General features: G+C 68.0%; 58 protein-coding genes (1 of these 58 cut by a window edge). 24 read left to right on the top strand and 34 right to left on the bottom strand.

The genetic code is table 11. The annotated features are described in order from the left end of the window. From PMI12_RS20540 to PMI12_RS20555, 4 genes are all read left to right on the top strand, one after another. Positions 1 to 244 (top strand): ABC transporter ATP-binding protein (locus tag PMI12_RS20540; protein WP_007836282.1); only part of this gene is annotated, 244 nt, incomplete at its 5' end. 111 nt (positions 245 to 355) lie between these two features. Further along, entirely contained in the window at positions 356 to 1,849 is a 1,494-nt protein-coding gene (locus PMI12_RS20545; protein ID WP_007836285.1) for an ABC transporter substrate-binding protein, read from the top strand. 214 nt (positions 1,850 to 2,063) lie between these two features. Further along, positions 2,064 to 3,551, top strand: a complete 1,488-nt coding sequence (locus PMI12_RS20550; RefSeq protein WP_007836287.1) for an ABC transporter substrate-binding protein — start codon at positions 2,064 to 2,066, stop codon at positions 3,549 to 3,551. Then, positions 3,542 to 4,942 (top strand): amidase, encoded by a 1,401-nt coding sequence (locus PMI12_RS20555; RefSeq protein WP_007836289.1) that lies wholly within the window; start codon positions 3,542 to 3,544, stop codon positions 4,940 to 4,942. Before PMI12_RS20550 ends, PMI12_RS20555 begins: the two co-directional genes overlap by 10 nt. A 9-nt stretch (positions 4,943 to 4,951) precedes the next feature. On the opposite strand, the gene PMI12_RS20560 is transcribed toward PMI12_RS20555, so the two are convergent. Together PMI12_RS20560 and PMI12_RS20565 are read right to left on the bottom strand one after the other, a co-directional pair. Next, positions 4,952 to 5,578, bottom strand: coding sequence for a YitT family protein (locus PMI12_RS20560; protein WP_007836291.1), 627 nt, complete (start codon positions 5,576 to 5,578; stop codon positions 4,952 to 4,954). Between the two features lie 44 nt (positions 5,579 to 5,622). Next, positions 5,623 to 6,483, bottom strand: a complete 861-nt coding sequence (locus PMI12_RS20565) for a LysR family transcriptional regulator (RefSeq protein WP_007836293.1) — start codon at positions 6,481 to 6,483, stop codon at positions 5,623 to 5,625. Positions 6,484 to 6,595: 112 nt separating this feature from the next. Between PMI12_RS20565 and PMI12_RS20570 the strand changes: the two genes are divergently transcribed. From PMI12_RS20570 to PMI12_RS20580, 3 genes are all read left to right on the top strand, one after another. Beyond that, entirely contained in the window at positions 6,596 to 6,994 is a 399-nt protein-coding gene (locus tag PMI12_RS20570; RefSeq protein WP_007836295.1) for a tautomerase family protein, read from the top strand. Between the two features lie 45 nt (positions 6,995 to 7,039). Continuing rightward, positions 7,040 to 8,398 carry a tetratricopeptide repeat protein gene (locus tag PMI12_RS20575; RefSeq protein ID WP_007836298.1) on the top strand — a complete coding sequence of 453 codons (1,359 nt, stop codon included), beginning with the start codon at positions 7,040 to 7,042 and terminating at the stop codon, positions 8,396 to 8,398. A gap of 138 nt (positions 8,399 to 8,536) precedes the next feature. Continuing rightward, the gene (locus PMI12_RS20580) at positions 8,537 to 10,132 is read left to right on the top strand and encodes an N-acyl-D-amino-acid deacylase family protein (RefSeq protein ID WP_007836300.1); all 1,596 of its coding nucleotides are present in this window, start codon (positions 8,537 to 8,539) and stop codon (positions 10,130 to 10,132) included. A gap of 10 nt (positions 10,133 to 10,142) precedes the next feature. Here the strand turns inward: PMI12_RS20580 and PMI12_RS20585 are convergent, their stop codons facing one another. Further along, the gene (locus PMI12_RS20585) at positions 10,143 to 10,841 is read right to left on the bottom strand and encodes a histidine phosphatase family protein (RefSeq protein WP_007836301.1); all 699 of its coding nucleotides are present in this window, start codon (positions 10,839 to 10,841) and stop codon (positions 10,143 to 10,145) included. Between the two features lie 41 nt (positions 10,842 to 10,882). Here PMI12_RS20585 and PMI12_RS20590 point away from each other — a divergent pair, with 41 nt between their 5' ends. After that, positions 10,883 to 11,593: an alpha/beta fold hydrolase gene (locus PMI12_RS20590; RefSeq protein ID WP_007836302.1), complete on the top strand. Its 711-nt coding sequence runs from the start codon at positions 10,883 to 10,885 to the stop codon at positions 11,591 to 11,593. 14 nt (positions 11,594 to 11,607) lie between these two features. Here PMI12_RS20590 and pcp read toward each other — a convergent pair whose 3' ends face one another. The 7 genes from pcp to PMI12_RS20625 form a co-directional block, all read right to left on the bottom strand. After that, positions 11,608 to 12,270, bottom strand: coding sequence for a pyroglutamyl-peptidase I (gene pcp, locus PMI12_RS20595; protein WP_007836304.1), 663 nt, complete (start codon positions 12,268 to 12,270; stop codon positions 11,608 to 11,610). A 25-nt stretch (positions 12,271 to 12,295) separates the two neighbouring features. Then, entirely contained in the window at positions 12,296 to 13,036 is a 741-nt protein-coding gene (gene pxpA, locus PMI12_RS20600) for a 5-oxoprolinase subunit PxpA (RefSeq protein WP_007836309.1), read from the bottom strand. Between the two features lie 35 nt (positions 13,037 to 13,071). Continuing rightward, positions 13,072 to 14,070 (bottom strand): biotin-dependent carboxyltransferase family protein, encoded by a 999-nt coding sequence (locus PMI12_RS20605; RefSeq protein WP_007836311.1) that lies wholly within the window; start codon positions 14,068 to 14,070, stop codon positions 13,072 to 13,074. Further along, positions 14,067 to 14,714 carry a 5-oxoprolinase subunit PxpB gene (gene pxpB / locus PMI12_RS20610; protein ID WP_007836313.1) on the bottom strand — a complete coding sequence of 216 codons (648 nt, stop codon included), beginning with the start codon at positions 14,712 to 14,714 and terminating at the stop codon, positions 14,067 to 14,069. Before pxpB ends, PMI12_RS20605 begins: the two co-directional genes overlap by 4 nt. A 113-nt stretch (positions 14,715 to 14,827) precedes the next feature. Then, positions 14,828 to 15,331 (bottom strand): pantetheine-phosphate adenylyltransferase, encoded by a 504-nt coding sequence (coaD, locus tag PMI12_RS20615; RefSeq protein WP_007836315.1) that lies wholly within the window; start codon positions 15,329 to 15,331, stop codon positions 14,828 to 14,830. A gap of 43 nt (positions 15,332 to 15,374) precedes the next feature. Continuing rightward, positions 15,375 to 16,028, bottom strand: a complete 654-nt coding sequence (locus PMI12_RS20620) for an RsmD family RNA methyltransferase (protein ID WP_007836316.1) — start codon at positions 16,026 to 16,028, stop codon at positions 15,375 to 15,377. 34 nt (positions 16,029 to 16,062) lie between these two features. Next, positions 16,063 to 16,698, bottom strand: a complete 636-nt coding sequence (locus PMI12_RS20625; protein WP_007836318.1) for a LysE/ArgO family amino acid transporter — start codon at positions 16,696 to 16,698, stop codon at positions 16,063 to 16,065. A 75-nt stretch (positions 16,699 to 16,773) separates the two neighbouring features. Here PMI12_RS20625 and PMI12_RS20630 point away from each other — a divergent pair, with 75 nt between their 5' ends. Further along, positions 16,774 to 17,688, top strand: coding sequence for a LysR family transcriptional regulator ArgP (locus tag PMI12_RS20630; protein ID WP_007836319.1), 915 nt, complete (start codon positions 16,774 to 16,776; stop codon positions 17,686 to 17,688). 10 nt (positions 17,689 to 17,698) lie between these two features. Here PMI12_RS20630 and PMI12_RS20635 read toward each other — a convergent pair whose 3' ends face one another. Continuing rightward, positions 17,699 to 19,069: a M16 family metallopeptidase gene (locus PMI12_RS20635; RefSeq protein ID WP_007836320.1), complete on the bottom strand. Its 1,371-nt coding sequence runs from the start codon at positions 19,067 to 19,069 to the stop codon at positions 17,699 to 17,701. 18 nt (positions 19,070 to 19,087) lie between these two features. Continuing rightward, entirely contained in the window at positions 19,088 to 20,530 is a 1,443-nt protein-coding gene (locus PMI12_RS20640) for a M16 family metallopeptidase (protein ID WP_157632253.1), read from the bottom strand. A gap of 29 nt (positions 20,531 to 20,559) precedes the next feature. Here PMI12_RS20640 and ftsY point away from each other — a divergent pair, with 29 nt between their 5' ends. Next, on the top strand, positions 20,560 to 21,756 hold the full coding sequence (gene ftsY, locus PMI12_RS20645) for a signal recognition particle-docking protein FtsY (protein ID WP_007836323.1): 1,197 nt from the start codon (positions 20,560 to 20,562) through the stop codon (positions 21,754 to 21,756). A gap of 87 nt (positions 21,757 to 21,843) precedes the next feature. On the opposite strand, the gene PMI12_RS20650 is transcribed toward ftsY, so the two are convergent. The 3 genes from PMI12_RS20650 to PMI12_RS20660 form a co-directional block, all read right to left on the bottom strand. Beyond that, complete coding sequence (locus tag PMI12_RS20650) at positions 21,844 to 22,890, bottom strand: hypothetical protein (protein ID WP_007836325.1); 1,047 nt, start codon at positions 22,888 to 22,890, stop codon at positions 21,844 to 21,846. A gap of 169 nt (positions 22,891 to 23,059) precedes the next feature. After that, positions 23,060 to 24,889: an ATP-binding response regulator gene (locus tag PMI12_RS20655; RefSeq protein WP_007836327.1), complete on the bottom strand. Its 1,830-nt coding sequence runs from the start codon at positions 24,887 to 24,889 to the stop codon at positions 23,060 to 23,062. Positions 24,890 to 24,891: 2 nt separating this feature from the next. Continuing rightward, positions 24,892 to 25,611 (bottom strand): response regulator transcription factor, encoded by a 720-nt coding sequence (locus PMI12_RS20660; protein ID WP_007836328.1) that lies wholly within the window; start codon positions 25,609 to 25,611, stop codon positions 24,892 to 24,894. Between the two features lie 181 nt (positions 25,612 to 25,792). Between PMI12_RS20660 and PMI12_RS20665 the strand changes: the two genes are divergently transcribed. Together PMI12_RS20665 and rpoH are read left to right on the top strand one after the other, a co-directional pair. Continuing rightward, positions 25,793 to 26,257, top strand: a complete 465-nt coding sequence (locus PMI12_RS20665) for an Mpo1 family 2-hydroxy fatty acid dioxygenase (RefSeq protein ID WP_007836331.1) — start codon at positions 25,793 to 25,795, stop codon at positions 26,255 to 26,257. A 97-nt stretch (positions 26,258 to 26,354) separates the two neighbouring features. After that, the gene (gene rpoH, locus PMI12_RS20670; RefSeq protein WP_007836332.1) at positions 26,355 to 27,296 is read left to right on the top strand and encodes an RNA polymerase sigma factor RpoH; all 942 of its coding nucleotides are present in this window, start codon (positions 26,355 to 26,357) and stop codon (positions 27,294 to 27,296) included. Between the two features lie 43 nt (positions 27,297 to 27,339). Here rpoH and PMI12_RS20675 read toward each other — a convergent pair whose 3' ends face one another. The 6 genes from PMI12_RS20675 to PMI12_RS20700 are packed head-to-tail and all read right to left on the bottom strand — an operon-like array spanning position 27,340 to position 32,464. Further along, complete coding sequence (locus PMI12_RS20675; protein WP_237726142.1) at positions 27,340 to 28,167, bottom strand: DNA alkylation repair protein; 828 nt, start codon at positions 28,165 to 28,167, stop codon at positions 27,340 to 27,342. Positions 28,168 to 28,177: 10 nt separating this feature from the next. Continuing rightward, entirely contained in the window at positions 28,178 to 28,795 is a 618-nt protein-coding gene (locus PMI12_RS20680) for an SCO family protein (protein WP_007836335.1), read from the bottom strand. 10 nt (positions 28,796 to 28,805) lie between these two features. Continuing rightward, positions 28,806 to 29,711: a heme o synthase gene (cyoE, locus tag PMI12_RS20685; protein WP_007836343.1), complete on the bottom strand. Its 906-nt coding sequence runs from the start codon at positions 29,709 to 29,711 to the stop codon at positions 28,806 to 28,808. After that, a complete protein-coding gene (locus PMI12_RS20690) occupies positions 29,708 to 30,928 on the bottom strand; it encodes a COX15/CtaA family protein (RefSeq protein ID WP_007836346.1) in 1,221 nt (406 codons plus the stop codon). The genes cyoE and PMI12_RS20690 overlap by 4 nt, the downstream gene beginning before the upstream one ends. A gap of 17 nt (positions 30,929 to 30,945) precedes the next feature. Continuing rightward, positions 30,946 to 31,626 carry a hypothetical protein gene (locus tag PMI12_RS20695; RefSeq protein WP_007836347.1) on the bottom strand — a complete coding sequence of 227 codons (681 nt, stop codon included), beginning with the start codon at positions 31,624 to 31,626 and terminating at the stop codon, positions 30,946 to 30,948. Further along, positions 31,613 to 32,464, bottom strand: a complete 852-nt coding sequence (locus tag PMI12_RS20700; RefSeq protein ID WP_007836350.1) for an SURF1 family protein — start codon at positions 32,462 to 32,464, stop codon at positions 31,613 to 31,615. The genes PMI12_RS20695 and PMI12_RS20700 overlap by 14 nt, the downstream gene beginning before the upstream one ends. A gap of 27 nt (positions 32,465 to 32,491) precedes the next feature. Here PMI12_RS20700 and PMI12_RS20705 point away from each other — a divergent pair, with 27 nt between their 5' ends. Beyond that, positions 32,492 to 32,722 (top strand): twin transmembrane helix small protein, encoded by a 231-nt coding sequence (locus PMI12_RS20705; protein ID WP_007836352.1) that lies wholly within the window; start codon positions 32,492 to 32,494, stop codon positions 32,720 to 32,722. Between the two features lie 80 nt (positions 32,723 to 32,802). Here PMI12_RS20705 and PMI12_RS20710 read toward each other — a convergent pair whose 3' ends face one another. From PMI12_RS20710 to PMI12_RS20740, 8 genes are all read right to left on the bottom strand, one after another. Next, positions 32,803 to 33,684 (bottom strand): cytochrome c oxidase subunit 3, encoded by an 882-nt coding sequence (locus tag PMI12_RS20710; protein ID WP_007836354.1) that lies wholly within the window; start codon positions 33,682 to 33,684, stop codon positions 32,803 to 32,805. Between the two features lie 63 nt (positions 33,685 to 33,747). Next, positions 33,748 to 33,963, bottom strand: coding sequence for a DUF2970 domain-containing protein (locus PMI12_RS20715; RefSeq protein WP_007836356.1), 216 nt, complete (start codon positions 33,961 to 33,963; stop codon positions 33,748 to 33,750). Continuing rightward, a complete protein-coding gene (locus tag PMI12_RS20720) occupies positions 33,960 to 34,586 on the bottom strand; it encodes a cytochrome c oxidase assembly protein (protein ID WP_007836358.1) in 627 nt (208 codons plus the stop codon). The genes PMI12_RS20715 and PMI12_RS20720 overlap by 4 nt, the downstream gene beginning before the upstream one ends. A 29-nt stretch (positions 34,587 to 34,615) precedes the next feature. Beyond that, positions 34,616 to 34,732, bottom strand: a complete 117-nt coding sequence (locus PMI12_RS29505; RefSeq protein ID WP_007836360.1) for a cytochrome oxidase small assembly protein — start codon at positions 34,730 to 34,732, stop codon at positions 34,616 to 34,618. A 14-nt stretch (positions 34,733 to 34,746) separates the two neighbouring features. Beyond that, positions 34,747 to 36,387 carry a cytochrome c oxidase subunit I gene (ctaD, locus tag PMI12_RS20725; RefSeq protein WP_007836362.1) on the bottom strand — a complete coding sequence of 547 codons (1,641 nt, stop codon included), beginning with the start codon at positions 36,385 to 36,387 and terminating at the stop codon, positions 34,747 to 34,749. A gap of 43 nt (positions 36,388 to 36,430) precedes the next feature. Continuing rightward, positions 36,431 to 37,609 carry a cytochrome c oxidase subunit II gene (coxB, locus tag PMI12_RS20730; protein ID WP_007836364.1) on the bottom strand — a complete coding sequence of 393 codons (1,179 nt, stop codon included), beginning with the start codon at positions 37,607 to 37,609 and terminating at the stop codon, positions 36,431 to 36,433. Between the two features lie 59 nt (positions 37,610 to 37,668). Beyond that, on the bottom strand, positions 37,669 to 38,145 hold the full coding sequence (locus PMI12_RS20735; RefSeq protein ID WP_042673895.1) for a DUF2244 domain-containing protein: 477 nt from the start codon (positions 38,143 to 38,145) through the stop codon (positions 37,669 to 37,671). A 199-nt stretch (positions 38,146 to 38,344) separates the two neighbouring features. Continuing rightward, complete coding sequence (locus tag PMI12_RS20740) at positions 38,345 to 39,259, bottom strand: biotin synthase (protein WP_007836368.1); 915 nt, start codon at positions 39,257 to 39,259, stop codon at positions 38,345 to 38,347. Between the two features lie 53 nt (positions 39,260 to 39,312). Here PMI12_RS20740 and PMI12_RS20745 point away from each other — a divergent pair, with 53 nt between their 5' ends. After that, positions 39,313 to 40,008 carry a ComF family protein gene (locus PMI12_RS20745; protein ID WP_007836373.1) on the top strand — a complete coding sequence of 232 codons (696 nt, stop codon included), beginning with the start codon at positions 39,313 to 39,315 and terminating at the stop codon, positions 40,006 to 40,008. A 31-nt stretch (positions 40,009 to 40,039) separates the two neighbouring features. Beyond that, complete coding sequence (trmL, locus tag PMI12_RS20750) at positions 40,040 to 40,501, top strand: tRNA (uridine(34)/cytosine(34)/5-carboxymethylaminomethyluridine(34)-2'-O)-methyltransferase TrmL (protein ID WP_007836375.1); 462 nt, start codon at positions 40,040 to 40,042, stop codon at positions 40,499 to 40,501. Positions 40,502 to 40,521: 20 nt separating this feature from the next. Here the strand turns inward: trmL and PMI12_RS20755 are convergent, their stop codons facing one another. Further along, on the bottom strand, positions 40,522 to 40,983 hold the full coding sequence (locus tag PMI12_RS20755) for a MaoC family dehydratase (protein ID WP_007836376.1): 462 nt from the start codon (positions 40,981 to 40,983) through the stop codon (positions 40,522 to 40,524). A gap of 80 nt (positions 40,984 to 41,063) precedes the next feature. Further along, positions 41,064 to 41,684, bottom strand: a complete 621-nt coding sequence (locus PMI12_RS20760) for a ParA family protein (RefSeq protein ID WP_007836377.1) — start codon at positions 41,682 to 41,684, stop codon at positions 41,064 to 41,066. Between the two features lie 93 nt (positions 41,685 to 41,777). Between PMI12_RS20760 and kefF the strand changes: the two genes are divergently transcribed. The 7 genes from kefF to PMI12_RS20795 all read left to right on the top strand — a co-directional run bounded on the left by kefF (position 41,778) and on the right by PMI12_RS20795 (position 49,158). Then, on the top strand, positions 41,778 to 42,497 hold the full coding sequence (kefF, locus tag PMI12_RS20765; protein WP_007836378.1) for a glutathione-regulated potassium-efflux system oxidoreductase KefF: 720 nt from the start codon (positions 41,778 to 41,780) through the stop codon (positions 42,495 to 42,497). Beyond that, positions 42,498 to 44,360: a glutathione-regulated potassium-efflux system protein KefC gene (gene kefC, locus PMI12_RS20770; RefSeq protein WP_007836379.1), complete on the top strand. Its 1,863-nt coding sequence runs from the start codon at positions 42,498 to 42,500 to the stop codon at positions 44,358 to 44,360. It begins immediately after the preceding gene. Between the two features lie 230 nt (positions 44,361 to 44,590). Next, a complete protein-coding gene (locus PMI12_RS20775) occupies positions 44,591 to 45,928 on the top strand; it encodes an MFS transporter (RefSeq protein ID WP_007836380.1) in 1,338 nt (445 codons plus the stop codon). 42 nt (positions 45,929 to 45,970) lie between these two features. Beyond that, positions 45,971 to 47,026 (top strand): aromatic ring-hydroxylating dioxygenase subunit alpha, encoded by a 1,056-nt coding sequence (locus PMI12_RS20780; protein ID WP_007836381.1) that lies wholly within the window; start codon positions 45,971 to 45,973, stop codon positions 47,024 to 47,026. After that, entirely contained in the window at positions 47,023 to 47,988 is a 966-nt protein-coding gene (locus tag PMI12_RS20785) for a PDR/VanB family oxidoreductase (RefSeq protein WP_007836382.1), read from the top strand. The genes PMI12_RS20780 and PMI12_RS20785 overlap by 4 nt, the downstream gene beginning before the upstream one ends. Positions 47,989 to 48,060: 72 nt before the next feature. Further along, positions 48,061 to 48,528 (top strand): MarR family winged helix-turn-helix transcriptional regulator, encoded by a 468-nt coding sequence (locus PMI12_RS20790; RefSeq protein ID WP_007836384.1) that lies wholly within the window; start codon positions 48,061 to 48,063, stop codon positions 48,526 to 48,528. Positions 48,529 to 48,654: 126 nt separating this feature from the next. Beyond that, positions 48,655 to 49,158 carry a MarR family winged helix-turn-helix transcriptional regulator gene (locus tag PMI12_RS20795; RefSeq protein ID WP_007836387.1) on the top strand — a complete coding sequence of 168 codons (504 nt, stop codon included), beginning with the start codon at positions 48,655 to 48,657 and terminating at the stop codon, positions 49,156 to 49,158. A gap of 64 nt (positions 49,159 to 49,222) precedes the next feature. Here the strand turns inward: PMI12_RS20795 and PMI12_RS20800 are convergent, their stop codons facing one another. The 3 genes from PMI12_RS20800 to PMI12_RS20810 all read right to left on the bottom strand — a co-directional run bounded on the left by PMI12_RS20800 (position 49,223) and on the right by PMI12_RS20810 (position 53,319). After that, on the bottom strand, positions 49,223 to 50,794 hold the full coding sequence (locus PMI12_RS20800) for an acyl CoA:acetate/3-ketoacid CoA transferase (protein ID WP_007836391.1): 1,572 nt from the start codon (positions 50,792 to 50,794) through the stop codon (positions 49,223 to 49,225). A gap of 62 nt (positions 50,795 to 50,856) precedes the next feature. Next, on the bottom strand, positions 50,857 to 52,104 hold the full coding sequence (locus PMI12_RS20805) for a thiolase family protein (RefSeq protein ID WP_007836392.1): 1,248 nt from the start codon (positions 52,102 to 52,104) through the stop codon (positions 50,857 to 50,859). Positions 52,105 to 52,107: 3 nt separating this feature from the next. Next, positions 52,108 to 53,319, bottom strand: coding sequence for a thiolase family protein (locus PMI12_RS20810; RefSeq protein WP_007836393.1), 1,212 nt, complete (start codon positions 53,317 to 53,319; stop codon positions 52,108 to 52,110). A gap of 156 nt (positions 53,320 to 53,475) precedes the next feature. Between PMI12_RS20810 and PMI12_RS20815 the strand changes: the two genes are divergently transcribed. Then, positions 53,476 to 54,261, top strand: a complete 786-nt coding sequence (locus PMI12_RS20815) for a crotonase/enoyl-CoA hydratase family protein (protein ID WP_007836394.1) — start codon at positions 53,476 to 53,478, stop codon at positions 54,259 to 54,261. 28 nt (positions 54,262 to 54,289) lie between these two features. After that, positions 54,290 to 54,700, top strand: the beginning of a protein-coding gene (locus tag PMI12_RS20820; RefSeq protein ID WP_007836395.1) for a feruloyl-CoA synthase. 1,458 nt of this gene lie beyond the right edge of the window; the window shows 411 of its 1,869 coding nt (coding positions 1-411); its start codon is at positions 54,290 to 54,292; its stop codon lies beyond the right edge, outside the window.

Here is a 54,700-nt window from a genome sequence, read left to right on the forward strand (position 1 = left end):
GGCCCAGGTGCTCAACCTCATGCAGGACCTGCAGCAGCAGTTCGGCATCAGCTACCTGCTCATCAGCCACGACCTCGCGGTGGTCAACCACCTGTGCGATGAAGTGTGCGTGGTGTGGAAGGGCAAGATCGTCGAGCAGGGTCCGCCCGCCGAACTCTTCCATCACGCGCAGCATCCCTACACGCGCACGCTGCTCGACGCGGTGCCGCGCACGCCCGCGGGCGGCACGCTGCTGGCCGCCTGACACCGAAGCGTCGTCCGCCGCCTCTAGGATGAGTGGGTCATAAGCATCTGGTTGCGCGGACGCACCGGTCTCGCGGATGATGCCTGCCCCCTGTTCCGAGGACACCGCTTCATGCTCAAACGACGCACCCTGCTCGCCACCGGCGCCGCAGCCCTGGCCCCGCTCGCAGTGCCGATCGACGCCTTCGCGCAAAAGAAGAAGGACGCGCTGGTGCTCGGTCTCACGCTGGAGCCCACGGGGCTCGACCCCACGGCCAAGGCCGGCGCCGAGATCGCCGAGGTGGTGCTCTACACCGTCTTCGAAACGCTCACCAAGATCAACGCCGACGGCAGCGTCACCCCGCTGCTGGCCGAAAGCTGGGACATTTCGCCTGACCTGAAAACCTACACCTTCAGGCTCAAGCGCGGCGTGAAGTTCCAGAACGGCGAGCCGTTCGACGCGCAGACCGTCAAGTTCTCGTTCGACCGCGCCGCCGCCGCCAACAGCACCAACAAGGACAAGCGCACCTTCGCCAACATCGCGACGCAGGTAGTCGACGAACACACCGTGGTGCTGATCACGAAGGAGGTCGAGCCCGACCTGCTGTTCCTGCTCGGGCAGGCCTCCGCGATCCAGGTCGAGCCGAAAACGATCGAGACCAACGCCACCAAGCCTGTCGGCACCGGCCCCTACAGGCTCGACAGCTGGGCCAAGGGATCGGGCATCGTGCTCGCCAGGTGGGACGGCTGGCGCAATGCCGACACGGTGCAGATCCGCAAGGCCGGCTTCCGCTTCATCTCCGAGCCGGCTGCGCAGACCGCCGCGCTGCTCTCGGGCGACGTCGACCTGTTTCCGCACGCCTCGGTGTCGCGCAGCCTGCCGCAGTTCCAGAACGACAAGCGCTTCCAGGTGGTCTTCAACGCCTCGCGCGGAAAGACCATCCTCGCCATCAACAACAGGCGCAAGCCGCTGGACGACGTGCGCGTGCGCCGCGCCATCGCCGCGGCCATCGACCGCAAGGCTGTGATCGAGGCTGCAGCGGACGGCCGCGGCGTGGCCATCGGCAGCCACTACGTGCCGGGCGCGCCGGGCTATGTCGACACCACCGGCGTCAACCCCTACAACGTCGAGCGCGCAAGGCAGCTGCTGGCCGAAGCCGGCGTGAAGACGCCGCTCGAACTCGAGCTCGTACTGCCGCCTCCACCCTATGCGCGCCAGGGCGGCGAGCTGATCGCCGCGCAGCTGGCCAAGGTGGGCATCGTCGCGAAGATCCAGAACGTCGAGTGGGCGCAATGGATCAGCGGCACCTACGGCAACAGGAACTACGACCTCTCGCTGATCCTGCACGTCGAGCCCTTCGACCTCGTGAACTACACCAAGCCCGAGTACTACTGGGGCTACCAGTCGGCGAAGTTCAACGAGATCTTCGACAAGGCGCGCAACGCGGCGCGCCCCGCCGACCGCCTGCGCTACCTCGGCGATGCGCAGCGGCTGCTGGCGGAAGATGCGGCCAATGTCTTCCTGTACCAGCCGCAGTTCATCACCGTCGCCGCGCGCAACCTGCGCGGGCTTTGGAAAGACACGCCGATCTTCGTGAACGACATCGCGGCGCTGTCCTGGGCTTGATCCGGACGGCCTCGCCTACGGGAACGTCCCGAGGAAAAACCGCCTCGCGGACCGCGCGGCGGCGCACCCGCTGCGAGAGAATGACCGGCTGCGCACGTGGCATCTTTCGTGCTGCGTGTCGTGTCTTTCGCGGCGTCGCGCCTCCCTTCGGGGCATGGCACACGCCGGAGCAGTCGTCATTCGAACCTGGCTTGTCTATCCGGAGATCACACGTATGTTGAACCGCCGCACCCTTCTCACCACCGCCGGTGCCACCGTTGCGCTGGCCACCCCGCTCGCCGGCATGGCGCAGGGCCGGAAGGACGCCATCGTGATCGGCATGGCGCTCGAGCCGCCGGGGCTCGACCCGACCACCGGCGCGGCCGCCGCCATCGCCGAGGTCGTGCACTACAACATCCTCGAGACGCTCACCAAGATCAACGCCGACGGCAGCGTCACGCCGCTGCTGGCCGAGAGCTGGGAGGTCTCGCCCGACCTGAAGACCTACACCTTCAAGCTGCGGCGCGGCGTGAAGTACCAGAACGGCGAGCCCTTCAACGCCGCCGCCGTCAAGTTCTCCTTCGACCGCGCCGGCGGCGAGAAGAGCACCAACAAGGACAAGCGCACCTTCGCCAACCTCGCGACGCAGGTGGTGGACGACTACACCGTCGTCGTCATCAACAAGGAGATCGACCCCGACCTGCCCTTCGTGCTGGGCCAGGCCACGGCCGTGATCGTCGAACCCAAGAGCGCCGAGACCAACGCCAGCAAACCGGTCGGCACCGGCCCCTACAAGCTGGACAACTGGGCCAAGGGCTCGTCGCTCACGCTGAGCAAGTGGGAGGGCTTCCGCAGCCCCGCCACCGCGAAGATCAACAAGGTGACGTTCCGCTTCATCTCCGACACGGCCGCGCAGGCCGCCGCCATGCTGTCGGGCGACGTCGACGTGTTCGCGCGCATCGGCACGCGCGTGGTGCCGCAGTTCAAGGCGAACCCGCAGTTCCAGGTCATCCTGGCGGGTTCGCGCGCCAAGACCATCCTGTCGATCAACAACAGGAAGAAGCCGCTCGACGACGTGCGCGTGCGCCGCGCCATTCTTGCGGCCATCGACCGCAAGGCCGTGATCGAAGGCGCGGCCGACGGCTTCGGCGTGCCCATCGGCAGCCACTACGTGCCGGGCGCGGCGGGCTATGTCGACACCACGGGCATCAACCCCTTCGACGTCGAGAAGGCCAAGAAGCTGCTGGCCGAGGCCGGCGTGAAGACGCCGCTCGAACTGACAATGACGCTGCCGCCGCCGCCCTATGCGCGCCAGGGCGGCGAGGTGATCGTGGCCCAGCTCGCCAAGATCGGCATCGTGGTGAAGATTCAGAACGTCGAATGGGCGCAATGGCTCAGCGGCACCTACGGCAACAAGGACTACGACCTGTCGATCATTTCGCACGTCGAGCCCTTCGACCTCAGCAACTATGCCAAGCCGGACTACTACTGGGGCTACCAGTCGAAGGCCTTCAACGCGCTGTTCGACAAGATCAAGTCCACCGGCAATGCGGCCGAGCGCAACAAGCTGCTTGGCGACGCACAGAAGATGCTGGCCACCGACGCGGCCAACGGCTTCCTGTACCAGCCGCAGTTCCCCACTGTCGCGAAGAAGAACGTCAAGGGCATCTGGAAAGAGAACCCGATCTTCGTGAACGACCTGTCGGCACTGTCGTGGGGCTGAGCGACCTGTCTGCGCAGGAGCTTGCCGCTGCCTACCGCAGCCGCGAACTCTCGCCGGTGGAAGTCACGCAGGCCGTGATCGCGCAAGTGGAACGCTGGGAGCCGCACTTGCAGGCCACCTGGCTGTTCCGGCCCGAGGCCGCGCTCGAACAGGCGCGCGCCTCGGAAGCGCGCTGGCAGCGCGGCGATGCGCTCGGACCGCTCGATGGCGTGCCCGCGACCATCAAGGAAAACATCGCCACGCGCGGCGACCCGATGCCAGCCGGCACCGCCGCGGTCGACCTGAAGCCCGCTGCGGCCGACGCGCCGCCAGCCGCGCGCCTCAAGGAAGCCGGTGCGGTGATCGTGAGCAAGACCACCATGCCGGACTACGGCATGCTGTCCTCGGGGCTGTCGAGCTTTCACACACTGGCGCGCAACCCGTGGGACTTGCGCCTGACGCCGGGCGGCTCCAGCGCAGGAGCTGGCGCCGCGGCGGCTGCCGGCTACGGCCCGCTGCACCTGGGCACGGACATCGGCGGGTCGCTGCGCCTGCCCGCGAGCTGGTGCGGCATCTTCACGCTGAAACCGAGCCTGGGGCGCATTCCGATCGACCCACCCTACATGGGCCGCGCCGCTGGGCCGATGACCCGCACGGTGGGCGACGCGGCGCTGATGATGCAGGCGCTGTCCCGGCCCGACGCGCGCGACAGCATGAGCCTGCCGCCGCAGGACATCGCCTGGGCAGGCTTCGACGTGGCACCGGACCATCTGCGCGGCCTGCGCATCGGGCTGCTGCTCGACGCAGGCTGCGGACTGGCGGTCGAGCCCGAGATCCAGGCAGCGGTGGAAAACGCCGCGCGGCTGCTCGAGAAGGCCGGCGCGGTGATCGAGCCGATGCAGCCGTTCATGTCGCAGGCCATGCTCGACGGCATGGACCACTTCTGGCGCATGCGCTCGTTGGTGGACATGAAGGGCCTGCGCGCCGACCAGCGCGCGAAGGTGCTGCCGTACATCCGCGAATGGGCGGAGAGTGCGGCCGAGTTCAGCGGCGAGCATGTGTTCCGCGGCTTCAGCCAGTTCCACGCCACGCGCGTCGCCGCCGTGGCTGCATGCGCGCGCTTCGACTACGTGATTTCGCCCGTGTCGCCGAACATGCCCGCGGCAGCCGAAGCGCCCTCACCCACGAACGATCCCCTGCGTCCGCTGGAGCACATCGGGTTCACGGTGCCGTTCAACATGTCGGAGCAACCGGCGGCTTCGGTGAACTGCGGGTACTCGGCGAGTGGATTGCCGATCGGGCTGCAGATTGCCGGCCAGCGCTTCGACGACCTCGGGGTGCTGCGCGTGTCGCGCGCCTTCGAGCAGATCCGCGAACCGCAGCGGCCCTGGCCGTTGCCGCCCGGCCGCTGACGGGAAGCGTCAGGTCGCCGCATACCGCCCCGGCTTGTGGTTGATCCAGAGAAAAAGCCCCATCACCACGGCAGCCAGCACCGACCACCCGACCCGCTGCGGCGGAATCACGAACAGGGCGAGCAGCACCACCGTGCAGTCGATGCCGATCTGCACTTTGCCCGCGGGCCAGCCACGCTTTTCCTGCAGGTACAGCGTGAGCACCGTCGCGCCGCCCAGGCTGGCGCGGTGGCGGGCGAGGAACAGGCAGCCGGTGCCCAGCAGCAGGCCGCCGAGCACGGCCGCGAAGGCCGGGTGCAGGGAGTCGATGGACAGGTAGCGCGGCGCCAGGTCGGTCATCACCGAGAGCAATGCGATGGCCGAGAAGGTCTTGACCGTGAACGCGCGGCCCATGTGGCGCCAGGCGAACCAGTAGAACGGCAGGTTGACCAGGAAGAACAGCTTTCCGAAGCTCAGGCCGGTGGCGTAGTGCAGGAGAAACGCGACGCCGGCCGTGCCGCCTGTAAGCAGCCCCGCCTGGCCGAACAGCATCATCGCGATGGCGACGAACAGCGTGCCCGAGAAAATGGCCTGTGCGTCGTCGAAGCGGGTGTGGCGCAGCAGATTTGGCGCAGTTGTGGGAGGTGGCGCATCCATGACAGGGGCTGACGCAAATCCCGCGCCACCCCTGGAGAGATTCTTCACATCAGGTGGGTTGCCAGCATCTCCCTCGCCCGGGTCACGAATGCGGTTTCGCCCTTGCGCCCCGACAGGAGCTGGAAAGCGACACGCGGCAGGGCCGGCAGACCGTGCGGTGCCGCCAGCCGCGTCACGCCGTCGCTGATCGAGGACTCGTTGAGGCAGGCAACGCCCAGCCCCGCGGCCAGCGCGGACTGCAGGCCCGCGACACCCGACGCGACGTGCGCGAGCGCATAGGGCACGCGCCGGCGCCGCAGCAGCGCCACGGTGAACTGATGCAGCGAGCAGGTGTCGGGCAAGGCCAGCAGCCGCACCGGCTCCCCGCGCGCGAGCCGCATGCCCTCCGCGCCGAGCCACACCAGCGATTCGCGCCGCAGCACCGCGCCCCGGGCCTGCGGCGTGGAAGCCCCCGCGATGTTCATCGCAAGGCCCACGTCGAAATCGCCGTGCGCATAGGCCGCCCGCAGCGCATCGCTCTTCAGGATGCTGACGTGCAGCCGCACCTGCGGATAGCTCTCGCCGAGCCGCCCCAGCAGCCGCGTCAGGTCGCCGGGGCGGAAGTAGTCGGTGACCGCGAGGCGTAGCTCGCCCTGCAACGTCTCGCCGTGCAGGTCGCGAAATGCTTCGTCGCTCAGCGCGAGGATGCGCCGCGCATAGCCCAGCAGCCGCACACCCGCCTCGGTGGGGGCCACGCCTGCCTTGCTGCGCGTGAGCAGCGACTGCCCTGCCCGCTCTTCCAACTTGCGGATCTGCTCGCTCACCGACGACTGCGAGAGGAAGACGCGCGGCGCGGCCGCCGTGAGGCTGCCAGCGTCGACGACGGCGGCCAGCGTGCGCAGTTGCTCCAGGTCGAATCCCTGCATGGTCAATCCATCCGTTTATCCGATGTAATTCATCATATCTTCCCGCTTTTCCGATGACCAGAAGGCTCCCACAATCACCCCATCGACAACCCATCCATCCAAGGAGCCAGTCATGCCCCACATCGTCGTCCACCTCTCCGGCCAACCCGACGCCGACCTCACCCGCAAGACCGTCGACGCCGTCGCCGAGCTCACCCAGAGCGTGCTGGGCAAGCAATTGCCAGTGATCGCCATCACCGTGCAGTACATCGCCGCCGACGCCTGGTTCATCGGCGGCCAGTCTTTGGCCTCGCTCGGCAAGTCTGCGTTCCACCTCGACATCAGCGTCACCGACGAGACCAACACCAAGGCCGAGAAGGCGCGCTACCTGCGCGAGGTGCATGCGGCCATGGCGAAGATCCGGCCGGACCTGCACGAGGTGTCGTACATCCACGTGATCGATGCACGCGGCGCGGCCTACGGCTACGGCGGCAAGACGCAGGAGTACCGCCACCAGCAGGCCGGCGTCTGACGACGGATCGTTGAAGCATCGCCGGGGGCATGGCACGATGCCGCCATGCCCCCCGGAAAAACGCTCGCCGACAGCCTCGGCAACCCGCTCACCCTCGACGACCCCGCCAGCCTGCCGCTGGTCGACGACTTCGTCATGGGCTTCATCTCGACCGAGGCGCGTGCAGTCAACCTGCTCGCGGTGGCCGGCACCGATGCGAGCCCCATCGTGCAGGCGTACTGCGCGACGCTGCACCTTTTCGCCGAATCGCGTGAGGCCGTCGCCAACGCCCGGCCCTTTCTCGACAAGGCCCGCGCCGGCGCCGCGCGCGCCACCCCGCGCGAGCAGCGATACATCGCGTCCGTCGAAGCCTGGGCCGACGGTGACATCGCCCGCGCCATCGCGCTGCACGCCGAGCAGGCCCGCGAGCATCCGCGCGACCTGGTGTCGGTCAAGCTCGGCCAGTACCACTGCTTCAACACTGGCGACTGCCCAGGCATGCTGCGGCTCGCGCTCGCGGTGCTGCCGCACGCGGCCGACGTGCCCTATGTGCACGGCATGGCGGCCTTCGGCTACGAGCAGTGCCACCTGATGCGCGAGGCCGAGGCCAGTGCCCGCCATGCCATCGCCATGTGCCGCAAGGAGCCGTGGGCGCACCATGCGCTGGCGCACGTGATGCTCACCGAAGGCCGGCTCGCCGAGGGGCTGGCGTTCATGCAGGGCGTGAGCGACACGTGGAGCGGGCTCAACTCCTTCATGGTCACGCACAACTGGTGGCATGTGGCGCTGTTCCTGATCGACCTGGGCCGCGATGCCGAGGCGCTCGCGGTGTACGACGAGCACGCCTGGGGCGTGGTCAAGGACTACTCGCAGGACCAGATCGGCGCCGTCTCGCTGCTCGCACGGCTCGAACTCGCGGGCATCGACGTGGGCGGGCGCTGGGAGGACGTGGCCGGCTACCTGCGGCAGCGCCAGGCCGACCACGTGCTGCCCTTCCTCGACCTGCAGTACCTCTACGGCCTGGCGCGCGCCGGGCGCCCTGAGGCGGAGGTTCTGCTGCGCAACATAGTTGCCTTCGCGCTGAACGCAACGGCATCGACGCGCGCGGCATGGCAGCGCGTGTGCGTGCCGGCCGCGCACGGACTGGTGGCGCATGCGCGCGGCGATCTCGCGGCAGCCATCGAAGGGCTGGGCACTGCCCTGCCGCGCATGATCGAGATCGGCGGCAGCCACGCGCAGCGCGACCTGTTCGAGCAGGTGAATCTCGATGCGCTGGTGCGCAGCGGCACGGAGGCTTCGCTGTCCGCTGCCCAGGGCATCCTGCAGCAGCAGCTCAATGGCCAGCCCGAGTCGCTGCGCCTGCGCCGGCAAACGGCGGCGGTGTACGAGCGCCTCGGCCTCGGGCAGCTTGCGACGCACGCCTGAGCGCATCTGCGAGCACTGCCCGGCAGCCCATGCCTTCAGGTCATGGGGCATGGTGCAAAAGGAATTGGCGATGACCCGGAGGCGGCTCCTAAACTGGCCGCTCCCTATCGACAAGAAGCCTTCAAGGCACCATCGCCCATGCGCAAGTCTCTCGTCACGCTGGCCGCGCTCTCAGCCCTCGCACCCTTCGCACCCACCCTGCATGCCGCCGACGGAACGCCCGTCGCGCTGGACCTGCTGCTGCGCGGCGGCACCGTCTACACGGGCGACTCCGACACGCCGGTGGTGGGCGATGTCGGCATCGCGGGCGATCGCATCGTGTTCGCGGGCAAGGCAGCGCCGGCGCAGTTCACGGCCAGGCGCGTCATCGATGCCACGGGCATGGTGGTGGCGCCGGGCTTCATCGACGCCCACACGCATGCGGATGCCGACCTGCACTCGAACGATCCGAAGAAGCGGCTGAACATCCCGTTCATCACGCAGGGCGTGACCACCGCGGTGATCGGCAACGACGGCTTCGGCGGCTTCGACATCGCGGCGCAGGCGCAGAAGCTGCGTGCCACGCCGGTAGGCACCAACGTGGCCATGTACGTGGGCTTCGGCCCGGTGCGCATGAGCGAGTTGGGCGAGGCCAACCGGGCACCGACGCCCGAGCAGCTCGAGGCGATGAAGAAGCGTGTGAGCCAGGGCATGTGCGAAGGCGCCCTTGGCCTTTCGACCGGGCTCTTCTACACGCCGCAGAACTTCTCGAAGACCGAGGAGGTCATCGAGCTCGCGAAGGTGGCGGCGCGGCACGGCGGCCTGTACGACAGCCACATCCGCGACGAGTCCATGTACAACATCGGCCTGAAAGGCTCCATCGACGAGGCGATCCGCATCGGCCACGAGGCGAAGCTGCCGGTGCATGTGGCGCACATCAAGGCGCTGGGCGTCGACGTGCAGGGCCAGAGCGGCGACATCATCAAGCGCATCGAGAAGGAACGCGCGGGCGGGCTGGACATCACGGCCGACCACTATCCGTGGACCGCGTCGAGCACGCGCTTCTCGGCCGCGCTGCTGCCGCCGTGGGCCAACGAGGGCGGCCGTGCGGCGACGCTGCAGCGCTTCGACGACGCCTCGCAGCAGGAGCGCCTGCGCAAGGACATGCGCGAGAACCTGCGACTGCGCGGCGGCCCCGAGGCCATCCTGTTCTCGGCGGGCAGCACGAAGTACGTGGGCAAGACGCTGGCCGACGTGGCCAAGGCATCGAACGCCGATCCGGTGGAAGCCGCCATCGCGGTGCTGCGCGACGGCGACCTGATGATCGCCTCGTTCAACCAGAGCGACGACGACGTGCGCGCCTTCATGAAGCGGCCCTGGGTCATGACCTCGTCCGACTCGTCGCTGGGCCATCCGCGCGCCTACGGCACCTTCGCGCGCAAGTACGAGCAGTACGTGGTGAAGGAGCACACGATCTCGCTGGCGCAGTTCATCCGCAGCAGCTCTTCGCTCACGGCCGACACGCTGGGGCTGAAGCAGCGCGGGCACCTGCGCCCTGGCTACTACGCGGACGTGGTGGCGTTCGACCCGGCGCGCTATGCGGCGAAAGCCACCTACACGCAGCCTGCGCTGCTGTCGGAGGGCGTCAGCACGGTGCTGGTGAACGGGCAGCTCGCTGTCGACGGCGGCAAACCCACGGGCGTGGGCGCCGGCCAGCCGCTGCTGCGCACGCCGAAGGCCGGCAGCTGCGGCTGAGGGGCCTGCCTCAGTCCTTGTCCTTCAGGTGCCGCGTCTGGTCGTAGGTCGGCTGCGCCGGCAGGTCGGCCAGGTGCCGCGTGTCGGCCCATTCCACGATCTCGATCGCCTCGGGCTCGGCCGGATCGGCGATGCGGATGCGGTTGAAGCCCGCGTTGGGAATGTCGCTGCGGCGCGGCCCGCTCAGGCTCAGGCCCCTGGCGGTGCGCCACACCATGTCGAGCACGCCGCCATGCGTGACGACGATCAGGTGCTGTCCCCTGTGCGCGGCGGCGATGCTGCCCAGCGCCGCGATGATGCGCGTGTGGAATTCGCGCGCCGTCTCGCCCTCGGGCATGGCGTGGTCCTCGCGGAACTCCAGCCATTCTTCCCAGGCGCGCGGATGCAAGTTCTGGATTTCGTCGGAGCGCATGCCTTCGACCACGCCGAAGAACTGCTCGCGCAGCGCCGCCGAGGTCACCACCGGCAGCGACAGCTGCGACGCGGCGGGCGCGGCAGTCTGCTGCGCGCGCATCAGGTCGCTGCTGATGATGTGCTGCACCGCGCTCTCGCCGGCCAGCCGCAGGCCGATGCGGCGCGCCTGTTCATGGCCAATGTCGTTGAGCGGGACATCCGCGTGCCCCTGGAAGCGCAGTTCGCGATTCCAGGCGGTTTCGCCATGGCGGATGAGGATCAGGTCGGTGGTGGTGTCGGGCTTGGGCGTTGGCATCGGCGTCCATTTTCCACCGCATTCGCGCAGAATCTCTCTCCATGCCCAATCTCATCCTGCTGCCCGGTCTCGCCTGCGACGAGCGCATCTGGGAAGCCCAGTTGCTCGCACTTCCCCCCGCCTTCGGCGCTCGCGTGAGCGACGCCCAGCGGCACCACGACACCATCGAGGGCATGGCCGCCGCCGTGCTGCGCGACAACGACGGACCGCTGGTGCTGTGCGGCGCCTCGATGGGCGGCATGGTCGCCATGGAAGCGGCCCGCCAGGCGCCCGGGCGCATCGCGGGGCTCGCGCTGCTCGGCACCAGCGCGCGGCCCGAGACGCCCGACATGTCCAGGCTGCGCGCAGGCGCCATCGAATACTTCGAGCGCGGCGAGGTGCGCGACGTGATCGAGCCGAACGTCTACTTCGCCTTCCACCCCGCGCAGGCGGCCGATCAGGTGCTGGTGCAGCGCTATCTCGACATCGTGCTCGGCGCGGGCGCGCAGCAGCTCATCAGCCAGAACCGCGCGGTGATGCGCCGGCCCGATGCGCGGCTGCATCTTGCGTCTGTGCGCGTGCCGGTGCTGCTGGTGTGCGGCGACGATGACCGGCTCGCACCGCCCGAGTGCACGCGCGAGATGGCGGCGCTGCTGCCGCAGGCACAAGTCGCGTGGGTGCCTGACTGCGGCCACATGCTGACGATGGAAAAGCCCAAGTTCGTCAACGCCGCGCTCAACGGCTGGTTGGCGAAGCACTTCCCGGGCACCTGAGCCGCCTCGGCGGTTCAGTGCAACTGGCCGCCGGTTTCGGCGATGTCGCGCTTCACCGCGAGCGCGGTGCTCACGGCGATGCGCAGGGCCGCGATCATCGTTTCCAGCGACATGCTCGGCGCCCCCGGAAAGCGCGCCGCCTGCTCGGGCAGGTACGGAATGTGGATGAAGCCGCCGCGCAGCCCCGGCATCGGGTGCATTGCGATGCGGTGCATCAGGCCGTAGAAGATGTGGTTGCAGACGAAGGTGCCGGCGCTGTTCGACACCGAGGCCGGTACGCCGGCCGCGCGCAGTTCGCGCACCATGGCCTTGATCGGCAGCGTCGAGAAGTATGCCGCGGGCGCCCCGGGCACCACGGGCGAGTCGACGGGTTCGCGGCCCTTGTTGTCGGCCACGCGGGCATCGTCGATGTTGATGGCGATGCGCTCCGGCGTCACCTCCGCGCGCCCGCCGGCCTGGCCGACGCACAGCACCAGCTGCGGCTGGAGTTCGTCCATCGCGCTGGCGAGTGCGTCGATGGCCTCGCCGAACACGCAGGGCATCTGGCGCGCATGCACCGTCGCGCGGCCGACCTTCCAGCCGTCGAGCACGCGCACGGCTTCCCACGAGGGGTTGATGGCTTCCCGCTCGAACGGATCGAAACCGGTCAGCAGGACATCGATGGGCTTCGCTGCCACGGCCTGGCGCTCGCGTCCGCGGCCGTCAGGCCAGCGCCCGGACGGCGATGCCTTCCTGCTTCAACCGTTCGCGGATGCGGCTCGCGAAGGCCAGTGCGTGGGCGCCGTCGCCATGCAGGCAGACGGTCTGCGCATTGACCGGCACGACGCTGCCGTCGATGGCGGTCACCCGGCGGTCGCGCACCAGCGAAAGCGTCTGCGTGATCGACTGCTCCTCGCTCTCGATCAGCGCGCCGGGCTGGCTGCGCGGCACGAGGCTGCCGTCGGGCATGTAGCCGCGGTCGGCGAACACTTCCTCCACGGGCACGAGACCGGCGCGGCGGGCCGCGTCGATCATGTTGCTGCCCGCGAGGCCGAAGAACCTGAGGGATGGATCGAAGCGGCGCACGGCCTCGCACAGCGCCTCGGCGAGCTCGGGCTCCTTCACGGCCTGGTTGTAGAGCTGGCCGTGGGCCTTCACATGCGAGAGCCTGCCGCCCTCGGCCTTCACGATGGCCGCCAGCGCGCCCACCTGGTAGAGCACGTTGGCCACGATCTCCTCGGGCGGCAGGTGCATGGTGCTGCGGCCGAAGTTCTCGCGGTCGGGGAAGCTCGGGTGCGCGCCGATGGCCACGCCGTTGCGCATCGCCCAGCGCACGCACTGCTGCATGGTCTTCGCGTCGCCTGCGTGCCAGCCGCAGGCGATGTTGGCAGAGCTCACGAGCGCGAGCAGTGCTTCGTCGTTGCCGGCGCCTTCGCCGAGGTCGGCATTGAGGTCGATTTGCATGGTGGGCTTCCTCTTTTCGCGATTTCCCGCGAAGTCTATGTCGTGCTCGGCCAGCCTGCAGCGGCCAGACCCTGTGCCACCTGCGACAGGTAGCGCTGCTGCGCGGCCCATGCAGCCAGCGCCCTCGGCTGGTCGACCTGCACGAGGCGCAGTTGGCCGTTGAGCGGCGCCTGCGCGAGCTTCCAGAGGTCGGCGCGGATGACCACGCCGATGCGCGGATAGCCGCCTGTGGTCTGCGCATCGCCCATCAGGATGATCGGCTGGCCCGAGGGCGGCACCTGGATCGTGCCGGGAATCACGCCCGACGAGAGCATGTCGCCGCTGTGTTTGCGCTTGAGTTCGGCACCCGCGAGCCGACTGCCCATGCGGTTGCTCTGCGGCGTGATGCGCCAGCGCTCGCCCCACAGCAGCTCGCGCGCGGCCGGCGTGAACAGCTCGAACTCGGGACCGGGCAGCACGCGCAGGACGATGGCACCGTCGTCTTCGTCGGGGCCCCAGTCGGGACCGCGCAGGCCGAAGGCACGGCGTTCGCGTTGTGCCGCATCGAGAGAGGAGGCACCCGTCGGGAGCCGGTCGCCCTTGCGCAGCGCACGGCCTTCGAGGCCGCCGAAGCCGGCCTTGAGGTCGGTGCTGCGCGAGCCGAGGACCGGGGGCACGTCGATGCCGCCCGCCACCGCGAGCCAGCTGCGCAGGCCGGTCTTCTTCACGCCGGGCGCGTTGGCACCGGCGAGCCTGAGTGTCTGGCCGGCCGCGACCGGCACGCTCCAGCAGGGCCACAGCGGCACGCCGTCGAGGCTGGCGCCGAAGCCGTCACCGGTGAGGGCGATGCGCGTGGCGGCTTCGAACTGCAGCTCGCAGCCGCCCATCGTGAGTTCGAGGCCCGCCGCGCCGTCGGCATTGCCGACGAGCCGGTTGGCCAGCGTGAGCGACAGCATGTCGAGCGCGCCGCCCGGGCAGATGCCCAGCTGGCGATGGCCGTGCCGGCCCAGGTCCTGCACCGAGGCAAGTACGCCGGGCTTGCGTACGGCAATCATGCCTGCACGCTTTCTGCAATGAAGCGCACGCGGTCGCCAGGGCGCAGCAAGGTGGGCGGTTCGGCCGCCGGATCGAACAGCTCCAGCGGGGTGCGGCCGATCAGCTGCCAGCCGCCCGGCGACACCATCGGATAGATGCCGGTCTGCTCGCCGCCGATGCCGACCGAGCGCGCGGGCACGGCGGTGCGCGGCTCGGCCCGGCGCGGCGTGGCCAGTTCGGGTGGCAACCCGCCCATGAAGGCGAAGCCCGGCAGGAAGCCCAGCAGGTAGACGACGTACTCGGCGCCGCTGTGCCGCCGCACCACCTCGGCCGGCGTGAGGCCGGTGTGAGCCGCGACGTCGGCAAGGTCCGGCCCGTGCTCGCCGCCGTAGGCCACCGGGATCTCGACCAGCCGGCCTTCGACGGCACGGCTCGGCAGCCTGGGCCAGGCTTCGAGCACCTGCGCGGTGAGCGTGTCGAGATCGATCACCGTCGGGTCGAATGTGAGCGTGAGGTTGTTCATGCCCGGCAGCGTTTCGCCGACGCCCGGCCATTGCTGCGCCTGCCGGGCCAGCGCCCAGATGCGCTGCTGCTGCACCAGCGTGGCCGGCGCGGGCAGCTCGCACAGCAGCGCTGCATCGCCCAGCAGATGCAGGCGGGGCAAGGGGATGTCGCTCACCTCACGCCGGCCCGCAGTTCAGGCTGGACTTTTCGCGGAACACCGTGGAACCGGCTTTGCCGGGCCACCGGTGTTGCCCCCGGCGAGTGGGGGAGAGCCTATTCACGGCCGAGGCTGCGGACCTTGGCCGCCAGTTGCTGCCCCACATTGGGGGAGACGAACTTGTGGACTTCACCGCCGAGCATGGCGATTTCGCGCACGAAGGTGCTGGAGATGAACTGGTACTTGTCGCTGGGCGTCAGGAACACGGTCTCGACGTCGGGCATCAGCGAGCGGTTCATGCCCGCGAGCTGGAACTCGTAGTCGAAGTCGGTCACGGCACGCAGGCCGCGCACCATGGCCTTGCCGCCGCGCGCCACGACGAAGTCGCGCAGCAGGCCCGAGAAGCTCTCGACGGTGACCTGGTCGCTGTAGGGCTTCACGGCATCGCGGGCCATGTCCATGCGTTCGGAGAGCGTGAACAGCGCCTTCTTGTGGTGGCCCGCGGCGACCGCGACGATCACCTTGGAGAAGAGCTGGGTTGCGCGCCGCACCACGTCCTCGTGACCGAGGGTGATGGGATCGAAAGTGCCGGGGTAAACCGCGATCACGTTGCTGGCCATGGTTGCTTCTTCCTCATGCTGCCGGTGCGGCTTGTCCGGCGGATTATGCAGTCCTATCCGCCGCGCGCCGCAGCAGATGGGCATGAACGGCGCCGGCCTTGAGGTAACGAAAACCGACAAGGCCGAAGGCGGCAAGTTCTTCGTCGCTCCAGCGGCGCGGCGCTTCGAGGTACACCGAGCCGCCGTCACGCAGCGAGCGCGCGGCGGCGCGCAGCGCCGGCTCGTAGAGCGCCGTGCTGTCGAATGGCGGATCGAGGAACACGGCATCGAGGCTGCCGGCCGGCACCCGTTCGAGCGCGGTCACCCCGTTGCCGCGCTCGATGCGCACGGACTCGGCGGCCAGCTTGGTCTTCGTGGCCTGCAACTGGGCGGCCAGTGCGGCGTCCTGCTCGCACAGCAGCACGTTCGCGGCGCCGCGCGAGGCGGCCTCGAAGCCGAGCGCCCCGGTGCCCGCGAAGGCGTCGACGCACTGCCAGCCGGGCAGTTCGCCGCCACCGGCGCCGGCCAGGCTTGCGAGCCAGTTGAACAGCGTTTCGCGCACGCGGTCGGGCGTGGGGCGCAGGCCGGGCTTGTCGGCCACGGCGAGGCGGGTGCGCTTCCATTCGCCGCCGATGATGCGCACTTCGCTGGGCCGCGGCGGACGCTTGGGTGTAGCAGGTGCGGAAGGACGTTTGGCGGGGGCGGCTTTCTGGGGCATGCGGCGAGCTTAACGCCGCCGTCCGGGCACCTTCTCAGATGCCAGCCAGTGCGCGCCGCGCCAGCATGGCCGCCAACACGAGCATGGTTCCGCCCACGAGTGCGTCGAGCATCCGCCAGGCGCGCGGACGTGCGAACACCGGCGCGAGAAGCCTTGCGCCGAAGCCCAGCGAGGTGAACCACAATGCACTTGCCGTGGCCGCGCCCGCCACGAACCACAGCCTGAGCAGCCCCGCGTACTGCGCCCCCGCGCTGCCCACGAGCAGCACCGTGTCGAGATAGACATGCGGGTTCAACAGCGTGAAGCCGGCCGCCTGCGCCACCACGGCCGCGCGCGACAGCGAAACGCCCCCCGCCGTGGCCTGCAGCGCGGCGGACCGGCGCGAACGCCAGAGCGCCTTCAGTCCGTAGCCGCAAAGAAACGCCGCGCCGAGCCCCGCGAGCACCGTGGCCAGCATCGGCCGCCCCTGCAGTGCCTGCGCCATGCCGGTCACCCCCGCGCCGATCAACACCGCGTCGCTGGCCGCACAGAACAGCACCACCGCGCCCACGTGCTCGCGACGCAAGCCCTGGCGCAGCACATAGGCGTTCTGCGCGCCGATGGCGACGATGAGGACCAGGCTCATGAAGAGCCCATTGGCGAAGGCGGTGGTGGTGTGTACGGCTTGCATGCTTCGAGCTTGCCGCTGGATGCAAGTTAACTCAAACTAAACTTTCTAACGCAAGTTCAGTTTCTCTTCATCACTATGCTCGACTACGCCGCCCTGAACGCCCTTGCCGCCGTCGTGCGCGAAGGCAGCTTCGAACGCGCCGCCCGCGCCCTGAACGTCACGCCCTCGGCGGTGTCGCAGCGCATCAAACAGCTGGAGGAACGCACCGGCGGCGCGCTGCTGGTGCGCGGCCAGCCCTGCGTCGCAACGCAGGCCGGGCTGCAGCTGTGCCGGCATGTCGAATGCGTGGGCATGCTGGAGCACGAGCTGCGCGATGCCCTGCCTGCCCTCGGCATGGCCGGCGACAAGGCGGGCGGCGAGCGCGTCACGGTGCGGGTGGCCGTCAACGCCGACAGCCTTGCGACCTGGTTCATGGTGGCTGCCGCGGCCTTCGCCGCGCAGGAGCCGGCCGCGCTGCTCGACCTCACGGTGGACGACCAGGACCACACGGCCGAACGGCTGCGCAGCGGCGCGGTGCTCGCGGCCGTCACCGCGCTGGCCCAGCCGGTGGCGGGCTGCAACAGCGAGGCGCTCGGCACGATGCACTACGTGGCGGCGGCCAGCCCCGCGTTCGTGCGCGAGTATTTCGCCAAGGGCGTGGGCGCCCGCACGCTGGCGAGCGCGCCGAGCCTGGTGTTCGACCGCAAGGACAGGCTGCAGGCACGCTGGGTGCGCCGCATCTGCCACCGCAACGTGGAGACGCCGCGCCACTGGATTCCCTCGCCCAATGCCTTCGTCGAGGCGGCGTGTGCGGGCATGGGCTGGGGCATGCATCCGGCCAGCATGGTGGCCGATGCCATTCGCGAGGGAAAACTGGTGGAGCTGGTGCCCGGCTCGACGCTGCCGGTGCCGCTCTACTGGCAACAGGCGCGCGCAGTGCCGCGGCTGCTCGAAAGGCTGGGAGCGGCGGTGCGCGCAGCCGCCCGCCGCGGCCCGCACGCCCTGGCGTGACCGGCTACGGCTACGGCTGCGCCTTGGCGGTCTTGGCGTCCTTGCCGCCTACCACCACCGTCACCATGCGCTCGGGCTGCAGCTTGCGCTGGAAGGCCGCCTTGACGTCGGCCGCCGTGACCGCGTTCATGCGCGCGGTCCAGGTGTCGAGATAGTCAAGCGGGAGGTCGTGCCAGGCGATGTTGGCGACGTTGCCGATGAGCTTGCGGTTGCTGTCCAGCAGCAGCGGAAAACCGCCGATCAGGTTGTCCTTCGCGGCCTTGAGTTCGCTGGCAGTCGGGCCCTCGGCCACGAACCTGGCGACCACTTCGCGCGACATCTTCACCGCCTCCTCGGCCTGGTCGGGCCGGGTCTGGAAGCCGACGCGGAAGGCGCCCGCATCGAGCCCCGGCGCGAAGCCGCTGTAGATGCTGTAGGTCAGGCCGCGCTTCTCGCGCACCTCGTTCATCAGGCGCGAGACAAAACCGCCGCCGCCGAGCACGTAGTTGCCCAGCGTGAGGGCGAAGTGGTCCGGGTCCTTGCGCGGATAGCCGGGCTGGCCGACGAAGACGTGGGCCTGGGCCGAGTCGAAGGGAATGCGCTCGTCCTTCGGCGCTGCCAGCGCGGCCACCGGCGCGATGGCCGGCAGCGGTGTGCAGGACTCTGACGCCGGGAGCCGCGACAGCAGCGTGGTCGCCAGCGTCTCGGCTTCGACGCGCGTGACGGCGCCCACGATGCTGAGCTTGGCGCGGCACGGCACGATGAGCTGCTGGTAGCGCTGGCGCATGGCGGCGATGTCGATGCGCGCCAGTGTCTCTTCCGTCACTTCCTGCCCGTAGGGATGCACGCCGTACACCGCGTGCGCGAAGGCGCGGCCCGCGATGGTCGCGGGCTTGGTGTTGGCTTCCTTGATGGCCGCGTTGATGCGTTCGCGTTCGCGCTGCCAAACGTCGTCCGGAAAGGCAGGTTCGCCGATCTCGCGCGACGCCAGCGCGACCGCCTTGTTCAGCAGCGCGGGATCGGACAGCGTGCGCAGCGAGTAGCTGGTGCGGTCGGTGCCCGCGCTCACGTCGAAGCTGGCGCCCAGATCGGCCCAGGCTTCGCCCAGCGCGTTCTGGTCGAGCGCCGGTTCGCCGACCTTGCCGGCGCGCACGCCCTTCTCCACCATGGTCGCGGTGGCGCTGGCCAGGCCGGCCTGCGCCGCGGGGTCGCGGCGGCTGCCGGCGTCGAAATCGACCTGCATGTCGACGATCGGCAGCGCGTTGGTCGACACGAGGTAGATCTTCGCGCCGTTGGCCAGCGTCCATTGCTGGATGGGCAGCGCGGCCCGCGCGCTGGTGATGCCCATGAGGGCCGCGCCTGCGAACAGGGCGCATTGCGCGATCTTCTTGAGAGTTTTCATGGAATCGGGACCTGTCTTTCAGCGCATTTCGCCTGCGGGCGCCGCGAAGCCGCGGCCACGTGGCTTGGCTTCGGGCGGCAGGGGGCGCAGCGTGGCGACCGTGAGCTGGTCGTCGCCGAAATACTTGGCGGCCACCGCCTGCACCTGGGCAGCCGTGACGGATTGCAGCCGGGCGACGATGCGCTCGCTCGCGTCGAGCGGCAGGCCCTGGATCCAGTTGCTGCCGAGTTCGCGCGCCTGGGCCATCACCGAGTCGCGCTTGTAGGTCTCGCTCGCCACCCACTGGGTCTTGACGCGGGCCAGCTCGGCTTCGCCCACGCCGTCCCTGGCGACGCGCGCGACCTGCGCGCGCAGTGCGGCCTCGACCGTCTCGGCGCTCTTGCCGGCGGCCGGCACGCCGTCGAGCATGAAGAGCTGCGGGCCGCGGCCGATGAATCCCGAATAGGCACCCGCCGAATCGGCGACACGGTCGGGGCCTTGGGTCAGGGCGCGGTCGAGCCGGGCGCCGGCGTAGCCGTCGAGCACGGCCGACAGCACCACCAGCGCCCAGGCATCGCTGTTCGCGTCGTCGATGTTGGCGAGCTGCGGTATGCGAAAGGCCAGCGACACATACGCCTGCTCGGCCGGTGCCTTCAGTTCGATGCGGCGGATGCCGCGCTGCGCCGGCTCGGTGCGCGGCTTGCGCACTGGCACGGCGCGAGAGGGAATGCGGCCGTAGTACTTCTCGGCCATGGCGCGCACCTGGGCCACGTCGACATCGCCAGCCACCACGAGCACGGCGTTGGCGGGCACGTACCAGCGCTTGAGGAAGGCGCGTGCGTCCTCGGGCGTCATGGCGTCGAGGTCGCTCATCCAGCCGACCACGGGGCGGTGGTAAGGCGAGGCGGTGAAGACGGCGGCGTTCTGCTGCTCGCCGAGCAGCGCGCGCGGCTGGTCTTCGGTGCGCAGGCGGCGCTCTTCCTTGACGACCTCGATCTCGCGCTTGAACTCGTCGTCGGGCCACTGGTTGTTGGCGAAGCGGTCCGATTCGAGCTTCATCACCTGCTCGAGGCTGCCGACCGGGATCTGCTGGTAGTAGCCGGTGTAGTCGCGGGTGGTGAAGGCGTTTTCCTGGCCACCGAGGGCCGCCACGCGGCGCGAGAACTCGCCGGGCTTGATGTCCTTGGTGCCCTTGAACATCATGTGTTCGAGCGCATGCGCCACGCCCGAGGTGCCGTCGACCTCGTCCATCGAGCCCACGCGGACCCATACCATCTGCACCGCCGTGGGCGAGCGCCGGTCGGGCTGGACGATCAGCGTCATGCCGTTGGCAAGCGTGAATTGCCGGGGGCCGGGCGCGGCTGCTGCTGCGGCGGCGGGAGTCGAATCAGTCTGGGCCTGCGCAGGCATGGCCCATGGCGCCAGAAGCGCCATCGCCAGCACCGCACCAGACGCAGCACGGCGTGGCGGGAGGTGTTTCATAGAATGGGTCGGATTGTAAAAAGCTCCCGATGTTCAGTTTCTTCAAGAAAAAACCGCCTGCCGAGACCCCCGATACGCCGGCTGCCAACCCGCCGGCCGCGCCGGAGCCCGCACCGGCACGCTCCGTGTTCTCGCCTTCGAGCTGGTTTGGTTCGAAGCCGGCGGCTGAAGAAGCGCCTCCTGCGCCCCCGCCTGCAACGCCACCCGTGCCGTCCCCGGCGCCTGCGCCCATTGCCGCGCCGCCGGTCGCGGCGGCGCCCGTACCGGTCCCCGCACCCGCACCGACTCCTGCGCCAGCGCCAGCGATCGAAGCCGCCGTCGCCACCGAGCGCAAGGGCTGGTTCGACAAGCTCAAGACCGGCCTGCGCAAGACCGGCACTGGCATCCAGGCCGTGTTCGTCAACGCGCAGATCGACGACGCGCTGTACGAAGAGCTCGAATCCGCCCTGCTGATGGCCGACACCGGCGTGAAGGCGACCGAGTACCTGCTCGACGACCTGCGCGGCCGCGTCAAGCGCCAGATGGCCACCGACGCGGCGCAGGTCAAGGTGCTGCTGGCCGAGGCCATCGCCGACCTGCTCCGTCCGCTCGAGAAACCACTGGTCATCGGCCGGTTCACGCCCACCGTCATCATGGTGGCCGGCGTCAACGGCGCGGGCAAGACCACCTCCATCGGCAAGCTCACCAAGCACCTGGCCGACGAAGGCGCCTCGGTGCTGCTGGCCGCGGCCGACACGTTCAGGGCGGCGGCGCGCGAGCAGCTGCTGGTCTGGGCCGACCGCAACACGGTCGAGATCGTCAGCAACGAGGGCGGCGACCCGTCGGCCGTGAGCTTCGATGCGGTGAACGCCGGCAAGGCGCGCGGCAAGGACGTGGTGCTCGTCGACACGGCCGGCCGGCTGCCGACGCAGCTGCACCTGATGGACGAGCTCAAGAAGATCAAGCGCGTCGTCACCAAGGCCGACGCCACGGCGCCGCACGAGGTGCTGCTCGTGATCGACGGCAACACCGGGCAGAACGCGCTCGCACAGGTCAAGGCCTTCGACGAGACACTGGGCCTGACTGGCCTCGTCGTGACCAAGCTCGATGGCACTGCGAAGGGCGGCGTGCTGTGCGCCATTGCGCGCGAACGGCCGATTCCGGTTTATTTCATCGGCGTGGGCGAGAAGCTCGAAGACCTCGAGACCTTCAACGCCCGCGAATTCGCGCAGGCGCTTCTCGGATAGGAAGGAAAAAGCGGCCCCTGCTTGCGCCGGGGCCGCTTTCGCTTTCTATTTTTTCTCTCCCTTGCTCCCTGACCGGCTGCTGGAGGTTCAGAGGCCGAACAGCGACACCGGAACGCACAGCGAGCCGGTTGCGCAGTTGAGCGGCTTGAAATAAAGCGTCTTGATCGCGCCGCTGGGCAGCCCGATGCCGCCGACCAGCCCGCCGCCCTTGGCGCCTTCGGTGTTGGCCTGCTGAATGAAGGCCGTGCTGCCGGGCTGGGGTTCCAGCGTGTAGAAGCTGAAGGTGGCCGACTGCGACAAGTCCTTCGCGTAGATCACGCCCCCGCCGTCGCCGAACAGGTACTCGGTGCGAGAGCGGAAGCCGCGCCCACCGCGCTCGTTGAGCTGGGCGAGGTAGGCGGTGTCGTTGCCGGCGATGTCGCCGATCTCGTAGGCATAGGTGGCGCCGGCGGCCGCATTCCTCTCGTAGATCGACACGGCACTGGGATCGCCCACGAGGAACGCGGGCGCCACGTTGTAGAAGCCCTCCGCGCCCTGCCCGTTGGCCTGGGCCAGGAACCCCGCCTTGTTCGCCGACAGCGGCTCGACCCGGTAGCTGAAGACGCCCTGCGCGCCGTTGTTCTTCCGATAGATGTAGAACTGGTCGCCGTTGATGATGTACGAACCCACCCACTGAAAACCGCGCGCGCCGACTTCATTGGCCTGGGTCAGGAAGGCGGCGTTGTTCGCTGTGATCGGATGGAGCTCGTAGCTGTAGGTGGTGTCGGCGTCGCGCACGTAGCCCTCGACCTGTTCGGCGGTGGTTGGGCTGGTCGTGAAGGCGAAGCCGCTCAGGAAGCGGAAACCGCGTGCGCCCTGCGCATTGAGGTTGGCGGCGAATGCCCCGCGGTCGCCTGCCAGCGGCAGTGCCTCATACATGAAGGTGCGCGTGGCCGGCACGGGAGCCGGCGCTGGCGGCGCGGGAGGCGGTGGTGCCGCAGGCGCAGGCGGTGGCGGGGGTGGCGTGCCGCCGTCACCGGGCGGCAGCGGAAATCCGCCGCCACCGCCACCGCCACCGCCTCCACCACCACCGCATGCGACCAGGGCAAGTGTGCCCGCCACTGCAAGCGCGACCGCCGCTCGTTTGAATTTCATTGAAGAACCTCCGCTGTCGATTGTTCGAATTGCACCGCTGCGGCCGGGATTGGCATGCCGCAAGGGGACTCCATCGAAGGTAGGGCGAGAGGTTGACTCTCGCCAGTGCCGAAAGTCATTGCATTCGCGGGTCAGGTGCGCGAAGCGGCCTCAGTGCATGGCGATGGATTCAGGCGTCAGGGCGCAGCGGCTGCTTCGCCGTGACGAGCTCCGCCATGGCCTGGAGCAGCGATGCTGCGACCACCGGCTTGAACAAGACCGGCACCCTCGATTCGCGCACCCGCTGCAGCCGATCGGGCGAGGTTTCTCCTGTGATCAGCAGCAGCGGCACTCCGGCGCTGCCGCCCTGCCCCTGGCTCAATCGCAGGCCCGCGTCGAGCCCATCTGCACCGTCGGCCAGGCGGTAGTCGCACAGCAGGAGATCGAAGGGACGGCGCTCGCCGATCGCCTGCCGCAGGGCGGCGGCAGCGCCAGCCTCGTCCGCCACGGCATGGGCGTCGATGGCATGGGAACGCAGCAGGCCGGTCATGGCTTCGCGGATTTCGAGTTCGTCGTCCAGCAGCAGCACGCGGCTGGGCAGGACCGGCGCGGGGCTGCTGCGCTTCTCGGTGGTCGCTCCGGTCATGGCGGCCGGTGCCGGCACCCCTGCCACCGCGCGCTCCGCCGCACTCACGGCCGGCACCACCACGCGAAAGTGCGTGCCCCGCCCCAGCCGCGAACGCATCTGCACCGGATGCCGGAGCAGCAGCGACAGCCGCTGCACGATCGACAGCCCAATGCCGAGCCCCCGCGAGCGGTCGCGGCCCGGATTGTTGATCTGGTAGAACTCCTCGAAGATCCGGCCGGACTGCTCGGGCGCGATGCCGATGCCGCTGTCGCGCACCTCGATCCACACCGCGTCGCCGCGCTCGCGGGCCGCGACGGTCACGCCGCCCCGTGCGGTGTACTTGAGCGCGTTGTCCATCAGGTTCGACAGCATGCGATGCAGCAGCTGCGGGTCGCTGTGCACCCACAGGCCGCTGGCGCGCACGCGCAGCTGCAGCTGCTTCTGTTCGGCCCGCGCCGCAAAGGTGTGATTGAGCGGCAGGAACAGCGCGTCGAGCTGCACCGGCTGCGGCACGGGCGTGATCACACCGGCGTCGAGGCGCGAGACGTCGAGCATGGTGTCGAGCGAAGCGCCCAGCGCGTTCACCGCGCGCATCAGGCGCTCGGCGTTGCGGCTTTCGGGGCGGCCGCGCAATTCGTTCTCGAGTGCGGCGCCGAACAGCGCGATGGCGTGCAGCGGCTGGCGCAGGTCATGGCTGGCGGCGCCGAGAAAGCGCGTTTTTTCTTCGCTCGCGCGCTCGGTCGCGGCGATCTGCTCGCCGAGCCGCGCGGCCAGCGCCTCGTTCTCGAAGCGCAGCATGAGCGATTCGGTCAGGAGCTTGTGCTGGCCGATGCCCGCGCGCAGCGTCAGCAGCAGGTAGGCCGCGCCGGCCGCAGCCAGGAAAAGATGCAGGCCGTCGCCCTGCCACGCCAGCGCCGTGAGCAGGCCCAGCGACATGGGCAGCGTGTAGCCGAACAGCGCGGCCTTCAGCGGCCACAGCGACTGTGCGGCGCGAGAGCAACTGCCCACGACGACGGCCATCAGCAGCGAGGTCATCGGCAGGTTGTCGTACGGGACGATGAGCCAGGGCACCACCGCCGTGACCATGCTGACGAGTGTGACCATGCGCGAAATCTTGCGGGCCCAGTACGCGCTTTCGCGCGCGGGGCGCGAGGGGTTCCATCGTGGCGTGAAGAAGACGTAGACATCGACCATCAGCAGACCGGCCAGCCAGAACAGCAGGTTCGGGTTCTTCAGCTGCGAATAGATGATGGCGCCGAACACCACCACGAAGGCCATGTGGGTCAGCGTAGAAGTGCGGTAGGTGTCGTAGACCGAGGCGACGTGCTCGCGCAGCACGCGCTGGGCGAGAGCGTGGTCGGGGGGCGGGTCGTTCGGCGCGACGGGCTGCACGCTTAATGCAGGGTGCTGATCAACTGGGCGCGGGAACGCATGCCGAACAGCAGCAGGATGGTGGAGACATGGTTCTTCACCGTGCCCTCGCTCAGGTTTGCGAGCTGTGCGATTTCCTTGTTGGCCTTGCCTTCGAGCACCCATTGCAGCACCTGCATCTGCCGCGGCGTGAGCTCCCGCCAGGCGCTGGCGTGCGCGAATTCCGCATAACCGGCGAGCGATTTGGGCATTGGCGGGGGCGGCAGTTCCGCCGCGTCGGGCGAAGCTGGATCGAGCAGGCCACAGGCGCGGATGAAGCTCACCACCTCCTTCAGGTCGGCCGACTTCGGCAGGAAGGCGGCGGCGCCCAGCGCGAGCACGCCCTGCGCCAGCGCGCTGCTGCCGGTGCCCGAGAGCACCACGATGCGCGCGGCCGGAAAGCGCCGGCGGAACTCCGCCAGCCCGCTCAGGCCGTGCGTGTCGGGCAACGCGAGATCGAGCAGCACCAGGCCGATGGAGGCCTGGTGGGTTTCGTACAGCGCGATCGCATCGGCAGCGTTGGCAGCCTCGAAGACTTCGATGCTCGCGCCGGACGAGGCAGCCTGCGCCTGCACCAGCGCGCAGACGCCCAGACGCAGCAGGTCGTGGTCGTCCACGACAAGGATCGCCCCGGGTGCACGGGTGGAGGCGCCGGCCTCCGCGGCCGGTGACAGAGATGCGGATGGAGAGTCGAAGGACGGCACGTGCCGATCTTAGCGACGGGGCCTTTTGGCGACAGTGCACAAAGTCACGGCGTGCACGGCAGCCGTTGTCCTTGGCGCTACATTTTTTATAGCAATTTCATGGCGGGCGCCTTGCCATCGGGCTTTGCCGTGGGCACCATCGAATATCTCGCCGCATCCCACGGCGTCCCGGAGACCCGCCATGACGCACACCGCCGCCGCCCCCCTTGGATCGAGCGACCGCAAGGTCGACCGGCTGCTCGCCCATTACGAGGAGAGCCACCGCCATCCGACCAACGAACTGATCCATTTCGTGGCCATCCCGGCCATCATGCTGAGCATCGTCGGCTTGCTGTTCGCGCTCCATCCCTGGGTGGCCTACGGTTTCGTGGCCGCCAGCCTCGTCTACTACGCCTTGCTGCGCTCGCCGGCCTTCCTGCTGGCCATGCTCGCCCTGACCGCACTGGCCTTGGCGCTGGTGCATGCGATGGGCGGACTTGCATTGCCGATTTCAGCCGCTATCTTTGTGGTGGCCTGGATCTTCCAGTTCGTGGGCCACAAGATCGAGGGCAAGAAACCTTCGTTCTTCGAAGACCTCCAATATCTCTGGGTCGGACCGTTGTTCGTGCTGTCCAAGCTTTTCCTAAAGCTGGGGGTACGCTGGTAGCCCTGGTCTATCACGACGATAGAAATTCAAGGGAACCCTTGGTTTAGCACTCCCTCTAATCGAGTGCTAATATGGCCCACACAAAGGAGTTTCCCTGATGACAACGCTGTCTGGAGTCTCTGCCAACCAGCTGGCCGTCGCCAACCCATGGTCGATGGTTCCCCCGCTGGGCAACCTGGACGCCTACATTTCGGCCGCCAACCGCCTGCCGCTGCTCACGCTTGAAGAAGAGCAGGGCTTCGCACGCAAGCTGCGCGACCACAACGACCTCGAATCCGCCGGCGCGCTGGTGCTGTCGCATCTGCGCCTCGTAGTGTCCATTTCCCGCCAGTACCTGGGCTACGGGCTGCCGCACGGCGACCTGATCCAGGAAGGCAACGTCGGCCTCATGAAGGCCGTGAAGCGCTTCGACCCCGACCAGGGCGTCCGGCTCGTGAGCTACGCCATGCACTGGATCAAGGCCGAGATCCACGAGTACATCCTGAAGAACTGGCGCATGGTCAAGGTCGCGACGACCAAGGCCCAGCGCAAGCTGTTCTTCAACCTGCGCTCGATGAAGCAAGGCTTCAAGGCCGACTCGGCCGCGGCCGACAACGGCACGCACCGCGAGACGCTGAGCCCCGACGAGGTGTCGCAGATGGCGACCCGGCTGAACGTCAAGCCCGAGGAAGTGCTCGAGATGGAAACCCGCCTGTCGGGCGGCGACGTCATGCTCGATCCGGGCCCCTCCGACGACGGCGACGAAGCCTTCGGCCCGATCGCCTATTTGGCCGACGCCACGCAGGAACCCACCGCCCTGCTCGAATCGCAGCAGCGCGACCGCCTGTCGAGCGACGGCATCGCCACCGCACTCGAAGCGCTGGACGACCGCAGCCGCCGCATCGTGGAAGAGCGCTGGCTCAAGGTCAACGACGACGGCTCGGGCGGCATGACGCTGCACGACCTGGCCGCGGTGTACGGCGTGAGTGCCGAGCGCATCCGCCAGATCGAGGTCGCGGCCATGAAGAAGATGAAGAAGGCGCTCGCGGACTACGCGTAAGCCTTGTCCCTTCAGAAGAAAGCCCGGCATTCCCGGGCTTTCTTCATTTGGAGAGCGTTCGCAGCGCCCGCTTCGCGATGTAGCGGGTTTCGGCCGTGTCCGACTCTGCCACCCACCGCGCGCAGAGCTTGTCGACCCACTCGCCCTGGCTCTTGCTTGCGTCGTTGAGCCAGTTGGCGACCGAGTTCTGCACGTAGCGGCTGGAGTCGGCGCGCAGCGGCTCGATCAGCGGCAAGGCCCGCCACGGCTCGGTCTTGAGCGCATCGATCTGCGCGCACCACACGCCGCGCGGCCGCGTGAGTTCGCTCGCAAAGCGGCGGATGTTGGGGTCGGCATCGGAGACCCACGGCTGCAGCAGCGCAAGCGCTTCGTCGAGCGACGCGATGACCTCGTCGCGCACCGCCATCCAGGCGATCTCGCGCACGCCGAAATGCGGATCGGCGGCGAAGCGGCGCACCGCCTCCAGCTGCGCCGCCAGCGGCAGGCCCGACAACGCGACCCATTGCGCGGCCCAGCAGCGGGCCACGTCGCTCGCGTGCGTGGCCAGCCGGTGCGCGACAGCGTCACGCTCGCCGTGCAGTGCCGCCATGTCGTAGAGCGCACGCGCGATGTGCCCGTGCCGCTGCATGGGCTTGAAAGCGCTCAGCATCGCGAGTGTGTCGACCAGCCGCTCGCCCTGCGCGTCGAGCCCGATGTGCCCCGCCACGCTGCGCGCCAGCCGGGGCAGCTCCAGCGCCATGAATTCGTTGAGGTTGACGGTTTCGAGCAGCCCGTCGTTGAGTGCGCTGAGCACCTCGGGCGGGATCAGCGCGATGCGGAAGGCGCCCTTGCGCCCTTTCAGGTGCTCGACCGAGTCCACGGCGGCCAACAAGCGGTCTTCCTCAGGAAGCCAGCAGCGTCTTCAGGTCCGACACCATCGACGGCACGCCCGCGCCATAACGCGCATAGAGCCGCAGCCGCCCCTGCGTGTCGTAGACATAGCTGGCGGCCGAGTGGTCCATCGAATAGCTGGTGGGCGTCTTGCCGTCGACCTTCTTGTAGTAGACCTTGTAGTCCTTCGCGACAGCGGCCAGCTCGTCGGGCGTGGGGATCAGCGCGACGAAGCTCGGGTCGAACGCGCCCATGTAGGCCTTGAGCACCTCTGCCGTGTCGCGCGCCGGATCGACCGTGACGAACAGCACCTGCAGCCTGTCGCCGTCCTTGCCGAGCTGCTGCTTGACCTGCGCCATCTCGGTCATGGTGGTGGGGCAGACGTCGGGGCATTGCGCATAGCCGAAGAACAGCACGACCACCTTGCCCTTGAAGTCGGCCATGGTGCGGACCTTGCCGTCGGCGTCCTTCAGCGAGAAGTCCTTGGCGTAGTCCGCGCCTGTGATGTCGACGGCGTTGAAGTTCTGCCGGGCCTCGCCGCAGCCCGCAAGGCCCAGGCCCAGGGCAGCGGCCACGCCCACCCAGCCGGCGCCCGTGGCCATCAGTCGAAGAGCGTTGCGCTTGTTCATGAAGACTTGGTCAGTGAAGGTAGTGATCGACGAGCAGCGCCAGGAACAGCACGCTCAGGTGGATCAGCGAGAAGCGGAAGGTCTTGCGCGCCAGCGCGTCGGAATAGTTGCGCCACAACGCGAACGCATAACCGGTGAAGCCGGCGCTCACCGCGACGGCCACCGCCAGGTAGAGCCAGCCGCTCATGCCGTAGATGAAGGGCATCATGCAGGCCGCGAACAGAATGAAGGTGTACAGCAGCACCTGCAGCCGCGTGAACTCGTTGCCATGCGTGACCGGCAGCATCGGCAGGCCGGCCTTGCGGTAGTCCTCCACGCGGTAGAGCGCCAGCGCCCAGAAGTGTGGCGGCGTCCACAGGAAGATGATGAGGAAAAGAATCCAGGCCCCGGGGTCCAGGGAGCCCGTCATCGCGGCCCAGCCCAGCACCGGCGGCATCGCGCCCGACGCGCCGCCGATCACGATGTTCTGTGGCGTCAGCGGCTTGAGGATCACGGTGTAGATCACCGCGTAGCCGACGAAGGTGGCGAAGGTGAGCCACATGGTGAGCGGATTGACCGTGAACCACAGCAGCGCCGAACCCGCCGCGCACAGCAGCGCCGAGAAAACCAGCGCCTGCCTGTTGCTGAGTTCGCCGCGCGCCGTGGGACGCCACGCGGTGCGCTTCATCTTGGCGTCGATGCCCTTCTCGACGAGGCAATTGAACGCGGCAGCGGCACCGGCCACCAGCCAGATGCCGATGCAGGCCAGCACCGCGCGCTGCACGTCGGCCCACGAAGGCAGACCGGGGACGGCCAGCACCATGCCGATCAGCGCGCAGAACACGATCAGCTGCACCACGCGCGGCTTGGTCAGCGCGTAGAACTGGCGCAGCACGTTCGCGGTGCTGGTTTGCTGAACGGGGATCGGGGTGCTCACGCGGCGGCCTTCCTCTGGCTATTGTTGTTGGCGGACGCATTGTCACCGGCACGCACGATCAGCGCCGCGGGATCGCGCCGGCTCTCGCACAGCGCCCAGGTGAGCACCACGGCGAGCGCAGCGGCGCCGCCGGTGTGCAGCACCGCCGCGGCCAGCGGCCAGCCCAGCAGCACGTTGCCAAGACCCGTGGCGAGCTGAAGCAGCGCCAGCCCCGCGAGCCAGCGCGCCTGCGGACGCAACGCCGCGATGCGGCGCAGGTGCCATGCGAGCACGCCGAGCGCGACGAACACCGCATAGGCCATCAACCGATGCGCATAGTGGATGGCGGTGAGCGCGGAAAAATCGAGCGGCTGGCCCTCGCCGGTCACACCGAGGTGGCGCCAGATCTCGAAGCCCTGCGCGAAGTTCATGGCCGGCCACCAGCTGTCCTGGCAGATGGGGAACTGCGTGCAGGCCAGCACCGCATAGTTGGTGCTGACCCAGCCGCCGAGCGCGATCTGAAGCCCCAGCAGCACGGTGGTCGCAATGAGCCCGTTGCGCAGTGCAGGCGCTACGGCGGTGGGCAGCCGCTGCGCAGCCGTCTGCCGGTAGTGCACGGCCTGGATGCAGAGCAGCGCCAGCAACACCACGGCACCGAGCAGATGCAGCGTGACGATGGCGGGGAAGAGCTTCCAAGTCACCGTGAGTGCGCCGAAGGCGCCCTGCAGGCAGACCCAAACCAGGGTAAATGCCGGCCACCACGCGCTGAGCGTGGCGTGGTGCTCGCCGTCTTTCGACGGCGGCGGCGCGCGGCGCTGGCGGCGGCGCGCGATCCAGGTGGCACCCGCGAGCGTGAGGATCAGCACGCCGACACCCGTTGCCAGATAGCGGTGGACCATCTCCACCCATGCCTTGCTGTGCGTGACGGGGCCGGTCGGCTGCGCGGCCTGCGCCATCGCGATCTCATGGCGCGCGCCGGCCGGGCTGGCGTTGCCGTAGCAGCCGGGCCAATCGGGGCAGCCCAGGCCGGAGTCGGTGAGCCGCGTGAAGGCGCCGAACAGCGTGAGATCGAAGGTGAGGAACAGCGTGAGCACGGTCAGCGCATGCAGCCGCCGCGCCGGGCCTGCACCCGCGTTGCGCCGCCAGACCCACACCAGCGGGCCAAGCGCGATCAGGACGCCCGCGGCCATGAGCCAGGCGATGGGCGTCAGATCGTAGAGCGAGGTGGTCGTGTCCATGGGCAAGTCGGAGGCGGTCAGCGGCCCGGTTCGTCCCACGACGCCGAGGCGCGCAGCAGGCGGTCGAGGTCGCGCTTGGCGCGGCTGGCACCGGCCGCGTCCATGCGGGCGGGGAAACGCATCATCCAGTTGCCCATCGGATCGACCACGTAGAGGTGTTCGGCCAGCGAGTGGCCCGGCATGGGAGCAAGCCACTTGGCCAGCTGGTCGGCCGGCACGCGCAGCACCGTCGCGCCATGCAGGCCGTTGTTCAGGCGCTCGGGCACGGGCGCGGCGTCGCTCACGAGCCAGACACGGTCCATGCGGTCTTTCTCGCGGCCCAGGCTCTCGCGCAGCTGGCGCTGCAGGTAGAGCTGCTGCTCGCAAAGCGCATCGCAGGCTGCATCGGCCACGGCCACCAGCAGCCACTGGCCCTTGAGCGTGGCGATGTCCACCGGCGCACCATTGCGGTCGGTGGCCGTCAGCTTCGGCAGCTCGCGCTGCGGCTCGACCAGTTCGCCGTAGACGCTGCGGCCTTCGGGCCGGATCACGTAGTAGGTGAAGTACGAGGCAATGACGGGCGCCGCGCACATCAGCATCACGGCGATCATCTTCCAGCGCCCCATGACCGTGCGCCGGCCTTCCGCGCCGTCGAGCGCCTGGTTGGGCGACGGCATCGAATGCACCGTCAGGCCCAGCGGCTCGTCAGAAGCGGCCATCGCGCGCGCGGCGCCTCGAGCGGCGGAGGGGTGTGATGAATTGGAACCAGACATAGAGGATGACGACGAGGGCCGACAGGCCGAACCACTGGAATGCGTAACCGTAGTGCCTCTCCAGGCCCAGCGCCGGGGCCGGCCAGTCGCGCTGCAGGCCCTCGGAGGCCGGTCCGCTCTGTTGCAGCGACACGTCGGTGCGCAGCGGCAGCTTGGTTTCGGCGCGGAAGGCTTCCAGGTCGAGATTTTGCCGGATGGGCGAATACCCCTCGGCGGCCGATGCCGGAGCGGCCGGTGCGGAGGCCGCCGGGGCAGGCGCCGAAGCAGCCGCGGCCGGTGCGGATGCGGGGGTGCCCAATTCCAGCAGATGGCTCGGCGGCGGCTCGACCAGGCCCGTGACCTCGACGATGCCGGCGGGCGTCTCGACCGCGCCCAGCCGCGTGCGGTCGACGAAATTTCGCTGGATCCAGCCGCGTTGCACCATCACCGTCTGTTCGGTGCCTTCCAGGGCGAAGGGCGTCAGCACGTAGAAGCCTGGCGTGCCGTGCATCTGGCGGTTGTCGAGAAATACGGTCTGCGGCGTCAGCCACAGGCCGCGCAGGCGCACCGGGCGATGCATCGCGTAGGAGGGCTTCTCCATCGCCAGGAACTCGGCCTGAGTCAGCGCCGGCTTCAGCTTCTGGGCCTCGATGTCGGCCTGCAGCGCTTCTTTCTGCGCGGCGCGCGACAACTGCCAGCGGCCCAGTGAAACGGTGGCTGCCACCGTCAGCACGGCAGCGATGGTGATGAGCCAGAAACGGCCCGGCCGGCGCCGGTCTTCGGAATACAGGGGTTCAGGAGTCACTGGAGGGAACGGGGCGTGCGGCCGATAATGTGGGTCATGAAATATTTCGTCGCCCTGGTGTTCCTGGGCATCTTCGCGAGCCTCGCGTTTGCCCTGTTCTTCATGCTGAAGGACGGGCGCAATGGGCGCGCCAAGAGCGGCGGCATGGCGCGCGCGCTCACCGTTCGGATCGGCCTTTCGGTGTTTTTGTTCCTCTGCCTGCTGCTGGCCTGGAAACTCGGCTACATCCAGCCCACCGGGCTCCCAGTCGGCAAGTAGATGGTGCTCGTTCCACGAGAACCATGAAAAAGGCGCCTTGCGGCGCCTTTTTTCTGGAATGCCGGGACGAGGTTCTTCGCTCAAAGCCAATAGACCAGCATGTAGAGGCCGAGCCAGACCACGTCCACGAAGTGCCAGTACCAGGCCGCGCCCTCGAAGCCGAAGTGACGTTCCGGCGTGAAGTGGCCCTTGCGCAGGCGCAGCGTGATGAACAGCAGCATCAGCATGCCGATGAACACGTGCAGGCCGTGGAAGCCGGTCAGCATGAAGAAGGTCGAACCGTAGGTGCCCGAGCTGAGCTTGAGGTTCAGCTCGGTGTACAGGTGGTGGTACTCGTAGCCCTGCACACTCAGGAAGATCAGGCCGAGCAGCACGGTAAGCCACATGAAGCGGATCGTCTGTGCGCGGTGGCCGGCACGCAATGCGTGGTGGGCAATGGTGAGCGTCACGCCCGAACTCAGCAGCAGCGCGGTGTTGATCGTCGGCAGCCAGAACGGGCCGACGGTCTGGAAGGGCTCGACGATGCCGGCCGGCGAGCCGGTGGCGCCGGCGGCGGCACTGGGCCACACGGCCTTGAAGTCGGGCCAGAGGATCGCGTTGTCCAGGCCGCCGAGCGACGGCAGCGCGTGGGTGCGGGCCCACCAAAGCGCCGTGAAGAACGCGCCGAAGAACATCACTTCCGAGAAGATGAACCAGCTCATGCTCCAGCGGAACGAGAGGTCGACCTTGTGGCCGTACTGGCCGCTCTCGCTTTCGCCGATGGCGGCGCGGAACCACACGAACAGCGTGCCGAGCCAGACCACCATGCCGGCCAGCAGGGACCATGCGCCCCACTCGTGGCCGTTGATCCATTGCGCGGCGCCCAGGATCACGAAGAACAGGCCGATCGCGGCCGAAACCGGATACGCCGATGGTCCGGGCACGAAGTAGTAGGGCGTGGTGCCGTGGGTGGTTGAACTCATATCAGCTCCTGGCTTTCTTTCTTCTCTCGATTCAATGGATTCTGCTTGTCGCGGGTTTCGCCGTCAGGCTGCTGCGACCACGTGGCGCACCAGCAGCACCAGCCCGACCACGAAGACGATCACGGCGACGAACGCCACCGCGATGATGTGCAGCGGATTCAGCTTGCCCAGGTCTTCCTGGTAGGCGCTGTTCTTGCGAACACCGAAGAACGACCAGCCCACCGCCTTCACCGTGTCCCACAGCGAAGCCTTCGGCCGGTTTGACGAGGGATCGGTCACGAGCGCGGCTCATCGGAAGTCCTGGAAACGGCGGCCACCGGTGCCGCAGGCGTCTTGCCGCCCACCTCGAAGAAGGTATACGACAGCGTGATGGTCTTCACGTCCTTGGAAATCTTGGGATCGATCACGAACGCAACCGGCCACTGCTTCTTCTCGCCCGGATCGAGCGTGTACTGGTTGAAGCAGAAGCACTCGAGCTTGTTGAAGTAGGGTGCAGCCTGCTGCGGCGCGTAGCTCGGGATGGCCTGTGCGGCCATGCGGCGGTTCTGCACGTTCTGGAATTCGTACATCACCGTGTTGAGCTGGCCGGGGTGCACCTGGATGGTCCGCTCCGCGGGCTTGAAGTCCCAGAGGCCGCCGCGCACGTTGGAGTCGAACTCGACCGTGATGGTGCGGGTCATGTCGACCTGCGTGTTGTCGGGCACGCGCACGTTCTTGCCGCCGCTGGCACCGCCCGGCACCTCGAGCTCGGAGAGCGCGAGGATGTTGATGCCGGTCATTTCGCAGATCGCGCGGTACATCGGCACCAGCGCATAGCCGAAGGCGAACATGCCGCAAGCCACGACGGCCAGCTTGCCGACCATGCGCACGTTGGCGCGTCGAATGCGTTGGCCGAGGCTCATGGTGCGTGCTGCTCCCGTTCGGTTGGCGGTCAGCGGCCGCTGAAGAAGACCATGCGGACGATGAAGCCGATGAAGAAGATCACCGCGATGGAGGCCAGCGTGAGCCCCATGCGTCGGTTGTTCTTTCTTTGTTCAGGCGTCGTCATCGTCGTGCGGCCTGTCAGCCGATCACCTTGGTGGCGGTCGCGTCGAGCTTGGGCGGGGTCTCGAAGGTGTGGAACGGCGCCGGCGACGGCACTTCCCACTCGAGGCCTTCAGCGGCTTCCCATGGCTTCTGCGAAGCCTTCTCACCCTTGCCGCGCATGGTGGGCAGCACGATGAAAAGGAAGAAATACAGCTGAGCGAAACCGAAGAAGAAGGCACCGACCGACGCCAGGGCGTTGAAGTCTGCGAACTGCATCGGGTAGTCGGCGTAGCGTCGCGGCATGCCGGCAAGGCCCAGGAAGTGCATCGGGAAGAAGGTCACATTGAACGAGATCAGCGACCACCAGAAGTGCACCTTGCCGCGCGTTTCGTTGTACATCACGCCGGTCCACTTGGGCACCCAGTAGTAGAAGCCCGAGAACATGGCGAACAGCGAGCCGGCCACCAGCACGTAGTGGAAGTGGGCCACCACGTAGTAGGTGTCCTGCAGCTGCGTGTCGATCGGTGCGACCGCGAGGATCAGGCCGGTGAAGCCGCCCATCGTGAACACGAAGATGAAGCCGACGGCGAACAGCATGGGCGTCTCGAAGGTCATCGAGCCCTGCCACATCGTCGCGATCCAGTTGAAGATCTTCACGGCCGTGGGCACCGCGATCAGCATGGTCGCGTACATGAAGAACAGCTGTCCGGTGAGCGGCATGCCGGTCGTGAACATGTGGTGCGCCCACACGATGAACGACAGGATGGCGATCGACGAGGTGGCGTACACCATCGAGGCGTAGCCGAACAGGCGCTTGCGGGCGAAGGCCGGCACCACCTGGCTGATGATGCCGAAGGCCGGCAAGATCATGATGTAGACCTCGGGGTGGCCGAAGAACCAGAAGATGTGCTGGTACATCACCGGGTCGCCGCCGCCGGCGGGGTTGAAGAAGCTGGTGCCGAAGTGGCGGTCGGTCAGCGTCATCGTGATGGCGCCTGCGAGCACGGGCATCACCGCGATCAGCAGGTAGGCGGTGATGAGCCAGGTCCAGCAGAACATCGGCATCTTCATCAGCGTCATGCCGGGGGCGCGCATGTTGAGGATGGTCACGATGATGTTGATCGAGCCCATGATCGACGAGGCGCCCATGATGTGCATCGCGAAGATGCCGGCGTCCATCGAGGGGCCCATCTGCAGCGTGAGCGGCGCGTAGAGCGTCCAGCCGGCAGCGGGTGCGCCGCCGGGCATGAAGAACGAACCGACCAGCATCAGCGCCGCGGGAATCAGCAGCCAGAAGCTGAAGTTGTTCATGCGCGCGAACGCCATGTCGGAGGCGCCCACCTGCAGCGGGATCATCCAGTTCGCGAAGCCCACGAAGGCCGGCATGATGGCGCCGAACACCATGATCAGGCCGTGCATGGTGGTGAACTGGTTGAACAGCTCGGGGTTCACCAATTGCAGGCCGGGCTGGAACAGCTCGGCGCGGATCAGCAGCGCGAGCACGCCCCCCACCATCAGCATGGTGAAGCTGAACAGCAGGTAGAGCGTGCCGATGTCCTTGTGGTTGGTCGCGAAGACCCAGCGGCGCCAGCCGGTGGGCGCGTGGTGATCGTGATGCTCGTCGTGTGCGTGGTCGCCGTGGGCGGCGTGACCGTGGGGGTCGAGGACTGCACTCATTTCGTTTTTCCTTGCAATTTCTTCGTCGCGGGACGCTGTCGCATCACTTGCCGCGCAGGGCCAGCACTTCGGCCGGCTGCACCAGCTGGCCGGTCTTGTTCGACCAGCTGTTCTTGGTGTACGTGGCCACGGCCGCGAGGTCGGTATCGCTCAGCTGCTTCCAGGACGGCATCGCGCCGTTGTTCTGGCCGTTGAGCAGCACATGCAGTTGTACCGAGTGGTCGGCATCGAGCACCTTCGGGTCGCCGTCGAGCGCCTTGATCGGGCCCGCGCCCTTGCCGTTGGCCTGGTGGCAGGCGGCGCAGTTGGCGGCATAGACCTTTTCGCCACGAACGAGCATGTCGGGCAGCGTCCAGACCTTGGTCGGGTCGTCGAGCTTGGCGGCGGCTTCCTTGCGCTTGGCGGCCACCCAGGTCGTGTAGTCGGCCGACGAGACCACCTTCACGTGGATCGGCATGTAGGCGTGTTCCTTGCCGCACAGTTCCTGGCACTGGCCGTAGTAGTCGCCCACGGTCTCGGCACGGAACCAGGTGTCGCGCACGAAGCCGGGAATCGCGTCCTGCTTCAAGCCCAGCTGCGGCACGGCGAAGGCGTGGATCACGTCGTTCGCGGTGGTGATGATGCGGACCTTCTTGTTGACCGGCACCACCAGCGGGTTGTCGACCTTCAGCAGGTAGTCGTCGGGCATCGCGCCCTTGGCGCCGGCGTCGGACATCGCGCGCTGCGAGCTGTCGAGCGTGGAGATGAAGGCCAGGCCCTCGCCTTCGCCGTTCAGGTAGTCGTAGCCCCACTTCCATTGATAGCCGGTGGTCTTGATCGTGAGGTCGGCGTTGGTGGTGTCCTTCTGGGCCACCAGCACCTTGGTGGCGGGCAGCGCCATGACGATCACGATGAGGAAGGGCACGATGGTCCAGATGACCTCGACCACCACCGATTCATGGAAGTTGGCCGCCTTGTGGCCGACCGACTTGCGGTGCTTCCAGATCGAATAGAACATGACCGCGAACACGGCGACGAAGATGACCGTGCACAGGATCATCATGATCGTGTGGAGCAGATGCTGCTCCTGCGCGATCTTGGTCACGCCGACCGGAAGATTCAACTGGCGAACCGAAGGGCCGCCGGGCAGATCGTTGACTGCGTGCGCCGCGCTGCTGAAAGCCGCGCCGGCCGCCAGCAACAGATTCGCCGGCCTGTACTTATTGCGCCAAATGCTCTTCATCGTGTTCACGTTTCTTCAATTTATCGACAACCCAACCGTGCAGCACTGCGCGAGCCCCCTCAGGCGCCACGCAACGCCATGCGAATCTCGCGGGCCAAAGCCGCACGCAACTCCGGGCGTACATAGCGCCCCACCCTGACCGATCGACCCTGCCCCGAGACCTCGATCAGCGAGCGATCGCCGGTCTGCGGTTCGATCCGCACCTGGTGCGGAAGAAATTCCGTGCGTTCGTAGTGCCCGCCGTTCTCGAGCTCCACGACGAGCCGCCCCTCCTGCAGCGCGATCTTCTCGCCGTCGGTCGCATGCCGTGCGTAGACCATGAACGCAAACCCGACAGCGGCCAGCTCGAGCCAGGCAAAAGGCAGAACCAGCGGCGCACCGTGCAGCCAGAACAGGGTGCCGGTGCCGAGCGATACCACGCACAGCGAGGCGTAGAGCCAGCCCAGCTGGCTCGGCGTCACCGAGCAGTTCCGCCTCAGGAACCAGTGGATGCTCTGGCCTGAAACGGTGGCAAATCGAAACACGGAATTCGACACGGGCGAGTTCAGCAAATCGGTGCGTCGATGGTCGCCCAATCCCTCGTACACCTTCGTACAAACAGGATCCGACACCCGTCGATCGCGGGACAATACCCGCGGGTTCCACGCAACGGCGGATTGTAGCGGGTAGATATCTGCGCCCGCGTTGCGTAGAGGACGCCTACGGGTCACTACTAACTAGGCAAAAAGGCCCGTATCAGGCACCCGGGCGGCCGCGCTGGAGCATCGAGCGCATCTCGCGCAACGACACCGCGCTTTCGGCCGACAGCGACACGCGCGGCACCGGCTTGAACGCGTGGCCGTAGATGACCTCGAAGGTCAGCGCGATGCGCCCGCCGCCCTCTTCGGCCGGGGCGAGTTCGGGCAACGCCTTCTTCAGCGACCGGTGCCAGGCCTTGCCGCGCAGCGCCGGGAAGCGCGTCGGGTGCAGGTTGCGGCCCAGCGTGCGCAGTTCGGCCAGCGCCGCCTCGGGCGTGGCCCAGGTCAGCACGATGCGCTCCATGTCCATCACCGGTTCGGCGAAGCCGGCGTGCACCAGCATGTCGCCCCAGTCGTGCATGTCGGTGAACTCGTGGCCCGCGGCCGGCCAGCCGAGCCGGGCATGCAGCGCGCGCAGCTCGCGCACGGTATCGGGCCCGAGGCAAGAGAACATCAGGAAGCCGTCGGTCGCCACCAGCTTGTGCCAGTGCGCAATCAGCGCCTCCGGGTCGGCCGCCATGTGCAGCGACATGTTGGCCCATAGCAGGTCGACGCCGTCTTCGGGCGGCGCGTCGAAGCGCGCCTTGCCGGCCTGCCAGCGGCGCGCGCTCCACCATGGGGCGGCCAGCGCCTGGCCGGTGGCGGCCGCGAGCGCGGGCTCCGGCTCGATCACGAAGGAAGCCGCGTCCTTGTAGCGGCGGGCGACGAGTTCATGCGCCTCGAGGCCGCTGCGCAACGGTGCCCAGTCGGCCCATGTGCGGGGCTGGGCCTTGATCCATTGCAGCCGGTCTTCCATCCGGCGGCCGATTTCCTCGTGCAGCCAGGGGGAGCCGTCGGCAGGCGCGAGTTGGCGCCAGCGGGCGGCCGCCGTGGCATCGATGGTCGGCGGTCGTCGTGAGGGGTCGGTGGCCATGGGGCCGTGAGTATATTGAGGCCATGTCCAGCCATCGGGCCTTGTGGCCTTTCATGCCTTTCACCTCGCTGCTCGCACGGCTGCCCAGCCAGTGCGCGGTCTGCCGCGCCTGGCCGTCTCGCCCGGTGTGCGATGCCTGCGTGGCCCGCTTCGCACCGCCGACGGCGCGCTGCTGCAGTTGCGCCCTGCCCGTGCCCGAAGGCGTGAGCCGCTGCGGCGACTGCGTGACGCACCCGCCGCCGCTGGACGCCTGCCTCGCGGCCTGCACCTACGCATGGCCGTGGCCGGACGCCATTACGGCATTCAAGTTCCGGGGCGAGGCCGGCTGGGCCGGCCCGTTCGCCACGCTGCTGCGCAGCACGCCCTGGGTGGAGCCGGCGCTGGAGGCTTGCGACAGCGTGCTGCCGATGCCGCTGGCGCCGGGCCGGTTGCGCGAACGCGGCTTCAATCAGGCGCACGAGTTGGCGCGGCGGCTGTCGCCTGCCAAGACCGACGCCACCCTGCTTCTGCGCACCCGCGAGACGCCCGCACAGAGCGGCCTTTCGCGCGCCGACCGGCTGCACAACCTGCGCGGCGCCTTCGCCGTGGAACCGCTGCGCGCCGAGAAGCTGCGCGGCCAGCGCCTCGTGCTGGTGGACGACGTGATGACCAGCGGCGCCTCGCTGTTCGCGGCCGCCGAAGTGCTGCGGCTGGCGGGCGCGGCCCATGTTACGGCCGTCGTGCTGGCCCGGACCGATCCGCCGCGCTGAACCTCCGAGGCGGCCCGCCGACAATCGGCGCATGTTCCATATCGTCCTGGTCCACCCCGAAATCCCGCCGAACACCGGCAACGTGATCCGGCTCGCCGCCAACACCGGCTGCACGCTGCACCTGGTCGAGCCGCTCGGCTTTTCGATGGACGACCGCCTGCTGCGCCGCGCAGGGCTCGACTACCACGAGTACGCCGAAGTGAAGCGCCACGCCGACTGGCAGGCGCTGCTCGCCACGGAGCAACCGGCCGCCGACCGCATGTTCGCCCTCACCACGCGCGGCACGCGGCCCGTGCACGATGTGCGCTTCCAGCCCGGGGACTGGCTGGTGTTCGGCTCGGAGACCAGCGGCCTGCCGCCCGTCGTGCGCGACGGCTTCGCCGAGCCGCAGCGCCTGCGGCTGCCGATGCGCGAGGGCCAGCGCAGCCTGAATCTCTCGAATGCAGTGGCGGTGACGGTGTTCGAGGCCTGGCGGCAGAACGGCTTCGGCTGAAACGAAAAAAGCCCGACGCCTCAGCGGTAGCGGCGCACCACCGACTCGGCCACGCACGCCGGCTTGGCGGCGCCTTCGAGCTCGATGGTGACTTCCCAGGTCATCTGGAAGCCGTCGTCGGCGATCGGCTCCGAACTCAGCAGCTTCATGCGGGCGCGCAGCCTCTTGCCCACCGGCACCGGCGACATGAAGCGAACCCGGTTCATGCCGTAGTTCACGCCCATGCGCGACTCGACCACGTCGATCGCCGTCTCGAAAAAGCGCGGCAGCAGCGACAGCGTGAGGAAACCATGGGCGATCGGCCCGCCGAAGGGGCCGGCCTTGGCCCGCTCGACATCGATATGGATCCACTGGTGGTCGCCCGTCGCCTCGGCGAACTGGTTGACCTGTTCCTGCGTGATGGTGATCCAGTCGCTCACGGCGACCTCCTGGCCAACGCAGGCGGCGAGATCCTGAAGGGTCTGGAATGTCTTTTTGGTCATGCGGGCATTCTGGCGTGCGGGGTGTACGCCCGGCTGTCGGGCTCGCGACAACCGGGCTCAGGGAAAACCGGGAGCCTGGACTAGGTGTCGAGCCATTCGCGGATCGGCTGCCACTGCTCCAGGTCGCGCTGCACGCGGCCGGGCGCGATGTCGAACAGCGTGAGTCCGCGCGCCGCGAGCTGCACGTAGTTCTGCGTGTCGCGCAGTTCGCCGATCACCGGCACGCCGAGCCCGGCGATGAACTCGTGGAGCCGGTCGGCCGCCAGCGTGCGGGCGTTCACGCGCATGCCGACGAGGCCGATCTTCGTCTTTTCGGCGCGGCGGTCTTCCAGCAGCCGGTCGAGGAAGTCGCGCGTCGCGTAGATGTCGAAGATGCTCGGCTGCAGCGGCACGATCACCCGGTCGGCCAGCGCCAGCACTTCCTTGAAGCGCCAGCCGTGCAGGCCGGCCGGCGTGTCGAGCACCGCGTGCGTGGTGCCGCGCGGCGGCCGCACCACCGTGCTGTCGCCGATGGCCTCCCAGGTGGCGATGGGCCGGGCCATCGGCGGACGCAGGCCCAGCCAGAGCCGCGAGGATTGCTGGCGATCCACGTCGCCCAGCATCACGGCATGGCCGTGGCTTGCGAAGTAGCCCGCAACGTTGGTCGCGATCGTCGACTTGCCTACGCCACCCTTGGGATTGGCGACCAGAACCACCGGCATAAAAGCTCTCCTCCGGAACAGGGACAGCGGGAATGGTAGCCGCCGGCGCCCTTTCGCCCGGCGAACCGGCCTTGACTGCGCTATGTTCGCGGGATGACGACAACAACATCCACGGGAAATTCCGGCGGCATCTACGTGCTCGCGGCCCACCCGCACTGGCGCGACTCGCGCGTCAACCGCCGCATGCTCGCCGCCGCGCGGGCCGTGCCGGGCATCGACGTCAACGACCTCTACGGCAGCTACCCCGACTTCGCCATCGACGTCGAAGCCGAGCAGGCCCGGCTCGCCAAGGCCGACCTGGTGGTGCTGGTGCACCCGATCCAGTGGTACTCGATGCCAGCGCTGCAAAAACTCTGGGTCGACGACGTGCTCGGCTACGGCTGGGCCTACGGCCCCGGCGGCACGGCGCTGCAGGGCAAGGACCTCTGGCTGGTTGCCACCACCGGCAGCCCCGAAGCCGCGTACCACCCCCAGAACTACCACCGCTATTTCTTCGACGCCTTCCTGCCGCCCTACGAGCAGACCGCCGCGCTGTGCGGCATGCGCTTCCTGCCGCCGCTGGTCTTCTACGGTGCGCGCAGCGCCAGCGAGGCGGACGTGGCGTCGCACGTCGCAACCTTTGCCCAGCGCCTCGGCAGCTACCCCGACTGGCCCGAGATCGAGGAGATCGACGCCTGCGTGGCCTGCCCCGTGCCCGAGAGCGACCGGCCAGCCGACACCAACGACATCGGCCAGGTGGTCTCCAGCGCCCTCCAGGCTGCCATGGCCCACGGCCTCGCGGTCACGGCCGCAGACAACGGCAAGGCGGCCTGAATGGAACACGCACCCGCCTGGCTGACCAACAGCCTGATCTACCTTGGCGCCGCCGTGCTGGTGGTGCCGCTGTCGAAGGCCCTGGGCCTCGGCTCGATCATCGGCTACCTCGTGGCCGGCATCGCCATCGGCCCCTGGGGACTGGGCCTCGTGTCCAGCGTCGAGGACGTGCTGCACTTCGCCGAGTTCGGCGTGGTGCTGATGCTGTTCCTCGTGGGCCTCGAACTCGAACCCAAGCGCCTGTGGAACCTGCGCCGCCCCATCTTCGGCTGGGGCGCCGCGCAGGTGCTGAGCTGCGCGACGGTGCTGTTCGCCGCGGGCTGGGCCGTGGGCGCCGAATGGCGCGTGGCGCTGGTGGCAGCGCTGGGCCTCGCGCTGTCGTCCACCGCCATTGCGCTGCAGGTGTTCGGCGAGCGCAACCTGCTGAAGACGCCCAGCGGCCAGGCCGGCTTCTCGATCCTGCTGTTCCAGGACGTGGCCGCGATTCCGATCCTCGCACTGCTGCCGCTGCTCGCGGGCGCCACCACGGCCGAGCAGTCCATCACCGGCCTCGAACGCGCGCTGGAAGCCGCGAAGATCATCGGCGTGATCGGCGGCATCATCCTTGGCGGCCGGCTGCTGCTGCGTCCCATCCTGCGCTGGATCGCGCGCAGCGACACGCCCGAGATCTTCACCGCCGCCGCGCTGCTGCTGGTGGTGGCCATCGCCGCGCTGATGCAGGCAGTCGGCCTGTCGATGGCGCTCGGCGCGTTCCTCGCCGGCGTGCTGCTGGCCGAGAGCGAATACCGGCGCGAGCTCGAGACCGACATCGAGCCCTTCAAGGGCCTGCTGCTGGGCCTGTTCTTCATCGCCGTGGGCATGTCGATCAACTTCGGCGTGCTGATCGCGAGCCCCTGGGTCATGGCGATGCTGGTGGTCGGTTTCATGGCCGTCAAGCTGGTGGTGATCTACGCGCTCGCCAAGGCCATGGGCATTGCCTACCAGGAGCGCCCGGTGTTCACGCTGCTGCTGGCGCAGGGCGGCGAGTTCGCGTTCGTGGTGTTCCAGGCCGCGGGGCCCGACGTGCTGCCGCCCGAGATCACCTCGCTGCTGATCGGCGCGGTCGCGCTGTCGATGCTGCTGTCGCCGCTGCTGCTGGTGCTGCTCGACAAGTTCGTGCTGCCGCGCTACAGCCGCAACGGCGGCACCCAGCTGGAAGAGATTTCGGAGCAGCAGGACGCCAAGGTGCTGATCTGCGGCTTCGGCCGATACGGACAGATCGTCGGCCGCATGCTGATGTCGCAAGGCCTGCGCGTGACCGTGCTCGACCACGACGCCGACACCGTCGAAGGCTTGCGCCAGTTCGGCTTTCGCGTGTTCTACGGCGATGCCACGCGGCTCGACCTGCTGCGCACCGCAGGCGCCGGCTCGGCCAAGGCCATCGTGGTGGCGGTGGACGACATCGAGCAGTCGCTCGAAATCGTCGACCTGGTGAAGGAGAACTTCCCGCAGGCGCGCATCATCGCGCGGGCTCGCAACGTGACGCACCTGTTCCAGCTGCGCGACCGTGGCGTGATGGACGTGGAGCGCGAGGTGTTCGAGTCATCGCTGCGCAGCGCCCGCACCGCGCTCGAAGCACTGGGCTGGCCGGCGCATGAAGCGCGCGAGTCGGCCATGCGCTTTCGCCGCCGGAATATCAAGCTCAGCGACGAGATCTATCCGCACTACAAGGACCGCGCCAAGCTGATCGCGGCCAACAAGGCGGGCCGCCAGCAGTTCGAGGAACAGATGGCGCGCGAGCGCGAGGAGCGGCAGCGGCGCTCGGGGCGCGACTGGGATCGGATCGACGAAAACGAGGCAACGAAGGAAGAGGCGGACGCGTAGCGCCCCTCCGCTCGCGCCTTCAGGGGGCCCCGGCATCACGTCGGGCTTGGACCCGCCGCCCCAGCCAAGAAGAGCGAGACGCCATATCGATTTCCATCAGGGTTTCCCCTCAGCAAGCCCCGATCCTTCATTCAGTACACTGATTGTCATATTCAGTGTGCTGAATGTCATGTCGCACTCAAAAAAATGCTTCGTGCGACTGCGCTTGTATTTCCCTTCAGGAGACAACGATGAAACACGCCTTGCGCCGTGACCTGGACGAAGGTCCCATGAGCAGATTCCAATGGAGCGCGATCGCCATCTGCGTCACGCTCATCATGCTCGACGGCTTCGACGTGCTGGTGATGGCATTCACCGCCGCCAGCGTCTCGGCCGAATGGAAGCTCAGCGGCGCCCAGCTCGGCGTGTTGTTCAGTGCCGGTCTGTTTGGCATGGCCGCCGGTTCGCTGTTTCTCGCGCCCCTTGCCGACCGATTCGGGCGCCAGGCCATCATCCTCCTGTGCCTCGTCGTGATCGCGCTCGGCATGGGGCTTTCGGCGCTGGCGCAGAGCAGCACCCAACTGGCGGCCCTGCGCGCACTCACAGGGCTCGGCATCGGCGGAATGCTGGCCAGCGTCGGCGTCATCACTGCTGAATTCGCCTCGAACAAGTGGCGCAGCACGGCTGTCGCCTTGCAGGCGACGGGCTATCCCATCGGCGCGACGATCGGTGGCAGCATCGCCGCGGTGCTGCTCGAGGCCTACGGGTGGCGCTCGGTCTTCGTCTTCGGCGGCCTCGCCACGGTCGCCATGATTCCGCTGGTGCTCTGGCGGCTGCCGGAATCCGTCGACTTCCTCACTTCGAGGCGCCCGGCTGGCGCGCTGCAAAAGCTCAACGCCCTGCTACGAAAAATGCAGCGCACCGAACTGGCCGAACTCCCGCCGCTCCCGGCCGTTGGCGAACGCCCTTCCAACACGATCCCGGGCCTGTTCAACGGCGGACTGGCCCGCTCGACGCTGCTGCTCTGGGCCGCATTCTTCCTGCTCATGTTCAGCTTCTACTTCGCGCTCAGCTGGACGCCGAAGCTGCTGGTTTCGGCGGGGCTCTCGGCCCGCCAGGGGATCACGGGCGGCGTGCTGCTGAACATCGGGGGCATCGTTGGCGGCAGCCTGTTCGGGCTGCTGGCCGCCCGGCTGGACCTCGGCCGGCTGACGGCTGCCAGCCTGACGATGACAGCCGTCGCCATGGCCGCCTTCGGCGCCTCGACCGGTCACCTCGGTGCGTCGTTCGCGATTGCCTTCCTGATCGGCGCATTCATCTTCGGCTCGATGGCCGGCCTCTATGCGTTCGCGCCGGTCATCTATCCGGCGGCAGTGCGCACGACCGGCATGGGCTGGGCCATCGGCATCGGCCGCATCGGTGCCATCCTCGCTCCGCTGATTGCCGGCATGCTGCTCGACGGCGGCTGGCAGGCACCGAAGCTGTACTACGCCTATGCGCTGCCGCTGATCGCGGCGATGGCGGCAGTGCTGGCGCTGCGCCAAAGCGCCGCGCGGCAGTCCACAGGCGCCGTGATCAGTGCGCGCTGAGCCGGTTTCTTTTTCTTTCCCGGAAATCTCAAGGAGACACACATGTTCCCGAAAAATGCCTGGTACGTGGCCTGCACCGCCAACGAAATCGACGACAAGCCGCTGGGCCGGATGATCTGCGGCGAGAAGCTCGTGCTGTACCGTGCGGCTGAGGGCAAGGCTGCGGCGCTGGAGGATTTCTGCCCGCATCGGGGTGCACCGCTCTCGCTCGGCTCGGTCGTCGAAGGCAAGCTCGTGTGCGGCTATCACGGCCTGGAGATGGGCTGCGACGGCAAGACGGTCGCCATGCCCGGCCAGCGCGTGCGTGGATTCCCCGCGATCCGGTCCTTCCCGGTGATCGAGCGCTATGGTTTTGTCTGGGTGTGGCCCGGCGACCCGGCCCTGTCCGACCCGGCCAAGCTGCATCACCTCGAGTGGGCCGAAAGCCCGGATTGGGCCTACGGCGGCGGCCTCTTCCATATCCAGTGCGACTACCGGCTCATGATCGACAACCTGATGGACCTGACGCACGAGACCTACGTGCACGCGACCAGCATCGGCCAGAAGGAAATCGACGAGACGCCGACCAAGACCGTCACCGAAGGCGACACCGTCACCACCGCCCGCCACATGGAAAACATCATGGCGCCCCCTTTCTGGCGCATGGCGCTGCGCGGCAACCACCTGGCCGACGACGTGCCGGTCGACCGCTGGCAAATCTGCCGTTTCACGCCGCCGAGTCACGTGCTGATCGAAGTCGGCGTCGCGCACGCCGGCAAGGGCGGCTATCACGCCGACCCGGCGCACAAGGTGTCGAGCATCGTGGTCGACTTCATCACCCCCGAAACGGAAACCTCGATCTGGTACTTCTGGGGCATGGCACGCAATTTTCAGCCGCACGACAAGGCGCTCACCGCATCGATCCGCGAAGGCCAGGGCAAGATCTTCAGCGAAGACCTCGAGATGCTCGAATCGCAGCAGCGCAACCTGCTCGCGCACCCGCAACGGCAGTTGCTCAAGCTCAACATCGATTCCGGCGGCGTGCAGTCGCGCCGTGTCATCGAACGCCTGATCGCACAGGAAGACGAAGCTTCCAGCAAGCAGGAGGTCGCAGAATGAACGCCTCCGAACTCAACGTGCGCGTTGCACGCAAGCACGTCGAAGCGCTGGACATCTGCACATTCGAACTGGTGCGGGAAGATGGAGGCGCCCTGCCGGCGTTCTCGGCCGGTTCGCACATCGACGTGCACATGCCGAACGGTGTCACGCGCCAGTACTCGCTGTGCAATGACCCGAGCGAGAGCCATCGTTATCTGATCGGCGTGCTGCGCGACCCGAACTCCCGCGGCGGATCGCAAACGATGCACGACCTCGTCAAGGAGGGCGACGCGCTTCGCATCAGCGCACCGAAGAACCACTTCCCGCTGGCGCACGGCGCCGCGCACAGCGTGCTGATTGCCGGCGGAATCGGTGTGACGCCCATTCTGTGCATGGCGGAGCGGCTGGCGGTCGCCAACGCGGCCTTTGAAATGCACTACTGCACGCGTTCGCAGGAACGCACCGCGTTTGTCGAGCGCATCGCGCGAGCGCCATTCGCTTCCCGGGTGCAATTTCACTTCGATGACGGGGATGAAACGCAGAAGTTGTCGCTTCCGGCCGTTGTCCAGGCTCCGAAGACGGGCGTTCATCTGTACGTGTGCGGGCCCAAGGGCTTCATGGACTGGGTGCTCGACGCTGCACGCGCCGCCGGCTGGCCGGTCGACCAGCTCCACTACGAATTCTTCTCGGCCGAGGTGGTCAAGTCGGACGCCGACGCAGCCTTCGAGGTCAAGCTCGCGAGCTCCGGCCGCATTGTTGCGGTGCCCAAGGACAAGACGGTGGTGCAGGCCCTTGCGGCGGCGGGTATCGAGGTCGCCACTTCGTGCGAGCAGGGCGTGTGCGGCACGTGCCTCACGCGCGTGCTCGAAGGCGAACCCGACCACAAGGACATGTATCTGACGCCCGAGGAACAGGCAGCCAACGATCAGTTCACGCCCTGCTGTTCGCGATCGCGTTCGCCGATCCTCGTGCTCGACCTGTAGGGCGCTTGGAGCGGGAGGGGCTCGGTAAGATCGCGGGCTTCTGCGCCGCCGAAGCCGATCTGTTTCTCCATCATGTCCCTTAGCAAGTCCAATACCGCCGCGATCGACATCAACGACCAGCCGGGTCACCTCATCCGGCGCGCCCATCAGATCGCAGTGTCGGTATTCCACGAGACGCTGGGGCGCGACGTCACGCCGGTGCAATATGCCGCGATGCGCGTCTTGCAGGACAAGCCGGGCATCGACCAGATCACCCTGGCCCAGCAGGTGGCCCTCGATACCTCCAGCGCTGCCGACATCGCCGCGCGCCTGGAAACGAAGGGATTGATCACCCGCAAGATGCTGGCGCGCGGACAGCGCGAGTTGCGCCTCACGACCGCCGGCGAGGATTTGCTTGCAGAGATGGTGCCCGCGATGGCACAGATGCAAGACACTCTCCTGGGTTCGCTGAGCGAGAAGGAGCGCGTGGATTTCATGGCGTTGCTCAGGAAATTCGTCACCGTCAACAACGAAAAGAGCCGCGCGCCGATGCGCGCTTAATGCGGGCGGCGGGTCCCTCTTCGGGATGGCGGGGTTGTCCACGAGCGCCGTGGTGGCTTCGCAAGCCGACTGTTGTAATCGGACATGGAACGCCGTGCGAACGCGTCGCCTCGGCACAATCACCCCATGCCCAGCGTCCAACCCATCAAGAAAAAGACAGCCCCTGCGGTCGCAGCCACCCCGGCGCCCATGACCGGGTCCGTGGACACCGCCTTCCTTCGCACGCTGGTGGGCTACAACGCGCGCCGCGCCTCGCTGGCCGTGATCGAGGTGTTCATGGAGCGCATGGCGGTGTACGGCCTGAAGGTGGTGGATTTCTCGGTGCTGTCGCTGATGGCGCACAACCCCGGCATCACCTCGCGCCAGCTGTGCGCCACGCTCGATGTGCTGCCGCCCAACCTGGTAGGACTGATCGCCGCGCTGGAGCGGCGCGGGTTGATCGAACGCCGCCCGCACCCGAGCGACGGCCGCGCCCTGGGCCTGCACCTCACGCCGGCAGGGATGGATCTGACCGCGCAGGCCGAGCAGACCGCCGCCGACCTGGAGGTGGACGCCACCGGGCGCCTGACGGCCGCCGAGCGCAAGACGCTGATCCGGCTGCTGCAGAAGGTGTACTCGCGGGGGGAATGAAGTTCCCTGTGGTTCTGCGTCCGCGCGCAGGGCCGAAGACGACGCGGGCGCTATCGGAGGTACTTCACTCGACGCGCGACCTTTCGGCCATGGCCTTGGCCAGGCCACCCCACTGGGCGCGGAACAGCCCTGGGTCCATGGTCTTCACGTCGCGCATCAGGGGCCTGAACCCCATGTGCGCCAGCACATCGCGCTCCAGGTCGATGCCCGGCGCGATCTCGATCAGTTCCAGCCCTTCGGTGGTCAGGTGGAACACCGCGCGTTCGGTGACGAACAGCACGTTCTGCTGGCGCCGCGCGGCATCCAGCCCATTGAAGGTGATCTGCTCCACCTTCTCGATGAACTTGCGGGACTTGCCTTCCTTGACGATGGTGAGCTGCCCGTCGGCCACCTTCACCTGCAGGCCCCCGGCGGTGAAGGTGCCGCAGAACACCAGATTCTTCGTGGAGCACGTGATGTTCACGAAGCCGCCGCAGCCCACGGGGCGGCCGTTGAATTTGCTCACGTTCACGTTGCCGTGGTTGTCCACCTGGGCCAGGCCCAGGAAGCTGGCGTCCAGGCCGCCGCCGTCGTAGAAGTCGAACTGCAGCGACTGCTCGATGATGGCGTCGGCGTTGTAGGCCACGCCGAAGTCGCCGCCCTGCGCGGGAATGCCGCCGGTGATGCCGCTCTCGACACTCAGGGTCAGCTGGTCGGCCACGCCCTCCTCCGCTGCCACCGAGGGCACGCCGGCCGGGATGCCGATGCCCAGGTTGGTGATCGCGCCGGGCGCAAGCTCCAGCGCCGAGCGGCGGGCAATCACCTTGCGCTCGTCCAGCGGCATGGGCTCCAGCGAGTTCACGGGCACGCGCACGTCGCCGCACAGCGCGGGGCTGAACTGCGTGGTGATGGTCTGCATGTGGTTCTCGGGCTGGCTGACCACCACGTAGTCCACCGACACGCCCGGCACCTTCACCGACTTGGGGTGCAGGCTGCCGGCCTGGACGATGCGCTCCACCTGCGCGATGACGATGCCGCCGCAGGCCTTGGCCGCATGGGCAATGTTGATCTGCTCCAGCAGCATGCCTTCCTTGTCCAGCGTGATGTTGCCGTTCTCGTCGGCCAGGGTGCCGCGGATGATGGCCACGTCGATCTTGGGCGAGGGGTAGAACAACCATTCCTCGCCGTTGAATTCGACCAGCCTGACCAGGTCTTCGGTGGACTTGCCGTTGAGCTTGCCGCCCTCGATGCGCGGATCGACGAACGTGCCCAGGCCCACCTTGGTCAGCAGGCCCGGGCTGCGGCTGGCGATGTGCCGTGTGAGGTGCGACAGGCTGCCCTGCGGGAAGTTGTAGGCCTCGACCTCGCCTTCGAACACCATCTTCATCATCTCGGCGCCGGTCTGGCCGAAGTGGCCGGCCACGGTGCGCTTGATCATGCCGGGGTGGGCGAAGTGCACCATGCCCGCGTCCTTGCTGTTGCCGATGGCGCCGCAGGCCCAAGTGGTCACGTTGCGCGGGTGGCCTGTGTCCAGAAAGGTTTGCTCCACGCCCTTGAGCACTTCCTCGGGCAGGCTGGTGACGGCCAGGCCGCCCAGGAAGATGGTGGCGTCGTCGGGGATGAGGGCCCCGGCTTGGGCGGCGGTGATGATTTTCATGGCGTGTGGTTTTGTTGTCGGGAACGGGTTCGGTCGTTCTGGCGTCTTGAGTCCGGCAGCTCTCAGGCTTCGGGGTTTTCGATAAGCAACGCCATGCCCTGCCCGCCGCCCACGCAGGCGCTGGAAATGCCGTAGCGCAGGCCGCGGCGGCGCAGTTCGCGCGCCAGCGTCACCGTGAGGCGCACGCCGGTGGCGGCAAGCGGGTGGCCCAGCGCGATGGCGCCGCCGTTCACGTTGAGCTTGTCGCGGTCGAGGCCCAGCTCGCGCTCCACCGCGATGGTCTGGGCGCCCTGGGCCTCGTTGATTTCGAACAGGCCGATGTCGTCCAGCGCGAGCCCGGTGCGCGCCAGCAGCGCGCGGATGGCGGGGGCCGGGCCGATGCCCATGTACTCGGGCGCCACGCCCACCGCCGCCGCACCGCGCAGACGCGCCAGGGGCTTGAGGCCGCGCTGCTGCACATACGCATCGCCGGCCACCACCGCGCCCACGGCGCCATCGACCAGGGCCGAGCTGTTGCCGGCCGTCTGCACGCCACCGGGATAGACGGTGCGCAAGCCCGCCAGGGCCTCGATGGGCGAGGGGCGCGGGTGGGTGTCGCGGTCGAGCTGCGCCACCTTGCGCGGCAGCGTGATGCCCCGCGTGGCATAGCCTTCGAGCGCGAATTTTTCGCTCGTCACCGGCACGATCTCGCCGGCCAGGAAGCCATCGGCCTGGGCCTTGAGCGCTCGCTCGAACGAGCGGGCGGCGTAGGCGTCCACGTCTTCGCGGGTGATGCCGTATTTCTTCGCCAGGTTCTCGGCGGTCTCGATCATCGTGACCGGGCCCGCGGTGTCGATCAGCGCTTCCATCAGGAAGTCCTTGAACTCCACCGGCGCGCCCAGCTTGAAGCCCGTGCGGTGCGTGTAGGCGGCAATCGGGTTGCGCGTCATGGACTCGGTGCCCACCACCAGCGCCACGTCGGCATAGCCCAGCGCGATCTGGTCGGCCGCCTGGCGGAGCAGCTCGAACCCCGTGCCGCAGATGCGCTGCACCAGGATGGCCGGCACGCTCTGCGGCACGCCCGCGTACAGGCCGATGTGGCGCGGCAGCACGAAGGCGTCGAAATCGGCCTGCGCCATCGATCCGGTGATGACCGAGTTCACGTCGGCGGCGGACACGCCGCTGCGCTCCAGCACCGCACGGGCGACCTTGATGCCCATGTCGGTGGGCGACACATGGCCCAGGGGACCGCAGTAGTCGACCATCGGCGTGCGCACGCCGTCGATCAGCCAGGCATTCAGGGGAGCGGAAAAGGAATGTTCAGTGGTCATGGATCAAGCTTTCTGGGTTCTGCTGTCGGTCACGCGCAGCACGGTGGCATAGCCGCTGTCGCCTGCGGCGCAGCCGGTGAACAGGCCCACGCCGCCACCGCGCAGCACCAGCTCTTCGATGAGTTCGATGATGGCGCGCAGTCCCGTGGGCGCCTGCGGGTGGCCCCAGATGATGGAGCTGCCGTAGTTGTTCATGCGCTCCCACGCGAAGCCGGTGTCGCGCGCCAGGGCGATGTCGTTCACGGCGAACGGGTTGTGGGTCTTGACGGCGTCCACGTCCTTCATGGCGAGGCCCGCGTGCTTCAGCGCATTGAAGGTGGCGGGCACCGGCGCCATGGGCATGTAGCCCGCCTCCACGCGCGCCATGCCGAAGCCCAGGATCTCGATCTCGATGCCGGGATCGATGGACGCAGCGCGCGCCCGGTCGCGCGTGGTGACGATGGCGCCCGCGTTGCCGTCGGCCGGATGGGTCTGCCCGCCGAAGGTGACGGTGCCGCCCTCCTTCACGGGCTTGAGCCTGGCCAGGCCTTCGGCCGTGGTCGGGAAGATGCCTTCGTCGGTGCCGAGCGTGCCGGTCTGCTTGCGGAATTTCGAGTCGGAGAGCGGTACGTCGGCCATGTAGCGCTTCTGGAACGCGCGGTCATCGGCCAGCGCCTGCTGGTACTGGGTGTAGCGGTGCAGCTTCAGCGCGTGCTGTTCCTCGGTGCTGATGCCATAGCGCGCGGCCACGTTCTCGCCCGTCTGCAGCATCGCGTTCTTGGCGTAGGGGTCGTGCGCCATGTTGTCGGGCACCCAGTGCTCGGTGATGCCGTAGCCGCCGGTGCCACTCGAATCCGGGTAGTACACGACCGGCCCGTTGGACTGACGGTCGGCCATCACCAGCAGCGCGCTACCGGCCGTGCCGCAGGCCACTTCCTGCGCGGCCATCTGCAGTGCGCGCACGCTGGTGGCGCAGGCCTGCTGCACGGTGGGGCCGGCCACGCGATCGATGCCCATGAGCCCCGTGACCCACGGCAGTCCGTAGAAGCTGCCCTTCTGCGGATTGGTGATGCCCAGGATGGCCAGGTCCACCGCCGCGAGGTCGTAGCCGCGCGCCGCCAGCGCCTGCCGGCCCACCTTGGCCGCCAGCGGCAGTGCATTGAGGTTGGCCAGCGAGCCCTGCCACTTGGCAAAGGGAGACGACCAGTAGATACCGTAGGGGATGAAGGCGTTCATGGCGGGCTCCTTGTTCCTGAAGGCTGCATTTAGTTATTTATCATAACCATATGATCCACTGGAAAAGCTAGGGAAAGCACCTAGAAAAGAGCCCGGCTTCGACCTTGTTTTAGTTATTTTCAATAACCATAATTTCATCAACTCACAGACCTCACCATGACCCAGTCCACCGACATCTCCCTGGAAATTCGCGGCGAACGCGAGGAAATCGCGGTCATCCGCCTGACCCGCCCCGCCAAGCGCAACGCCTTGAACGACGGCCTGATCCTCGCGCTGCGCGATTTGATGGAAAGCCTGCCCGCCACTGTGGCCGCCGCGGTGATCGACGGCCAGGGCGAGCACTTCTGCTCGGGGCTGGACCTCAGCGAACTCAAGGAGCGCGATGCCGGCCAGGGCCTGCACCACTCGCGCATGTGGCATGCAGCGCTCGATCGCGTCCAGTTCGGCCCCGTGCCCGTGGTGGCCGCGCTGCACGGTGCCGTGGTGGGCGGCGGACTGGAGCTGGCCAGCGCGTGCCACATCCGCGTGGCCGACGAATCGACCTTCTACGCGCTGCCCGAAGGCTCGCGCGGCATATTCGTGGGCGGTGGCGGCGCGGTGCGCATCCCGCGCCTGATCGGCACGGCCCGCATGACCGACATGATGATGACCGGCCGCGTCTACAACGCCGTGGACGGCGAGAAGGTCGGCTTTGCGCAGTACCTCGTGCCCGCTGGCACCGCGTTCGACAAGGCCTTCGAGCTGGCCCAGCGCATCGCCCAGAACGCGCCGCTGACCAACTACGCGCTGATGCACGCGCTGCCCCGCATTGCCGAGCAGCCGTCCGACCAGGGCCTGATGACCGAAGCCATGATGGCCGCCATCGCACAGAGCGCACCCGAAGCCAAGGCCCGCGTGCGCGCCTTCCTCGACGGCAAGGCGGCCAAGGTCAAGAAGGACTGATGCACGTCGCGCGCACGGAAAGCCCCTGATGACTGCAACCCCCTCCACACCTCGCTACCGCCCCCTGCGTTTCGGTGTCACCGAAGTGCGCACCCGCGCAGCGGACAACGGCGTGGTCTATGTCGAAGCCGCGCAGGCCCTGCAGCCGCACCCCGTGCGCCTCACCGAGCGGCTGGCGCACTGGGCGCAGGTGGCGCCCGAGCGCACGTGGATGGCCCAGCGCGTGAAGAACGCCGATGGCAGCCTGGGCGAATGGCGCCACATCAGCTACAGCCAGGCGTGGGCCGCGGCCCGCAGCATTGCGCAGGCGCTGCTGGGCATGAACCTGGGCACCGAGCGGCCCGTGGCCATCCTGAGCGAGAACGACCTGGACCATGCGCTGCTGTCGCTGGGCTGCCTGGTGGCCGGCGTGCCGCAGTGCACGGTGTCCACCGCGTAT

Origin of the sequence: Variovorax sp. CF313 (genome assembly GCF_000282635.1) — a bacterium.
In the GTDB taxonomy this organism is placed as follows: Bacteria; Pseudomonadota; Gammaproteobacteria; order Burkholderiales; family Burkholderiaceae_C; genus Variovorax.

Excerpts from the sequence above, each read along its gene's own strand:
- PMI12_RS20545 (WP_007836285.1), top strand. The coding sequence starts at position 356 with ATGCTCAAACGACGCACCCTGCTCGCCACCGGCGCCGCAGCCCTGGCC.
- PMI12_RS20550 (WP_007836287.1), top strand. The coding sequence starts at position 2,064 with ATGTTGAACCGCCGCACCCTTCTCACCACCGCCGGTGCCACCGTTGCG.
- PMI12_RS20560 (WP_007836291.1), bottom strand. The coding sequence starts at position 5,578 with ATGGATGCGCCACCTCCCACAACTGCGCCAAATCTGCTGCGCCACACC.
- PMI12_RS20565 (WP_007836293.1), bottom strand. The coding sequence starts at position 6,483 with ATGCAGGGATTCGACCTGGAGCAACTGCGCACGCTGGCCGCCGTCGTC.
- PMI12_RS20570 (WP_007836295.1), top strand. The coding sequence starts at position 6,596 with ATGCCCCACATCGTCGTCCACCTCTCCGGCCAACCCGACGCCGACCTC.
- PMI12_RS20575 (WP_007836298.1), top strand. The coding sequence starts at position 7,040 with ATGCCCCCCGGAAAAACGCTCGCCGACAGCCTCGGCAACCCGCTCACC.
- PMI12_RS20580 (WP_007836300.1), top strand. The coding sequence starts at position 8,537 with ATGCGCAAGTCTCTCGTCACGCTGGCCGCGCTCTCAGCCCTCGCACCC.
- PMI12_RS20585 (WP_007836301.1), bottom strand. The coding sequence starts at position 10,841 with ATGCCAACGCCCAAGCCCGACACCACCACCGACCTGATCCTCATCCGC.
- PMI12_RS20590 (WP_007836302.1), top strand. The coding sequence starts at position 10,883 with ATGCCCAATCTCATCCTGCTGCCCGGTCTCGCCTGCGACGAGCGCATC.
- pxpA (WP_007836309.1), bottom strand. The coding sequence starts at position 13,036 with ATGCAAATCGACCTCAATGCCGACCTCGGCGAAGGCGCCGGCAACGAC.
- PMI12_RS20605 (WP_007836311.1), bottom strand. The coding sequence starts at position 14,070 with ATGATTGCCGTACGCAAGCCCGGCGTACTTGCCTCGGTGCAGGACCTG.
- coaD (WP_007836315.1), bottom strand. The coding sequence starts at position 15,331 with ATGGCCAGCAACGTGATCGCGGTTTACCCCGGCACTTTCGATCCCATC.
- PMI12_RS20620 (WP_007836316.1), bottom strand. The coding sequence starts at position 16,028 with ATGCCCCAGAAAGCCGCCCCCGCCAAACGTCCTTCCGCACCTGCTACA.
- PMI12_RS20625 (WP_007836318.1), bottom strand. The coding sequence starts at position 16,698 with ATGCAAGCCGTACACACCACCACCGCCTTCGCCAATGGGCTCTTCATG.
- PMI12_RS20630 (WP_007836319.1), top strand. The coding sequence starts at position 16,774 with ATGCTCGACTACGCCGCCCTGAACGCCCTTGCCGCCGTCGTGCGCGAA.
- PMI12_RS20635 (WP_007836320.1), bottom strand. The coding sequence starts at position 19,069 with ATGAAAACTCTCAAGAAGATCGCGCAATGCGCCCTGTTCGCAGGCGCG.
- PMI12_RS20640 (WP_157632253.1), bottom strand. The coding sequence starts at position 20,530 with ATGAAACACCTCCCGCCACGCCGTGCTGCGTCTGGTGCGGTGCTGGCG.
- ftsY (WP_007836323.1), top strand. The coding sequence starts at position 20,560 with ATGTTCAGTTTCTTCAAGAAAAAACCGCCTGCCGAGACCCCCGATACG.
- PMI12_RS20650 (WP_007836325.1), bottom strand. The coding sequence starts at position 22,890 with ATGAAATTCAAACGAGCGGCGGTCGCGCTTGCAGTGGCGGGCACACTT.
- PMI12_RS20665 (WP_007836331.1), top strand. The coding sequence starts at position 25,793 with ATGACGCACACCGCCGCCGCCCCCCTTGGATCGAGCGACCGCAAGGTC.
- rpoH (WP_007836332.1), top strand. The coding sequence starts at position 26,355 with ATGACAACGCTGTCTGGAGTCTCTGCCAACCAGCTGGCCGTCGCCAAC.
- PMI12_RS20680 (WP_007836335.1), bottom strand. The coding sequence starts at position 28,795 with ATGAACAAGCGCAACGCTCTTCGACTGATGGCCACGGGCGCCGGCTGG.
- PMI12_RS20690 (WP_007836346.1), bottom strand. The coding sequence starts at position 30,928 with ATGGACACGACCACCTCGCTCTACGATCTGACGCCCATCGCCTGGCTC.
- PMI12_RS20695 (WP_007836347.1), bottom strand. The coding sequence starts at position 31,626 with ATGGCCGCTTCTGACGAGCCGCTGGGCCTGACGGTGCATTCGATGCCG.
- PMI12_RS20705 (WP_007836352.1), top strand. The coding sequence starts at position 32,492 with ATGTGGGTCATGAAATATTTCGTCGCCCTGGTGTTCCTGGGCATCTTC.
- PMI12_RS20710 (WP_007836354.1), bottom strand. The coding sequence starts at position 33,684 with ATGAGTTCAACCACCCACGGCACCACGCCCTACTACTTCGTGCCCGGA.
- PMI12_RS20720 (WP_007836358.1), bottom strand. The coding sequence starts at position 34,586 with ATGAGCCTCGGCCAACGCATTCGACGCGCCAACGTGCGCATGGTCGGC.
- PMI12_RS29505 (WP_007836360.1), bottom strand. The coding sequence starts at position 34,732 with ATGACGACGCCTGAACAAAGAAAGAACAACCGACGCATGGGGCTCACG.
- ctaD (WP_007836362.1), bottom strand. The coding sequence starts at position 36,387 with ATGAGTGCAGTCCTCGACCCCCACGGTCACGCCGCCCACGGCGACCAC.
- coxB (WP_007836364.1), bottom strand. The coding sequence starts at position 37,609 with ATGAAGAGCATTTGGCGCAATAAGTACAGGCCGGCGAATCTGTTGCTG.
- PMI12_RS20740 (WP_007836368.1), bottom strand. The coding sequence starts at position 39,259 with ATGGCCACCGACCCCTCACGACGACCGCCGACCATCGATGCCACGGCG.
- PMI12_RS20745 (WP_007836373.1), top strand. The coding sequence starts at position 39,313 with ATGCCTTTCACCTCGCTGCTCGCACGGCTGCCCAGCCAGTGCGCGGTC.
- trmL (WP_007836375.1), top strand. The coding sequence starts at position 40,040 with ATGTTCCATATCGTCCTGGTCCACCCCGAAATCCCGCCGAACACCGGC.
- PMI12_RS20755 (WP_007836376.1), bottom strand. The coding sequence starts at position 40,983 with ATGACCAAAAAGACATTCCAGACCCTTCAGGATCTCGCCGCCTGCGTT.
- PMI12_RS20760 (WP_007836377.1), bottom strand. The coding sequence starts at position 41,684 with ATGCCGGTGGTTCTGGTCGCCAATCCCAAGGGTGGCGTAGGCAAGTCG.
- kefF (WP_007836378.1), top strand. The coding sequence starts at position 41,778 with ATGACGACAACAACATCCACGGGAAATTCCGGCGGCATCTACGTGCTC.
- kefC (WP_007836379.1), top strand. The coding sequence starts at position 42,498 with ATGGAACACGCACCCGCCTGGCTGACCAACAGCCTGATCTACCTTGGC.
- PMI12_RS20775 (WP_007836380.1), top strand. The coding sequence starts at position 44,591 with ATGAAACACGCCTTGCGCCGTGACCTGGACGAAGGTCCCATGAGCAGA.
- PMI12_RS20780 (WP_007836381.1), top strand. The coding sequence starts at position 45,971 with ATGTTCCCGAAAAATGCCTGGTACGTGGCCTGCACCGCCAACGAAATC.
- PMI12_RS20785 (WP_007836382.1), top strand. The coding sequence starts at position 47,023 with ATGAACGCCTCCGAACTCAACGTGCGCGTTGCACGCAAGCACGTCGAA.
- PMI12_RS20790 (WP_007836384.1), top strand. The coding sequence starts at position 48,061 with ATGTCCCTTAGCAAGTCCAATACCGCCGCGATCGACATCAACGACCAG.
- PMI12_RS20795 (WP_007836387.1), top strand. The coding sequence starts at position 48,655 with ATGCCCAGCGTCCAACCCATCAAGAAAAAGACAGCCCCTGCGGTCGCA.
- PMI12_RS20800 (WP_007836391.1), bottom strand. The coding sequence starts at position 50,794 with ATGAAAATCATCACCGCCGCCCAAGCCGGGGCCCTCATCCCCGACGAC.
- PMI12_RS20805 (WP_007836392.1), bottom strand. The coding sequence starts at position 52,104 with ATGACCACTGAACATTCCTTTTCCGCTCCCCTGAATGCCTGGCTGATC.
- PMI12_RS20810 (WP_007836393.1), bottom strand. The coding sequence starts at position 53,319 with ATGAACGCCTTCATCCCCTACGGTATCTACTGGTCGTCTCCCTTTGCC.
- PMI12_RS20815 (WP_007836394.1), top strand. The coding sequence starts at position 53,476 with ATGACCCAGTCCACCGACATCTCCCTGGAAATTCGCGGCGAACGCGAG.